The organism is Nocardioides sp., assembly GCF_016462705.1.
In the GTDB taxonomy this organism is placed as follows: domain Bacteria; phylum Actinomycetota; class Actinomycetes; order Propionibacteriales; family Nocardioidaceae; genus Nocardioides.
This window is the reverse complement of record NZ_JAEMSS010000001.1, coordinates 1-57671: the sequence shown is the minus strand read 5'-3', so window position 1 is coordinate 57671 and position 57671 is coordinate 1. Positions and strand designations below refer to the sequence as shown.

The window sequence follows — 57671 nt, the reverse complement described above, 5'->3', positions numbered from 1 at the left end:
CCAGCGCTCCGAACACGGCGACACCGACGGCGCTGCCGACGGTGCGGGCGAACATGGTCACCCCCGTCGTGACGGCGCGGGACTCCCAGCCGACGGCGGACTGGGCGGCGATGACCGACGGTGCGACCGCGAAGCCGAAGCCCAGCCCCATCACGAAGCACGGCAAGGCGAGGTGGAGCAGCGAGCTGTCGGCGTCCAGGGTCAGCAGCAGCAGCGAGCCGACCAGCCCGAGCACCGCGCCGAGGACCATGGTCGAGCGGAAGCCGACGGTGAGGTAGAGGCGGCCGGCGTTGGCGGCCGAGATGGGCCAGCCCAAGGTGAGTGCGGCCAGGGCGAACCCGGCGAGCAGGGCGCTGTGCCCGAGCACCGACTGGCCGTAGAGCGGGATGTACGACGTCAGCCCGATGAGGAGGACGCCGACCACCAGGGCGGTCAGGGTCGCGGGCAGGATCACCCGGTGCCGGAACACCCACAGGGGCAGGACCGGCTCGCTCGCCCGCCGCTCCACCAGCACGAAGGCCACCAGCATGACCGCGGCGGAGCCGAACAGGCCGACGCTCATCGGGGACGACCACGACCAGCGCACCCCGCCCTCGAGCAGTCCGAGGAGCAGGGCGATGCCGCCGCCGGTGAGCAGCAGCGAGCCGGCGACGTCGATGCGGTGCCGGGCCGGCTCGATCTCCTCGTGGAAGCGGCGCGCGAACATCCACAGCGCCGCCGCGCCGAGCGGCAGGTTCACGAAGAAGATCCACCGCCACGACAGGTAGTCGGAGAACACCCCGCCCAGCGTGGGGCCGACGACCGAGGACAGCGCCCACACGCTCGCCAGGTAGCCCTGCACCTTGGCCCGCTCCTGGACCGAGTAGATGTCGCCGACGATGGTCATCCCGATCGGCTGCACCGCCCCTGCGCCGATGCCCTGGACCGCGCGGAAGGCGATCAGCGACGCCATGTTCCACGCCAGGCCGCACAGCAGCGAGCCGAGCAGGAAGATGCCGACCCCGGTCAGCATCATCGGCTTCCGGCCGTACTGGTCGGCCAGCTTGGAGTAGAGCGGCACCGTGACGGCCTGGGTCAGCAGGTAGACGGAGAACAACCACGGGAACTGGGTGAAGCCGCCGAGGTCCTCGACCACGGCCGGGACCGCCGTCGCGAGCACCGTCGCGTCGATGGCGACCAGCCCGACGCTGAGCATGACCGCCAGCAGGACCGGGCCTCGCTCGCTGCGCAGGCCGACGTCGGCCCGGCTGATCGGCGGCGTGGACGTCACGGTGTGACCCAACCCGCTGTCGACGAGGTGCATTCCTCGTGGCTGTCGTGCCGCCTGCTTGCATGAGGACGTGGCGAACGTGATCGAGGCCACCGGGCGCGATCTTCGCCCCGCTGTCGATCTCGAGCGCACCGCCCGCCGCTGACGGTCGTGGAGGCGGCGCCTCCGATGCCGTCCCCGCTGTCTGGGTACTGGCAGGCGGGCGCGATAGTTTGATCGTTCCAACCGGTGGTGGGGAAGAGAGTGTGGACGCGTGGAGACCTGGCCTGGCAGTGCCTACCCCCTCGGGGCGACGTTCGACGGCAGCGGAACCAACTTCGCCCTGTTCAGCGAGGTGGCGGAGAAGGTCGAGCTCTGCCTGTTCGACGTCGGCGCGGACGGCCAGGTCGAGGAGACCCGGGTCGAGCTGAGCGAGGTGGACGCCTACGTCTGGCACGCCTACCTCCCCACGGTGCAGCCCGGCCAGCGCTACGGCTACCGCGTGCACGGGCCGTGGGACCCGGCCCAGGGCCTGCGCTGCAACCCCAACAAGCTGCTGCTCGACCCGTACGCCAAGGCGACCGCCGGCGAGATCGACTGGGACCAGGCGCTGTTCGGCTACGACTTCGGCGACCCGGACTCCCGCAACGACGACGACTCGGGTCCGCACATGACCTACGGCGTGGTCATCAACCCGTTCTTCGACTGGGAGGGCGACCGCCGACCGGCGATCCCCTACAACCAGACCGTCATCTACGAGGCCCACGTCAAGGGCCTCACCTACCTGCACCCAGAGGTCCCGGAGGAGATGCGCGGCACCTACGCCGCCCTCGGCCACCCCTCGGTGATCGCCCACCTCACCAAGCTCGGCGTCACGGCGATCGAGCTGATGCCGGTGCACCAGTTCATCCAGGACAGCACGCTGCTGGACAAGGGCCTGCGCAACTACTGGGGCTACAACACCCTCGCGTTCTTCGCACCGCACTCCGACTATGCCTCGACGGGCGACCTCGGCCAGCAGGTGCAGGAGTTCAAGTCGATGGTGAAGGCCCTCCACGCGGCCGGCATCGAGGTCATCCTCGACGTCGTCTACAACCACACCGCCGAGGGCAACCACCTGGGACCGACGCTGTCGATGAAGGGCATCGACAACAAGGCCTACTACCGCGTCGTCGAGGACGACCAGCGCTACTACATGGACTACACGGGCACCGGCAACTCCCTCAACGTCCGGCACCCGCACTCGCTGCAGCTGATCATGGACTCCCTGCGCTACTGGGTGACCGAGATGCACGTCGACGGCTTCCGGTTCGACCTGGCTTCCACGCTGGCCCGGGAGTTCTACGACGTCGACCGGCTGGCGACGTTCTTCGAGCTCGTGCAGCAGGACCCCGTCGTCAGCCAGGTCAAGCTGATCGCCGAGCCCTGGGACATCGGTCCCGGCGGCTACCAGGTCGGGGGGTTCCCACCCCAGTGGTCGGAGTGGAACGGCGCCTACCGCGACACGGTCCGCGACTTCTGGCGTGGCGAGCCGTCGCTCGGCGAGTTCGCCTCCCGCGTCGCCGGCTCCTCCGACCTCTACGAGCACTCGGGACGCCGGCCGTTCGCCAGCATCAACTTCGTGACCGCGCACGACGGGTTCACGCTGCGCGACCTGGTCTCCTACGACGAGAAGCACAACGAGGCCAACGGCGAGGACAACAACGACGGCGAGAGCCACAACCGTTCGTGGAACCACGGGGTGGAGGGGCCGACCGACGACCCGGAGATCCTCGCCGCCCGCTCCCGTGAGCAGCGCAACTTCCTGGCGACGCTGCTGCTGAGCCAGGGCGTGCCGATGATCCTGCACGGTGACGAGGTGGGCCGGACCCAGGACGGCAACAACAACACCTACGCCCAGGACTCCGAGATCAGCTGGATGCACTGGGACGACGTCGACCGTCCGCTGCTGGAGTTCACCTCGGCCGTGGTCAGGCTGCGCCAGGACCACCCGACGTTCCGACGCAAGCGCTTCTTCACCGGCAGCACCGTACGTACCGGCCCCACGGGCCAGGAGCGGCTCAACGACATCGTCTGGCTGCACCCGGAGGGCCGTCCCATGGAGGAGGAGGACTGGGCGGACGGCTCCAAGGTCATCGGCATGTACCTCAACGGCGACGGCATCGCCGGCAAGGGCAGCCGCGGGGAGACCCTGCACGACGACCACTTCCTGCTCTACTTCAACGCCGACGGGCCGGTGGACCTCACCCTGCCCCCCGCGGAGTACGCCGAGGCGTGGGACGTGGTGATCAACACCGGCGGCGAGGCCGACGCGGCGACGGTGATCGAGGCCGGTGGGACGTTCCACCTCGAGACGCGCAGCCTGCTGGTCCTCCAGGAGCACTCCGAGCCCGAGGCCGAGCCGGACCTGTCCGTGGCCGCGTCCGTTGCCGCCCAGGCCCCGGTGGGTACTCGCACCCAGTGACCAGGTCCACCGCCCCCGCCAGCACCTACCGGCTGCAGGTCACGCCGTCGTTCGACCTGTTCGCGGCGACGGCGGTGCTGCCCTACCTGCACGACCTCGGGGTCGACTGGGTCTACCTGTCGCCGATCCTCGAGGCCGAGGCGGGCTCCGAGCACGGCTACGACGTCGTGCGGCACGACCGGGTCGACCCGTCCCGGGGCGGCGCCGACGGCCTGGCGGCGCTCTCGACGGAGGCGCGCCGGCTGGGCATGGGCGTGCTCGTGGACATCGTGCCCAACCACGTCGGGGTGGCGACGCCGGAGGCCAACGCCTGGTGGGCCGACGTGCTGGAGCACGGCCGCGAGTCGGCGTACGCCGGTTTCTTCGACGTCGACTGGGCCGCCGGCGGCGGGTCCCTGCGGACCGGCCCGGACCTGAACTACCGGCGGTTCTTCACCATCGACTCCCTGGCCGGCATCCGGGTCGAGGAGCGCGAGGTGTTCGACGCCAGCCACGTCGAGATCCGGCGCTGGTTCGACGAGGGACTCGTCGACGGGCTGCGGGTCGACCACCCGGACGGGCTGCTCGACCCCGGTGGCTACCTGGACGACCTGGCTGCGCTCACGGGCGACGCCTACGTGCTCGTCGAGAAGATCCTCGAGCCGGGCGAGGAGCTCCTGACCTCGTGGGCCACCGCCGGCACCACGGGCTACGACGCCCTGGCGCTGGTCGACCGGGTCCTGACCGACCCGGCGGGGGAGGAGCCCCTGACCGCGCTGGCCGAGCGGCTCGGCGCGCCGGTCGACTGGACCGAGCTGGTCCACTCGACCAAGCGCGCGGTCGCCGACGCGGCCCTGCACCCGGAGGTACGCCGGATCGTCCGCGACCTGAGCGGGCCGGCCGGCGACGCCACCCGTCCCGAGCCGGCGTCGTTGGTCGACGCGGTCGCCGAGCTGCTCGCCTGCTTCCCGGTCTACCGGTCCTACCTGCCTGACGGCCGGGCGCACCTCGACCATGCGTTCGCCGACGCGCGCCGGCGCCGGCCCGACCTGGACGCGGCGTTCGACCGCATCCAGCCGCTGCTGCGCGACCGCCGGCACCCGGCGGCGCTGCGCTTCCAGCAGACCAGCGGCATGGTGATGGCCAAGGGCGTCGAGGACTGCGCCTTCTACCGCTGGTCGCGCCTGACCTCCCTCAACGAGGTCGGCGGCGACCCCAGCGTCTTCGCCACGACCGTCGCGGAGTTCCACGCCGCGATGGCGGCCAGGCAGTCGACATGGCCGCACGCCATGACCGCGTTGACGACGCACGACACGAAGCGCAGCGAGGACACCCGGGCCCGGATCGGCGTGCTCGCCGAGATCCCCGGCGAGTGGGCGTCGGCGCTCGACGAGCTGCTCCGGCTGGTGCCGCTGCCCGACCCCGCGTTCGGGTCGCTGCTGTGGCAGGCCGTGCTCGGCGCCTGGCCGGCCTCCCGCGAGCGCCTGCACGCCTACGCCGAGAAGGCGATGCGCGAGGCCGGTGACCGGACCACGTGGGCGGACCCGGACCAGGACTACGAGGCGGCGATGCACGCCGCCGTCGACGCGGCCTTCGACGACCAGGAGGTGTCGGCGGTCCTCGGCCGCATGTCCGAACGCGTCGACGGGCCGGCCTGCAGCAACGCCCTCGCCGCCAAGCTGGTGGCGCTGACGATGCCCGGCGTGCCGGACGTCTACCAGGGCACCGAGCTCTGGGACCAGAGCCTCGTGGACCCCGACAACCGGCGACCGGTCGACTTCGCCCACCGGGCCGCGGTGCTCGACGGTGCGGACGATCCGGCATGGCTGAAGGCCGCGGTCGTCGTGTCCGCGCTCTCGCTGCGGCGGGACCGCCCCGAGCTGTTCACCACTTACACACCCGTGTCGGCCAGCGGTGAGGCCGCCGCCCACGTGGTCGCCTTCGACCGGGGTGGCGTCGTGGCGGTCGCCACCCGCCTGCCGGTCGGCCTCGACGCGCGCGGCTGGGGGGACACCGAGCTCGCGCTGCCGTCCGGCGCCTGGACCGACGTGCTCACCGGCCGGCCCGCGTCGCCCCGGCTGGCCGAGCTGCTCGGTTCCTATCCCGTGGCGCTGCTGGTGCGGGACGCATGAGCACCTCGTCGAGGCACGGCCCCCTCGACGTCTGGGCGCCCCTGGCCCAGCGGGTGCGGCTGGCGGTCGGCGACGACGTCGTGCCGATGACCCGGGGCGACGACGGCTGGTGGTCCCCCGACGGGCCGGTGCCCGCCGGCGAGGTGGACTACGGCTACCTGCTCGACGAGGGCGACCGGGTCCTGCCCGACCCGAGGTCGCGCCGTCAGCCCGACGGTCCGCACGAGCGGTCGCGCACCGTCGACCACACGGCGTACGCGTGGGGTGACGGCGACTGGACCGGGCTCGCGCTCGAGGGCACGGTCGTCTACGAGCTCCACGTCGGGACGTTCACGCCCGAGGGCACGCTGGACGCGGCGGCCGAGCGGCTCGACCACCTGGCGAGCATCGGCGTCGGGCTCGTGGAGCTGATGCCCGTCAACGGGTTCGACGGCACGCACAACTGGGGCTACGACGGAGTGGGCTGGTTCGTGGTGGACGAGACCTACGGCGGCCCGGCGGCCTACCAACGCTTCGTGGACGCCTGTCACCGGGCGGGGATCGGTGTCGTCCAGGACGTCGTCTACAACCACCTCGGCCCCTCCGGCAACTACCTCCCGCTCTTCGGCCCCTACCTCTCGACCGGCCGCAACACCTGGGGCGACCTGGTCAACCTCGACGGCGAGGGCTCGGTCGAGGTCCGCCGCTACATCCTCGACAACGTCCGGATGTGGTTCGAGGACTACCGCGTCGACGGCCTCCGGCTCGACGCCGTGCACGCCCTCCAGGACGCGTCACCCGTGCACCTGCTCGCGGAGATGTCCGCCGAGGTCGACGCGCTGTCGGCCGAGCTGGGCCGCCCGCTCACGCTGATCGCCGAGTCAGACCTCAACGACCCGGTGATGGTCACCCCGCGCGAGCAGGGCGGATACGGCCTCCATGCCCAGTGGAGCGACGACTTCCACCACGCGCTGCACGTGGCGCTGACCGGCGAGACGCACGGCTACTACGCCGACTTCGAGCCGCTCGGTTCCCTGGTCAAGGTGTGCGAGCGCGGCTTCTTCCACGACGGCACCTGGTCGTCGTTCCGCGAGCGTGAGCACGGTGCGCCGATCGACCCCGAGGTCGTGCCGCCGTGGCGGCTCGTCGTGTGCAGCCAGAACCACGACCAGATCGGCAACCGCGCCGCCGGCGACCGGCTGACCGCGGCGCTCGACGACGACCAGCTGGCGTGCGCGGCGCTGGTGACCCTGTGCTCGCCGTTCACGCCGATGCTGTTCCAGGGCGAGGAGTGGGCGGCCTCGACGCCGTTCCAGTTCTTCACCTCGCACACGGACCCCGACATCGGGCGCGCGACGTCGGAGGGCAGGCTCGAGGAGTTTTCCCGGCACGGCTGGGACCCCGACGCGGTGCCCGACCCGCAGGACGAGGCGACGTACCTCCGGTCCCGGCTGGACTGGTCGGAGCCGTCCGCACCGCGGGGCGCGCGGATGCTGGCGGCCTACCGGCAGCTGGCCGCGCTGCGCCGCGAGCACCCCGACCTGACCGCCCAGAGGTACGCCGAGTGCACCGCGGACGAGGAGACCAGGGTGCTCACGATGCGCCGCGGCGCCCTGACCGTGGTCGTCAACTTCGGCGACACGGAGCAGACGGTCGAGCTCGGCGCGGCCGAGGTGCTGTTCGAGACCGAGGCGGGGGTCTCGCTCGGCGACGGCGTGGTCACCCTGCCCGCGCACGCGGGCGCACTCGTGCGCTGAGGCGGCTCAGTACGCGCCGGACTCCAGGTCCTCGAGCGCGATCTGCTCGTCCTCGGCGGGGGCCTCGACGTCCGGCTGCTCGTCGAAGCCGGAGAACGTGACCTCACCCGGGTCCTCGCCCTCCTCCTTGACGATGCTGACCAGGTAGTGGTCGCCCTCGACCAGGACGTAGCCGCTGGAGGTGCCCTCCTCGGGGCGTTCGGAGATGATCTCGATCGTCTCCTCGCCGTCGATCTCCTTGGTCTCACCCTTGGTGTAGGTCGCGTCGTCGCTGCCGTCGCTGTCGGTGAGCTCGCCGAGGAACTCCTCCAGGTCGCAGAACGGCTTGAACGAGGTGTCGTCGTCGGGCAGCGTCACCCAGCGGTCCCCGGCGGCGGCCACGATCTGCGGCCCCGCCTCCGGACCGGCGAACAGGTCCCAGAACGCCGCGTCCGGCCTGAACCACGTCGTCCCGTCGACGCCGAGGATCTCGGCGGTCGCGCCCTGCGTGGAGAACGACCCGCTGCAGTTGCCGCCCTCGCCCACCGCCATCGCGATCTCGATCTCCTGGCCGTCCGAGCTCAGGCTGCCGTCGATGGACACCCCGGTGAGGCCCGCCATGGCGTCCTTGGCGGCGTCCGAAATCTCGTCCGCGGTCTGCTCGGTGAAGTCGCTGCCCCCGTCACCCCCGCCGCCGCCATCGCCGTCGTCTCCGCAGCCGGACATCAGGGCCGCCGCCACGAGAACGGTCGCGGACAGGGTCGATCGCACTCGAGGACGCATCGCGCCAGCCTAGGCGGTTGCCGGCGCGGCCGGTCTCAGACCCGCGCGTACTCGCGGTCGGGCTCCGGCGCGGGCGGAACGCCGCCCTCCCGGAACCCGTAGCGGGTCCACCAGCGGGCGAGCGGTGCGGGCGCCCACCAGTTCCAGCGGCCGAGCAGCTTCATCGTGGCCGGGACCAGCAGCGCGCGGACGATGGTGGCGTCGACCAGCAGGGCGACGAGCATGCCGATGCCGAGCATCTTCATGAACACGATGCCGCTCGTGGCGAAGGCGCCGATCACGACCGCCAGCAGGACCGCGGCGCTGGTGATGATCCGGCCGGTCTTCTGGACACCGGTGGCCACGGCGAGGTCGTTGTCCCCGCTCTGGTCCCACTGCTCCCGGATGCGCGAGAGCAGGAACACCTCGTAGTCCATCGACAGGCCGAACAGGATCGCCAGCATCAGGATCGGGTTCGTGGCGTCCAGGAACCCCTGGGACTCGAAGCCGAGCAGGCCGGACAGGTGCCCGTCGGCGAAGATCCAGGTGACGACGCCGAACGACGCGGTGATGGAGAACAGGTTCATCACGACCGCCTTGACCGGCAGCACCAGTGAGCCGAAGGCCAGGAACAGCAGGATCAGCATGACCACGACCACGATCACGCCCATCAGCGGCAGGTGGGAGCCCACGGAGTCGATGAGGTCGACGGTCGCGGCGGACTGTCCGCCGACCAGCACCTCGCCCGACGACGGCTCGACGGACCGCACCGCCTCGACGAGCGCCTGGCTCGCCTCGGTCTGCGAGTTGCCCTCCCACGTGGCCCGCAGCAGGGTGCTGTCACCCTCGGCCGCGACCTGCTGCACGGCGAGCACGCCGTCGACGGCGGCCACCTCGTCGGCGTACGCCGCGGCGTCCGCGTCGGACGCACCGGTCAGGAGCAGCTGGGCCGTCGAGGTCTCCGGGCCGAACTCGAGGAGCTTATCGGCGGCGACGTGGGCGGGGGCGTCCTCGGGCAGCACCTTGTGGTCGACGCTGCCCCAGCTCGCGCCGAGGAACGGCGAGGCGACCAGCAGCAGCCCCGTCACGGTCAGTCCGATGACGAGCCAGGGGCGCCGCATGACCCCGCGGGCCAGGGCCGCCCAGCGGCCGCGCTCGTCCGCGACGACGACGGGGCGGCGGCGGCGCCAGGGGAGCCGGCCGGCGTCCACCCGGCGGCCGAGCAGCCGCAGCGTCGCCGGGAGCACCGTCAGGGCCGCGACCATCGCGACCAGCACGGCCGCCATGCCGCCGTAGCCCATGCTCTTGAGGAAGGCCTGCGGGAAGATCAGCAGGCTCGACATCGCCGCGGCCACGGTCAGACCGGAGAAGAGCACGGTGCGTCCGGCCGTCGACATCGTGCGCTGGATCGCGGTCGCCGAGGCGTCGGGGTCGTCGACCGGGAGCGCCGCCAGCTCCTCGCGGAACCGGCTGACCACGAACAGCGCGTAGTCGATCGCCAGGCCGATGCCCAGCAGCGAGATGACGTTGACCGAGAAGACCGAGACGTCGGTGAACCCGGTGATCACCCGCACCAGCGCCAAGGCGCCCACCATCGCGAGCAGACCCACCAGGGCCGGCATGGAGGCGGCGACGAGGCTGCCGAAGATCAGCAGTGCGAGGACCAGGACGATCGGCATCGAGATCATCTCGGCGCGGGCGAGGTCCTCGCTGGTGATCTCGTTGACGTCGTTGAAGACGGCGAAGGCGCCCGCGATGTCGGTCTCGAGACCCGTGCCCGAGCCGGCCTCGAGAGTCGGCGCGAGCTCGTCGTAGCTGTCGAGGTAGTCGTCCTGGGTCGTGCCGGCGAGGGAGACGAGCACCTGGGCGGCGTGCCCGTCCTCGCTGACCAGGCCGGTCGGGTCGGGCGCCGCGTAGTAGGGGACCACCCGGCTCGTGGTGCCTGCCGCGTAGCCGTCGACGATGCGCTCGACCTCGGCCTGGAACTCCGGGTCGGTGGCGGTGAGGTCGTCGCTGGAGTAGATGGCGACCACGTCGATGCCCTGGTTGCCGAACGTGTCCTGCTCCAGCGCCAGCTCGCGCGCCGACTCGGAGTCCTTGTCGTCGAACCCGCCCTGCGACAGGGAGTCGAACACCCCGACGCCGTACGCCGCCGCGGCCACGGCGACCGCGAGCCCGGCCAGCAGCACGGCCAGCGACCGGCGGGCCACGAAGGACCCCCAACGCTCGATCATGGTGACTCCCCACAACTCGGGTGATGCATGTAAAGTAAGTGAACGGCGTTTACGGTAAACGGTGTAAACTGCGGGTGTCAACCACCCCCGGGAGGAATGTGTGACACAGGTCGGGACCCCCGCCCAGTCCAGGCGCGAACGTCAGCGCGAGGCGACGTACGACGAGATCGTCGCCGCGTCCCGGGACCTCCTCGCCGAGGGCGCCGAGCTGTCCCTGCGCGCGGTCGCCACGAAGATGGGACTGACCGCACCGGCTCTGTACCGCTACGTCGCGAGCTACCAGGAGCTGGTGGACCTGGTCGCGTTCGAGATCGACAAGGCCGCGACGCTGACCTTCGCCGCCGCCGCCGACGCGCTCCCCGAGGACGACTTCGCGGGGCGGCTGGTCGCCTCGGTCACCGAGTTCCGGATGTGGGCGCTGGCCAACCCGCGGGAGTTCGGGCTGGTGTTCGCCAACCCGGTGGCCGACGCCAGCTGCCTGCGCCGCGAGGAGATGCTCACGCTCGCCTCGTCCGGGCGGCACATGACCGGCCAGATGCGGGCGCTCTGGGAGCACAACCACCACCCGATCCCGGCGCTCGACGAGCTGCCCCCGTCGGTCCGTGAGGCCGTGCTCGACCCGGTCATCCCCGCCAAGCTCGACGACATCGCTCCCGAGGACCGCGGCCTGGCGTGGCTCTTCATGCAGGGCTGGACTGTGCTCTACGGGGTGGTGGCGCTCGAGGTCTTCGGGCACATGGACCCGCGGATCATCGCGTCCGGGGAGATGTTCATCGAGGCGGTGCGCGGCTTCGCGCCCAGGATCGGGCTGGCGGACGACGTCGACCGGCTCGAGGCGATCATGCGGGCCCGAATCGCTGGCTGATAGCCGCCAGGCACCGACAGCGGCCGAAGTCCATCAGAACGGCGACCAGAATTCACGGGCGCTTGAATCGAGCGAAGCGAGAGCGCCCCCGAAGCTCGCGGGGTGTTCAGCCGAGCTCGCCGCCGTAGTTCGGCAGCCGGTAGGCCTTCTCGTAGCCGTCGCCGGTGAAGTCCGTCGGGTTGTTGCCGATGTTGGCGACGAGCGTGTAGCCCTGGGCGATGAACCGGTCCCGGCAGCGCTGCTTGCCGTGGGGGATCGCCTCGCCCTTCTTGCGCATGCAGAGGGCGGCGACGTCGTAGCCGGCCGCCTCGAGCTGGTCGAGGGTGCGGGTCCGCTGCGCGTTGGTGCGGCCGGTGTTGAACACCAGGGCCACGCCCAGCTCGTCGGCGACGGCGGCGAGCCTGAGGACCCGCGGGATCGCGCCCGCGTCGTCACCGTCGTAGTAGGAGGCGATCGAGGAGTTGTCGATGTCGAGGTTGACCGCCAGGCCGGTCTCGCCCGACTCGGCCCGCTCCCGCAGGTGGTCGCCCGAGCCCTTCAGCGCCTGCTTGACGTCCTTGAGCCACTCGCTCCGGCTGGGTACGCCGCGCTCGTCGGCCGCGGCCGGAGCGCCCCCCGGGCCGAGCGCGACGGTGAGGAGGACGAGGACCGTCAGCACCTGCTTCATGCCCGCACGCTAACCCGGTCAGGAGAGCAGGTCGTCCACCCAGGCCGGCACGAGCTCGCTGGCCGGCCCCTGTCTCGACTCGTGGAAGAACAGGCTGCCCTCGCTCGGCTGGAGGTTGAGCTCCAGGGTGCGGGCGCCGTAGGCCCGGGCGGCGCGGACGAAACCGGCGGCGGGGTAGACGGCGCCCGAGGTGCCGATCGAGACGAACAGGTCGCAGACCTCGAGGGCGTCGAAGATCCGGTCCATCTCGTAGGGGACCTCCCCGAACCAGACGACGTCGGGCCGCAGGTCCGCCGCGGCGCACTGCGGGCACTCCGGGCCGTGGTGCAGGTCGTCGTGCCACGGCGTGCGGGTCTCGCAGGCGCCGCACAGCGCGGAGAGCAGCTCGCCGTGCATGTGCAGCACCCGCTTCGAGCCGGCCCGCTCGTGGAGGTCGTCGATGTTCTGGGTCACGATGAGCAGGTCGTCGTGCAGCCAGTGCTCGAGGCGGGCCAGGGCGCGGTGCGCGGCGTTGGGCTGGACCGCGGCGAGGGCGGCCCGACGTTCGTCGTAGAACCGCTGGACCGTGGCGGGGTCGCGGTCGTAGGCCTCGGGCGTCGCCACGTCCTCGACCCGGTGGCCCTCCCACAGCCCGTCGGCGTCGCGGAACGTCGGCACGCCGCTCTCGGCGGAGATGCCCGCACCGGTGAGGACGACGACGTTCACGGGGGCATCCTCACATGCCGCCGCGGTAGTGCTCGATCACCTGGGGCGGGGTCATCACCGGCCCGCCCCTGCGCCCCAGGAAGTAGACGCTGTTGGCGCCGTCGAGCGAGTGGCCGGCGTCCAGGACGCGGTCGAGGTGGCTGAGCCAGAAGAACGCGAGGCCGGCGATCCGGCCGAGCGCGACCGACCTCGTGAGCGCCCGGACGAAGTAGTTGATCGACCAGCGCAGCGAGGTGCCCGCGCCCGCCACCTGTCCGCTCTCCACCTGCTCGAAGTCGCGGAACAGGTAGCGGTGGCCGGACTCGCTGAAGCGGGTGAAGTCGTAGGGCCCCTCGTGGACCTGCTGCATGAAGGGCGTGTCCGCGTAGACGACGCCGCCCTCGCGGAGCACGCGTCGGATCTCGCCGACGACCACGACCGGCTCGAGGACGTGCTCGAGGACCGCTTGGATGATGACGCCGTCCATCACCCCGTCGGCGAGCGGGATCTGGTGCCCGTCCCCGATGAGCTGGACGTTGGCGCTGGCGTAGACGTCGAAGGCGACCAGGTCCACGCGGTCGTCCGCGTACAGCGCCTCGAGACCGTCGCCGACGGTGCCCCCACCGATGACCAGGATCCGCGGCCGGCGCCCCGTCGTGCCGGCGTCGGCGAGCAGCAGCTCGACCATCCGCTGGGCGATCCGCGGGGCCTGCGTGTTGGCGGGGTGCAGCATCCGCTTCACGATCCCAGGGCGGTCGGGCCGGGCGACCAGGGACGCGCCACCGCTGGCGGCGATCTCCTCCGCCGAGAGGACGCTGCGCTCGAAGTCGACGAGCACCGGTGTCCCCGACACGACCATGAACGGTGACTCGGCGTGCGGGCAGGAGGGCTCGGAGCACCGCCAGCTGTCGTCGGCGCACGTGAGGGTGCCGCCGCACCGCGGACAGATCAGTGCCCGCTCGTCCAGGAGTGTGGTGATGGCGAGCACCGGCTCAGGATAGGTCGGTGCCCCACCCGCCCGGCGGCGGGCGCGTCAGCTCTGGTCGGCGTACCGGTAGACGATGATCCGCGCGCCGGTGACCTCCGGGCTGCAGTTGACGCTGTTGCTCTTGAAGTAGACGCGCACGGTGCGGGACGCGGACGAGGCCCCGGTCACGAACTCCGACATCTCGAAGGGGAGGTGGATGTAGTCGACCATCGCGTCCGGTGCTCCCGCGGCGGGTGCGCGGAACATGACGCCGGGCAGGTCGGCCTGCTCGGCCCAGAAGCCGTTGCCGTTGTAGTTGACGCCGCCCGAGCGTTCCGTGCTGCTGGCCGAGATGACACGACCGGTGCCGTCGACGATCTTGACGTCGATGCCGCGGGCCGTGCCGCTGGTGTCGGAGCATGATGCCTCGTACGCGACCCGGGCGTAGCCCGTCACGACGTCGACCGCGTCGGCGGGCTGGTCCCAGGTGTGGGCCAGCTGGGCACCGCTGGTCGGTGCGCCGCCCGGCCAGCTGGTGTTGCTGACGGTGAAGTCGCCGAAGGTCTGGTTCACCGGCAGCGTGCCGGCGTCGAAGAGGAGCCGCCGCACGCCCGTGGTCATCCGGGCCGAGCTGATGGCGTCGAGAGCCACGTCCGTGCCGGTGATGGACCCGTCCTCGATCTCCGAGGTGCCGACGGACCCCGCGGCCAGCTCGCTCGAGCCCACCGAGCCGGCAGCCAGCTCGCTCGCCCCCACCGAGCCGGCGGCCAGCTCGCCGCTGCCGACCGAGTCGTTGGCCAGCTCGCTGCCCCCCACGGAGTCCGCCGCCAGCTCGGCCGCCCCCACCGATCCGTCACCGATGGCGCGGGCGCCGACGGCCCCCGTGTCGATGTCGTTGCCTTGCACCGCGTTGGCGGCGATGTGCCGGACGCGCACGGCGTCGCTGGCGATGTGCTTGGCCTTGATGCCGTTCTTGCCTATCCCTGCGGCGTACGCGCCGCTGGTGGTGAGGGCCAGGACGACGGCGACCGTCGACATCACGTTGGCGTAGCTGGGTCGGCGGCTGGTGGTCATGGCGGTTCCCCTCATCTGGACCGGGAGCAGCGGTCGGATGAGGGCACAGTAGGGCCGCTGAGCGGGCCGCACGGGCCCGCGGAAGTGCCAACTCAGTGCCAAACCTGCTGGGACTCGGCCGACCAGCGCTCCGACCCGGGTCGTCGGTCCGGAGCGCTGGTCATCGGGCCGGGTCAGCGTTCGGCACGCGGCCTCGCCGAGAGAGAGCCACCGCGACGCGGAAAGTGCTCCTGGTCCAGGTTCTCCGCACGTGGTGGCACCGGTGGTGCAGAGGCGTCCCCGTGACGTCTCGCGCGCATCCCATGTCACGCGACCCCGCCACGCATCGGGGTTGCAGCAACCTGCAACACCGCGACGGTGAGGACGGATCCTCCCGTCCCGAGGGCGAGGCCTCGGCCCGACAACCGCGGCGCCCGGTCCCGGTCGCCGCGGTCGACCTCAGCGGGTGGCCTCGGTGATCTCGTGGAAGCGGATGCCGGCGGCGAACCGGGAGCGCACGCCGAGGATCCGCATGACCTCCGCGACCTCGGAGCGGACGGTGCGGATGCTGACGCCGAGCGTCGCCGCGACCGCCGCGTCGTTCGCGTCGCCGGCGAGCAGCGCCATGACCTGGCGCTGACGGGGCGAGAGGTGCGGGCCGTCGGGCAGCGGCTCCTCGGCCACGGGGTAGGCCGAGGCCATGACCCGGTGCCAGTAGGTCCAGGCCGCGGCCAGGCACACCGGCTCGCTGACCGCCATCAGGGTCGGCTCGTCGTCGATGACCGGCCCCTGGAGCACGACGAACTTGCGGTCCACGATCTTCATCTGCACGGAGCCCACGCTGATCAGGTAGGTGCCGTGCTGCTCCGCGGCCAGGAGCGTCCGCCCGCCCTCGGTCAACCCGTCGCGGTCGAAGACGCTGATCATCCGGAGCCCGTTGCCCACCGCGAGTCGGTTGTTGGGCACGCTGATCCGCAGGTGGTCCACCTTGCCGGTCCGCTGCACGGACAGCAGCTCGCGCCACCGGTGGACCTCGAGGCCCATCCAGCGGTTGTAGGCGACCGAGCCGATACCGGGGATCTCGACGCCCGGCACCGGACCCTTGGCGACGGCCGCCGCCAGCTCGGCGCGGCGCAGCTGCAGCACGGCCGCGGCGTCCAGGATCGTCTGGGCGTCGGAAGGCGTGATGGGGCCCTTGGAGTAGAAGCCCACGCCGCTCGGCGTCTGCACTCGAACCCCCATGTCGCACTGTCGGCCGGCTGCAGTCTAGGAGCACCCGGCCCGGTGATGGACCGTCGGTGGAGTCACCAGAACCAGTGGACGGCGACCAGGGCCGGTCGTCGCCCGCGCCGGCGGCCCACGCCGCGGCCCACGACAGCGGCCGAGCCACGACCGGGTGCTACTTGCGAGCGACTTAAGACGACCGGCGCCGGAGATACCAGTCGGCTGCAAGCCGGAGACAAGCACGGTCCGGGAGAACAGAGGCACACACCTGTTCATCCGGAAGGAATCCTCATGAAGCGAACCAGTGGCGCGCTCGCGGCGGCTACCGCCGTCCTGCTCGTCCCGACGGTCACCCTGCCCGGCGGGGCATGGGCCGCGCCCGCGGGCGCTGGAGCCGGCGGGTGCACCACCGCGGCCGCGACGGCGCCGGCGACCGGACCCATCCGGGTCACCTCGCCCTCCGGCCCGGTGACCGTGGACGCGGCGCGGTTCGCCCTGACGGGCACGGCGCCGGCCCGGTCGACCGTGTTCGTCTGGAAGGACGCCAACGGCAACGGCAACCGCGACCGGAACGAGAAGCGGGCCGGCTCGGTGCAGCTGGGCAAGAAGAAGGCGTGGACGGTCAGCGTGAAGCTGAAGCAGAACGCCGTGAACCGCTTCGTGATCACCAAGTACGGCGAGCCCTGGCGCCGCGGACGAGCAGTCGTCGTGCCCGCGATCACCGAGCGTCGCGACGCCACCGCCCCCACCGCTCCGACCGGGCTCACGGCCGTCGACGTGGCTGGGGACACCGGCGGTGCCGTGACCCTCTCGTGGACACCGTCGGTCTCGACCGACGTCGCCACCCAGTGCGTGCTGCGCGCCACCGGCAACGGTGCCTACCAGGAGGTCGCCAGGCTCGGGGCGGGCGTGTCGACGTACACCGACACCGGGCTGACCAACGGGATGACGTACGCCTACGTGATCCAGGCCGTCGACACCGTCGGAAACGTGGGTAGCCGCTCGTTGCCCGCAACGGCGGTGCCGGCCCACGACCAGGACCGCACGGCGCCCGAGACCACGATCACCGCCGGCCCCGCTGCCGAGACGGACCTGGGGACGGCGACGTTCGCCTTCGAGTCCTCGGAGGCGGCGTCGACCTTCGAGTGCTCCCTGGACGACGCCGACTGGTCGACCTGCGCGAGCCCGCTCCAGCTCAGCGGGCTGGCGCCCGGCGAGCACCGGCTGCGCGTCCGGGCCACGGACGCGGCCGGCAACGCCGACGCCTCGCCCGCGTCGTACGAGTGGACCGTGACCGAGGCGCCCGACGGACTGCCTGCCGACCCCAGCACGGTCGCCTCGACCGTCGACCCGAGCGTCCCCACCACGGTCGCGGAGTCCACGGCCTTCCTCTACGAGGGCCCCGATCCCATCCAGGAGGGGGTCGCAGACGGCGCCATCGACGCCCATCGAGCCGGCGTCGTCCGCGGCCGCGTGCTCGGTGGCGACGGCGAGCCGCTGTCGGGGGTGTCCGTCTCGATCAAGGACCACCCCGACCTGGGGCACACGCTCACCCGTGCGGACGGCGGGTACGACCTCGTCGTCAACGGAGGCGGCGAGCTGGTCGTCAGCTTCGAGGCCGACGGGCACGCCCCCGCCCAGCGCGAGGTCGCTCCCGGGTGGAACGACTACGTCGTGCTCGACGACCTCGTCCTCGTGGCCTATGACACGCGGGTGACCGAGATCGACTTCACCGAGCCGGTGGAGGTCGCGCAGGGGTCCCCGGTCACCGACGGCTCCGGCACCCGTCAGGCGACCCTCCTCTTCGACCAGGGCACGGAGGCGGAGATGGTGCTTCCCGACGGCTCGACGCAGGCGCTCGACGCGGTGCACGTGCGGGCGACTGAGTTCACCGTCGGCGACCACGGACCCGAGGCCATGCCCGGCGAGCTGCCCGCGATGAGCGGCTACACCTACGCGGCGGAGTACAGCATCGACGAGGCCGTGGCCGCGGACGCCACCACGGTGACGTTCAGCAAGCCCGTCGTGAACTACACCGACAACTTCCTCGGCTTCCCCGTCGGCACGCCGGTGCCCACCGGCTACTACGACCGGGAGAAGGCCGCCTGGGTGCCGTCGGCGGACGGGCGCGTGGTGAAGGTGCTGGCGACCGACGGCGGCAAGGCGGTCCTCGACGTGGAGGGCAAGGGCGCCGCAGCCACCCCCGCCGCACTGAGCGCACTGGGCATCGACGACACCGAGCTGGAGACCCTCGCGGGGCTCTACACCGCGGGCCAGAGCCTGTGGCGGGTCTCGATGAGCCACTTCACGCCCTGGGACCACAACTGGGCCTTCGAGCCGCCCGCGACCGCGCAGGCACCCCAGCTCCCCCAGCTGGTCGAGGACGGCGACTTCATGTGCAAGAACACCCTGTCCGGCTCGATCGTCGGCTGTGACGACCTCACCCTCGGCGAGCGGCTGGCCGTCGCGGGCACCGACCGCGAGCTCGCCTACCAGAGCGAGCGCGTCCCCGGGCGGGCGAACCGCGTGGTCCGGGTGCCCATCACCGGCGCGACCGTGCCCGCAGGGCTGAAGGCCGCCGAGATGGTGGTCGAGGTCGCCGGGCAGCGGTGGCTCGCGTCGTGGAACAACCCAGGTCCCAACGTCGTCACGAACGCCGGCTGGAACGGCAAGGACGCCTACGGCCGCGAGGTGCAGGGGGCCCAGCTCATGACGATCTGGGTCGGCTACACCTACGACGGCGTCTACAAGACCGCCCGCGGCGGCGGCAGCAGCTTCGGCTCCGCCGGCGTCGACGCGATCACCGGCAGCAGGACCCGTGAGGAGGTCACCCTCTGGTCGATGCAGCAGGTGCCGGTCGGCGGCATCGACGCGCGGGCCGCCGGGCTGGGTGGCTGGACGCTGAGCGGCGCCCACGCCTACGACCCGCTGGCACGCGAGCTCGTTCGCGGCGACGGCACCCGTCAGGGTGGCGACGACGTCGCGAGCGTGATCCGCACCGTCGCCGGGGTGGGTACGCCCAACGGGTTCGCGGGCGACGGCGGTCCGGCCACGGCGGCCAAGCTGGCCTCTCCGACCGGTGTGGCGACCGCCCCCGACGGTACGGTCTACGTCGCCGACACCCTCAACCAGCGGGTCCGCAGGATCGACCCGTCGGGCGTCATCACGACGGTCGCCGGGACCGGCACGCAGGGGACCACCGGTGACGAGGGGCCGGCCACCCAGGCGCAGATCAGTGCCCCGAACGACGTGGCCGTCGGTCCCGACGGGACGCTCTACATCGCCACGAGCTACTCGGTGCGATCGGTCTCGCCCGATGGTGTCATCCACACCGTCGCCGGCACGCCGAACACCGTCGGCTACAGCGGCGACAACGTCCCGGCGAAGGGCGCGGCGCTGAACCACGTCGTCGGGGTGGACGTCGCGGCGGACGGCACCCTCTACATCGCCGACAGTCGCAACTGCCTCATCCGCTCGGTCGCGCCCGACGGCATCATCCGCACCGTCGCCGGTGTCGCTCCGCCCGCGGCCGACAACACGGCCCGCTGCGGCAACCAGCGGACCGAGGGTGCGAGCGCCGTGAAGTCCCTCCTGGGCTTCGTGGGCGACGTGACGGCCATGCCCGACGGCTCCCTGCTGATCGCCGACACCAGCAACGACCGGATCCGGCGGGTGGCCACCGACGGCTCGCTGCGCACGGTCGTGGGTGCCGGCAACGGCGGCGACGGGGCGGACGCGGTCAGCGCGAAGATCTGGTCCCCGCAGTCGATCGCCGTGCTGCCCGAGGGCGGGTTCCTGTTCACCGAGAACGGGGTGCTCGGCGCGTCCTGGAAGCTGCGCATGGTCGGCGCAGACGGGTCCATCCGCACCCTGGCGGGTGGCACCACGCGCGCCTACGGCGGCGACGGCGGGCCGGCGAGCCGCGCGACCTTCGCAGGTCCGAAGGGTGTGACGGTGGCTGCCGACGGCCGGATCTACGTCGTCGACTCGGGCAGCGCCCGGGTCCGGATGATCGCCCCGGCCCTGCCCGGCACCTCGACCGGTGCGCTCGCGATCCCGTCGTCCGACGGGGCCGAGCTCTACCAGTTCGAGCAGGGCCGCCACGTGCGGACCGTCGACACGATCACCGGCGCCACGCGGGCGAGGATCGCCTACGACGCGGCCGGCAGGATCGCCTCGATCACCGACGGCGACGGCGATGCGACCCGCGTGGAGCGGGACGGCGCCGGACGGCCCACGGCGGTCGTCGCACCGGGTGGACAGCGCACGGCGCTGACCTCGGACGCGGCGGGATACCTCGCCTCGGTCACGGCCCCGGGTTCCGAGCCGACGCAGCTCACCTCGACCCCCACCGGCCTGCTGGAGACCCTCACCGAGCCAGGTGGCGGCGTGCACCGCTTCACCTACTCCCCGTCGGGGCTGCTCCAGCGCGACGAGGGTCCGGACGGGGTGAGCACCACGCTCACCCGCACGGTCGGCCACTCGGAGCAGACGGTGACCGCGACCAGCACGCTCGGCCGGACGGCGACGTACCGCACCGAGCGACTGCCGGGCGGCGCCACCCGGCGCACCGTGACGGCGGGGACCGGCGACAAGGTCGTGGGCACCATCGCCGCGGACGGCACCCGAACCGTCGTGGAGCCCGACGGCACCACCGTCGTGCGCACGCTCGGGCCCGACCCGCGGTTCGGGATGAGCGCGCCGATCGTCACGGCCGAGACCGTCACGACCCCCGGGGGCAGGAAGGTGGTCTCGTCCGCGACGGCCACGGCCGAGCTCGACGACCCGCTGAACCCGCTCAGCCTGCGCACGCTCACCCGGACGGTGACCCTCAACGGGCAGACGTCCACCTCGGTCATCGACGTGCCGGCGCGCTCGGTCACGACGACCAGCCCCGAGGGACGGGTGACCAAGGCCGGGTTCGACGACGGCGGACGGGTGGTCCGGGTCGAGCCGGGCGCGGACGTGCTGCCGGTGGTGCGCTCCTACGACGAGCACGGCAGGCTCGACCACGTCGAGCAGGGCGACCGGGAGGTCGACCTCGAGTACGACGCCCTCAACCGCCTGGTCGGCATCGACAGCGCCGACGGGCTCACCCGCTTCGGCTACGACGACGCGGACCGCGTGGTGTCGGTGACCCTCCCGGACGACAGCGTGACCCGCTTCGGGCACGACGCCGACGGCAACGTCACCAGCGTCACCCGGCCCGGCGGCCGGGTGCACCGGATCGGGTACGACGACGGCGACCGGGTCGCGTCCGACGACCCGGCCGGCGCGGGCGAGTGGGCGACGTCGTACGACAAGGACGGTCTGCCGGTCACGGTCAGCCGCCCAGGTGCGGCGACCACGCTGGGGTACGACGACGCCGGACGGCTGGTCTCCGGGACGGAGTCGCTCGGGTCGACCTCGTTCGCCCACGGCGGGCCTGGTGGCGCGACCTCGCGCACCGCGGCCGACCCCGGGGGCGGCCCGGCGCAGGTCCGCAGCTTCGGCTACGACGGTCCCCTCCTGACGAGCACGGACGTGACCGGACCGGCGGAGGCGGCGTGGACCTACTCCTACGACGCGAACCTCCTGCCCGTGGACGTGAAGCTCACCAGCGGGGCCGACACCGTGGCGATCCCCTACGCCTACGACAAGGACCTGGCGATGACCAAGGCCGGCCCGTTCACCATCGGCCGGGACAGCCGCGGCGCTGCCACGTCCTTCGGCGACGGCACGGGCAGCCTCGCCTACGGCTACGACGGGTACGGCGCGCTCGACGCGCTCGCCCTCACCGTGGCCGGCGAGGAGGCGTACTCCTCCGAGCTCGTGACGGACACGGCCGGCACCGTCGCTGAGCGCGTCGAGGTGGTCGCGGGCGACGAGGAGGCCGTGGAGTACGACTACGACCCGCTCGGACGGCTCACCGAGGTCCGCCGCGACGGCACGGTCGTGGAGACCTATGACTACGACGTCGACGGCCGGCGCACCAGCGCCGTGCGCAACGGGCAGAGCGTGGGCTACGACTACGACGACGCCGACCGGCTGGTCAAGGCCGGCACCGTCGCCTACGGCTACACCGACGACGGGTCGCTGTCGACGCGTGGGCCCGACACGTTCGGCTACGGCTACGACGGCCGGCTGGTCACGGCGACGGTCGGCGGGACGACGGTCTCCTACGGCTACGACGCCGAGGGCCGGCGCACCACCCGCAGGGACGCCGGTGGCACGACGCAGTACCTGTACGGCAGCATGAGCTCGCCGTTCCGGCTCAGCGCCGTGCGCGGTCCCGATGGCGTGCTGACGACGCTGTGGTACGACGACCACGGCCGGCTGGCCTCGTTCGAGCGCGGCGGCAAGCGGTTCTACGTCGCGACCGACCAGGTCGGGTCCCCGCGGGTGGTCACCGACGCGGCCGGGACGGTCGTCAAGACGGTGCGGTACGACGCCTTCGGCCAGGTCCTGGCGGACTCGGCTCCCGGCTTCGAGGTCCCGCTCGGCTTCGCCGGCGGCATCCCCGACGCCGTCACGGGACTCGTGCGATTCGGGATGCGCGACTACGAGCCGGGCACGGGTCGCTGGACGACCCGCGACCCGATCGGGCTCGGCGGCGGGCAGACCGACCTCTACGCCTACGTGGGGCAGGACCCGGTCGGCCACGTGGACCCGAGCGGTCTGTCCGAGGAGGACTACTCCGAGGCGAGCGAGTTGTCGGTCGAGATCACTGACAAGACGGCCTGGGACCGGGTCAAGGACGCCACGTCATGGCTGACCGAGCAGGCGGAGAAGCAGGTGATCAGCCGGGCCAAGAAGATGCTGAAGATCGGCCCGGTCTCCATCGACACCGACAACAACGCGATGTCGGTGGGCACCAGCCAGAAGGTGCAGGTCAACGGCACCGACGTGCTCGAGGTCTCCGCCAACTGCAGCCTCGGCATCTCGCCGAACGAGTCGGAGGACCCGTACGAGAACATCTACGACGACACCCTCGACTGGAAGGTCAAGCTGAGCACGACGATCCCGATCCTCAAGAAGATCCCGTTCTTCGGCAAGGACCTGAAGCTGGGCGAGGAGTACGAGGGAAGCGTCAACGCCAACGACTACTTCGGCGGCTTCTTCCAGAACGGCAACCTCGCGCGGGCCCGCGAGGCGGGCGGCATCGACGCCCCCACCGGATCGCAGGGGGGCAACTGACACCTCCGGAACATGCACCACACGGCCCCGCCCGGCGAGAGCCGGGCGGGGCCCCGGTGCTGTGCGGTGCGGTGCTGTGCGGTGCGGTGCGGTGCGGTGCGGTGACGGGCCGTGCGTCGCGTCAGTAGTACCAGGGGAACGGCGACCAGTCCGGCTCGCGCTTCTCCAGGAACTGGTCGCGGCCCTCGGCCGCCTCGTCGGTCATGTAGGCCAGACGAGTCGTCTCGCCGGCGAACAGCTGTTGGCCGACGAGTCCGTCGTCGATCAGGTTGAACGAGTACTTCAGCATCCGCTGGGCGGTCGGGGACTTGCCGTTGACCAGCCGTCCCCACTCCAGGGCCGTCGCCTCGAGCTCGGCGTGCGGGACGGCCCGGTTGACCGCGCCCATCCGCACGCCGTCCTCGGCGGAGTACTCCTGACCGAGGAAGAAGATCTCGCGGGCGAGCTTCTGGCCCACCTGGCGGGCGAGGTAGGCCGACCCGAACCCGCCGTCGAACGAGCCGACGTCGGCGTCGGTCTGCTTGAACCGGGCGTGCTCCGCGCTGGCCAGCGTGAGGTCGCAGACGACGTGCAGGCTGTGGCCTCCGCCGGCGGTCCACCCCGGCACGACGCAGATGACGATCTTGGGCATGAACCGGATGAGCCGCTGGCACTCGAGGATGTGCAGCCGTCCGAGCTTGGCCTTGTCCACGGTCTCGGCGGTCTCGCCCTCGGCGTACTGGTAACCCGTGCGGCCGCGGATCCGCTGGTCGCCGCCGGTGCAGAAGGAGCGCTTGCCGTTCTTCTCGCTCGGTCCGTTGCCGGTGAGGAGCACGCAGCCGACGTCGCTCGACGTCCGGGCGTGCTCGAGGACCCGGAGCAGCTCGTCGACGGTGTGCGGCCGGAAGGCGTTGAGCACGTCGGGGCGGTCGAAGGCGACCCGGACCGTCCCATGCGCCCCGGCGCGGTGGTAGGTGAGGTCGGTCAGGTCCTCGAATCCGGGGACAGGTTCCCAGGCCTCCGGGTCGAAGGTCTCGGACACGCCCTCTAGTGCGCTCACGGTGGATCACGGTAGACCTCACTCCGTGACTGTCGAGGAGCCGGTGACCGCGCGGTCCGTGCCAAGGGCTCTGGCCGAGCCGACCGAGCACCCGGGCGCGCGCTGGGTCGGGCTCCTGACCCTCGCGAGCATCGGGCTGTGGGCGGGGTTCTTCGGGCCGATCCAGGTGCTGCTGGCCCAGCAGGCCGAGGCGATCGACCCGGCCGACAAGGAGCAGATCCTCGCCCTGGTCACCGGCCTCGGCGCCCTCACGTCGGTGATCTGCAACCCGGTCGCGGGAGCGTTCTCCGACCGGACGACGCTGCGTGCCGGACGCCGGCTGCCGTGGATCGTCGGCGGCGCGCTCGGCGGGGCGGCCGGGCTGGTGTTCCTCTCCGCCGCCGACAGCGTGTGGTGGATGGTGCTCGGCTGGTGTGGGGTGCAGGCGTCGCTCAACGCGATGCTCGCCGCGGTCACCGCGATGGTCCCCGACCAGGTGCCGGTCTCGCAGCGTGGCCGGATCGGCGGCATCGTCGCCGTCGCCCAGACCGTCGGGGTCGTGGGCGGTGCGGGGATCGCGGCCGCGACCGGCAGCATCGCGACCGGCTACCTCGCGACGGCGGCGTTCCTCGTCGTCCTCGCCGCGCCGTTCTGCTTCAGCGCGAACGACGCGGCGCTCCCGCCGGCGTACCGCGAGCCCTTCGACCTCGGCAGGTTCCTCCGCTCGTTCTGGATCTCACCGCGGGCCCATCCCGACTTCGCCTGGGCGTGGCTGACCCGGTTCCTGGTCAACCTCGGCAACGCGCTGGGTCTCCTCTACCTGCTCTACTTCCTCCAGGACGTCCTCGGGTTCACCTCCGACGAGGCGGAGAACCGGGTGTTCACGCTGACCGCCATCTACGGCGGCACGCTGATGCTCACGGCGGTCGGGTTCGGCGTCTGGAGTGACCGGCTCGGCCGCCGCAAGGTCTTCGTGATCTGGTCAGGACTGGTGTCCGCGTGTGCGTCGCTCATGCTGGGCGCCGGCCAGAGCTGGCCACTGGCGGTCGCGGCCGCGCTGGTGATGGGCTGCTCCTACGGCATCTACGTCTCCGTCGACTTCGCGCTGATCACCGAGGTCCTGCCGGGCGCCGAGGACAGGGCCAAGGACCTCGGCGTCATCAACATCGCCAACGCACTCCCGCAGGTCGTCGCGCCGGTGCTCGCAGGGGTCCTGCTGGCGGTGGTCGAGGCGACCGGGGGCGCGGTCGACACCGACGGCACGGGGTTCTCCACCGGGTACCTGGTCGTGTACGCCGTCGCGTTCGTGTCCAGCGTGCTCGGCTCGGTCTTCGTGACCCGGATCAAGGGCGTCCGCTGAGGGGTGCCGCGGCCGGACGCCCGGTCCTACAGTGGTCCATGCGTCTCTCTCGGTCCGTGCGGCTCCTCGGCGTCGTCCTCGCCCTCACCCTGCTGGCGCCGGCGCCGGCCCAGGCCGGGCGCGAGACCCTGCAGGACGACTCGGCCTTCGACGTACCGCACCGCGACATCGACATCACGTCCCTGACGGTGACGTACAACAGCAAGGGAGCCTCGGCGAAGCTCCGGTTCAAGGACCTGCGCAAGAAGGAGCGGCTGCGCCTCTTCGTGCAGTTCTTCAACCGGCCCAGTGACGACCCGTTCGCGCCCGTCCACGGCAACTTCCTCGAGCTGCGGCTCAATGAGAAGGGGAAGGTGAAACGGGTCAACTGGGTGATCGACCCGGACGACGCGTTCGACGGCTACCACGCCGAGAAGTGCCGGGGCATCAAGATCAGGCCCGACTTCGACAAGGACGTCGTCACCTACAAGCTGCCCGACCGGTGCGCCCGGTTCCTCGACGACCGGGGCTACATCTCCAGCTACGCCTCGACCCGGAAGTTCAAGGCCAGGCACTGGGACGACGGTGACCCGGCGCTGACCACGGGCGACTGGTTCGACACCACCCACGACCTGCGCGTGGAGCTCTAGCACGGCGACGAGGAATGCCCGGGCCGTGGAACGGGTTCCGGTATGTCGTGACCCTCCAAGGTGAGTACGAGCCCAGCGCGTCCGAGTGGGTCCGCGACCAGGTCGAGGAGTACGAGTCCTCGAACGGCGAGCGCGGCAACCTGCTGATGGGGAAGCCCGAGTGGCCGATCGTGGTCATCACGTCGGTCGGGCACAAGAGCGGCAAGCTCCGCAAGAACCCGGTCATGCGGGTCGAGCACGACGGCGTCTACGCCGCGGTGGCCTCCAAGGGTGGTGCCCCGGAGCACCCGGAGTGGTACCACAACTTCCTCGCCAACCCGCGGGTCGACCTCCAGGACGGGCCTGAGCCGCACGAGTACGTCGCGCGGATCGCCGAGGGCGAGGAGCGTGCCGAGTGGTGGGAGCGGTGCGTCCAGCAGTACGCCCCGTACGCCGAGTACCAGGAGAAGACCGACCGGGAGATCCCGGTGTTCCTGCTCGAACGGGCGAGCTGACCGACTCGTCGCGGCGCTGCCGCGGCTCCTCGGCCCCGCCGCCGGCCGCGGCACCGCCGGTCCGAGTGGCACCATGTGCACTCGGATCTCACGGAGGGTGGGGGCGAGGGGATGGCTGACGCGGGATCGTTCACCGAGACGACCGGCTTCCTCCTGCACCGCCTGGGGGTGGGGGTGGACCGGGTGATCGAGAGGACTCTCGCGCCGCTCGACCTGCGCGGCCGTGAGCTCCGCGTGCTGGCACTCCTCGGCAGTGACGTGCGGTCGCAGGCGGAGCTCGTCGCCCTCAGCGGTCTGGACCGTACGACCATGGTCGCCGTCATCGACCGGCTCGAGGAGCTCGGCCTCGTCGAGCGCCGTCCGGACCCCGCCGACCGCCGCAAGCGAGCCGTGGTCGCCACGTCCGTCGGAGCAGCCCGCCTCACCGACGCGGGTCGGTTGCTCGACCAGGCGGAAGCCGACTTCCTCGAGCCCCTCACCGCGCGGCAGCAGGGCGACCTCAACGCGCTGCTCCGCAAGCTGTTCGCGGTACGGCGGCCGGAATGCTGACCACCCAGGACGATTCATCAGTTATCCTGATTGTCAGGAGAACTGCCGAAGGGATGTCGCCATGCCCGCCGGACGTACGTCACCCAGGCTTCTCGCGGCTGCGTTGGTCGTGATCGGGGTCGTCACCGCCACGCCTGCCCTCGCCCTGGCCGAGCCGGAGGTCCTGGAGTGGACCTACGGGGTCAGCGATCCGGATCCGATGAGCCTCGCGCTGCTGCAACACCGTGGGATGCTCCAGCTCGCCCTCGGTGGCGCGCTGGTGTGGGCGGCGTTCTTCCCGCCGGCACGGGTCGCGGCCCTCGCCGGCGCTCTCGTGACGAAGTCGACGTTCCTGGCGCTCCTCGTGCCGCGGGCCGAGCTCCGGGCCGACGTCGCCGCGTTCAGCGTGGTCTTCGACGCCCTCTGCATCGCCTTGTTCGCCGTCTTCCTGGTCGTCACAGCGGTTCGCGGCCGGCGGCGGGCGGACGTGCGGTGAAGTCGTAGGTCACGCCGGTCAGCTGCTCCGACACACGCCACAGCCTGCGCTGGAGGTCGCGGTCATGGGACACGTCGCTGGAGGTGCGGCACTCGGGTCGGCCCTTGAACTCGCGGATGCCCGAGGGCGCGACGTACTCCCCGCCGGTCAGGCCGGTGTCGAGGGCGGCCATGAGGAGCGGCAGCGCGCCCTTCTCCGGGCTGTGGGTGAGGGGACGCGACAGGCCCCAGGAAGGACCGCGGAACAGGCGCGGCAGGTGGCGGTTGAGCTCGGTGCGGGCGGCGCCGGGATGGGCTGCGAGGGCGATCGTCGGGGCGCTGGCGTCGGCGAGCCGGCGGTGCAGCTCGTAGGCGTGGAGCAGGTTGGCGAGCTTGGAGCGGGCGTAGGCGTCGGCTCGGTCGTAGCCGCGGGTGCCGGCGAGGTTCTCCAGGTCGACGAGGTCGTCGAGATCGTTGACGTCGGCCTGCCGATGAGCCGGGCTGCTGACGAGGACTACCCGGGATCCGGGTGCCGCAAGGAGCCGGTCCAGCACGAGGCCGGTCAACGCGAAGTGACCCAGGTGGTTGGTGCCGAGGTGCAGCTCGAAGCCGTCCTCGGTGACCTGGTGGGGCGCCCACATCACACCCGCGTTGTCGACCAGCAGGTCGATGGCCGGCCAGGTCTCCCGGATCTCCTCGGCCGCAGCACGCACCGAGCGGAGCGACGACAGGTCGAGGTGCACCAGGTGGAGCTCCGCGCCGGGGTGGGTCGCGGCGATCCGCGACACGGCTGCCCGTCCCTTCTCGAGGTCCCGGCAGGCGAGCACGACGCGGGCGCCGGAGCCGGCCAGGACGCTGGCGACCTGGAAGCCCACGCCGGAGCTCGCCCCCGTGACCACGGCGACCCGACCGCTCTGGTTGCCGACGTCGACCTCGGACCACCCCGACCGCCCGGTGTCTCGACCCATCACGTGCCTCCCGTCGCTCATGGCTAGAATCGGGACAAACGTCCCGTTTGTGAATATACGGGACGCTCGTCCCGTTTGTCGACCGTCCGGAGGACCTACAGGTGCCGACGACCCCAGAGCCCAGCGGAGGGGACCGTCCGGGCCCGCGCCCCCTCCGGGCGGACGCCCAACGGAACCGGGAGCGGCTGCTGGAGGCCGCCTACCTCGCCTTCGCCCAGGAAGGCCTCGGGGTGTCGGTGCACGAGATCGCCCGCCGGGCGGGGGTCAGCTCCGGGACGCTGAGCCGCCACTTCCCCACCAAGGACGACCTCTACCGGGCGATCGTCCACGACCGGGTCCGGCGGCTCGTCGAGCAGGCCCGGGAGCTGCGCGACACCATGACCGGCGCTGAGGCGTTCTTCGGGTTCTTCGAGGTCATGGCGGATGCCACTGCGTCGGACCGCGGACTGGCCGACGCCCTGGCTGGTGCCGGGTTCGACGTCGAGTCGGCCGCTGCCGGCACCGGCCACGACGTGATCGGCGCCCTCGCCGGGCTTCTCTCCGAGGCCCAGGAGTCCGGCGCGGTGGGCGCGGACATCGATGTCGCCGACGTGAAGGCACTGATCGCCGCCTGCAGCGGTCGCGGCACCGACGACCCCGAGGCCCGCCGGCGGATGATCCGCGTCGCGTCCGACGGTCTCCGCGCATCCGTCCGGTGAGGCGGTCCGCTCAGGGTCGCGAGAGCGAGGCCGCCAGGCTCACCAAGTGCCCGAGCCGGGCGAGCTCGGCATCGACGAACTCCGGTCCGCCGCGCCGGCCGAGCACGATCAGCTCGTTGCCGTCGATCCGGGTGCCGGCGTAGAGGTTGATCTCGTCGCCCTCGACGTCGATGCGCGAGGCGCTGTCGAGCTCGATGAACGCCAGGTCGGCGGGGGCGGCAGCCGTGCGCTGGGTGACGCCGAGGGTCCGGTGCACCCGTACCGCCCAGTCGGCCCGGAACACGTCGGGCAGCAGGTCGATGACGCGGTCCAGCGCCTTCTCGGGGTGCGCGGTCAGCTCGTCGACCGCCTCCAGGTCGAGGAACAGGTTGCCGCCGGCGGCGTACCTGTTGATCCAGAGCACCTGCACGCCGTCGATGGCATTGCACGCCGAGACCACGGAGTCCGGCATCGCGCCGCTCTGCATCTCCAGCAGCACGTCGTCGACAGCGCTGCCCTCGTCGTGGCGTTTCTCGACGATCTCGATCGCCTCGATGTCGCCCCCGGCCTCACCGATCGCCGTCGCCACGCGCCCCAGCGACCCGGGGACGTCGGGGAGCTCCACGCGCAGCAGGTAGGGCACGGTCTCGACGCTATGCGATGCGGGTGACGGGGAGGTTTCGGGGTGGTCAGTCGGTGGACGGCCCCGCCAGCCGCTGGCGCAGCCCGGTCGCGCGCACGGCGCGTCGCTCGATCGCCGCGCGTACGTCGTCGGGGGAGCCCACCACGACGACGCGCCGGCGAGCCCGGGTGATGGCGGTGTAGAAGAGCTCGCGGGTGAGCAGCCGGGACTCCAGCGGCGGCAGGACCACCACGACCTCGTCGGCCTGGCTGCCCTGGCTCTTGTGGATCGTCAGCGCGTGCATCGTCTCGACCTGGGCGACCCGGCTGGTGGCCAGGTCCAGCCGGCCGGTGCTGCCGTCGATCGCGGCCCGCAGCGCGCGCCGCGGGCTGCCCTCCGGGGGCCGCACCGTCACGCCCACGTCGCCGTTGTAGATGCCGAGTCCGTAGTCGTTGGCGGTGACGAGCAGCGGCCGTCCGGCGTACCAGGTCGACCAGATCGGCTCCCCGGTGTCCTCGCCCAGCCAGCGCTCGACCTGGGCGTTCCAGTGGCGGACGCCGTAGGGGCCCTCGCGGTGGGCGCACAGGAGCCGCTTCTGCTCGAGCAGCTCGAGGGCGTGCTCGGCGTCCCCGGCCTCGGCAGCCCGGAGGACCGCGAGGGCGTGCGGCGCCACCAGGCCCCGGACCGCGCCGGCCGGGTCGGGCACGTCGAGGAGCGCCATGTGGTCGCCTCCCGCCTCGAGGAGTGCGACGGCGTCGTCGGCGTCTCCGCGGCGGACGGCCTCCGCGAGACCGCCGATCGACTCGCCGAACCGGTGCGAGGTCACCAGCGCCGCGATCCCGATCCCGCTCCGCTCCTGCACGGCATCGACCAGGTCGGCGAGCACGGCGCCGGCCTCGACCGACGCGAGCTGGAAGGGGTCGCCGACGAGGATCAGCCGGCTGCCGGCGCGGACCGACTCGAGGAGGCGGGCCATCATCGTCAACGAGACCATCGAGGTCTCGTCGACAACGACGACGTCGTGGGGGAGCCGGTTGTCGCGGTGGTGCCGGAACCGGGACGCGGTGTCCGGCCGGGCGCCGAGCAGCCGGTGCAGGGTGACCGCCCGGACGCCCGCGAGCCGGGCGCGGTCGGCAGGGGGGAGCTTCGAGACCTCGTGCTCGACCGCCTGCTGCAGCCGCGCGGCCGCCTTGCCGGTGGGAGCGGCCAGCGCGATCCGCAGCGGGGGGGCGCCGGCCAGGTCGGCCTGCTCGGCGCAGAGGGCGAGCAGGGCGGCGACCGTCGTCGTCTTGCCGGTGCCGGGCCCACCGGTGAGCACGGTGGTCGCCCGGGTGAGGGCCACCCGCGCGGCGGCGCGCTGCTCGTCGTAGCCCTCGGCGGGGAAGACCCGGTCCAGCGCCCCGGCCAGCCAGGTCTCGTCGGGAGCGTCGGCACCGGCGGGGCGACCCACCAGGTCGGCGTGCACCTGCTCCTCCTCGCGCCAGTAGCGGTCGAGGTAGAGCAGCCTGGTGTCGTCGCTGTCCAGGACCCGGAGCACCGGCTGGTCGGCGGTGACCAGCCCGCTGGCGCTGACGGCGGTGTGCCAGTCGTCCGGGTCGGGCCACGGCAGGTCGGGAAGCGCAGCGAGCTCGACGTCAGCCACGGACGCCAGGTCGACGCACACTGAGCCGCCGCGCACCGCACGGACGACGAACGCGACCGCGAGCGCGGCCAGCGGGTCGTCCTCGGCGGTCAGCGCGCACAGCCGGCGCGCGACGTGCACGTCGGACGCGTCCAGCACGCCGGCCTCGTTGAACGTCCGCAGCAGGCCGTCGGCCGCGCGCGCCAGGCGCGGGTCGTGCGGGTCCTCGAGCTCGTGGGTCAGCACCGTCACGACCGGCCGTCCAGGAGGTCGGACAGCGAGGTGACCAGGGCCATGGGCGGCTGCCACGAGAAGACGCCGGCCGGGTGGCCGTCGTCCTCCGGCGTCCCCGGGCCGCACATGCCGCGGACGTAGAGGTAGAGCACGCCGCCGAGGTGGACGGCGGGGTCGTAGCCCGGCTGCCGCCAGCGCAGGTAGCGGTGCACGACCACGACGTAGAGCAGTGCCTGGAGCGGGTAGTCGGAGTGGAGCATGGCCTCGACGAGCCGGTCGCGCCGGTACGCCGCCGCGGTGAGCGGCTCCTCGGCCGGGCCCAGCCAGTTGGTCTTGTAGTCGACCACCAGGTAGCGCGACCCGGCACCGGCAGGGATCCGCAGCACCACGTCGATCGACCCGGAGAGGTAGCCCCGCAGGGACTGCCCGCCGAGTCCGGGCGACCGCAGCCGGTCGGCGTAGGGCCGCAGCACGTCGCCCGGGTCGAGGTGCTCGTCGAGCAAGGCTCCGACGTCGGCCAGCGACACGTCGACACCGGGTGACAGGTCCCCGCCGGCGAGCGGGATCTCGAAGTCGAGCTCGCAGAGCCGGTCGGACAGCCCGATCTGACCGAGCGTCAGACCCTCCGCCAAGGGCCCGAGCGACGTGTGGTGAAGGGGGACCAGGGCCGCCGCCAGGTCCTCGGTCGAGGTGTCGAGCGGCCACCACACCCGCTGGTCCTCGATGTGGGTCCGGAGCTGGGCCTCGAGATCGCCGGTGCTCGGGTCGGCCAGCTCGAGCACGCCGTGCACCAGCGAGCCGAACGCCGCGCCGGACGGCAGGCCGGCCATCGGCGACGGGAGTGCGGCCTGGTCCTGGTCCGTCGGCGGCTCGACGGGGATCTCCGCCTCGTCACCGGGGCGGGCGGCGAGCTCGTCGGCGAGCTCGTCGTCGCGCACCGACAGCTCGGGCTCGGAGCCGACCCCGGTCTCGGCGGCGGCGCGGATCAGTGCCGAGTAGGACGTGCGCCGCCAGTCGACGTCGATCGGGCGGACGAAGCGGCGGACGCCGAGGTCGGCCGGCGTCGGGGCGGCGGGAGGCTCGGGTACGTCGTCCGCCGGCCGCGCTCGCTCCAGGGTCGGCCCGCCGGCGGCCTCCCACTTGCGCAGGTGCTCGAGCACGGCGGCGTCGTCGACCGTGCCGGGCAGGGAGTCCGGCACCTCGGCCTGGTGGAGCACGCGGCCGCGCAGGAGGCGAGAGAGCCCGCCGTTGACCTCGTCCCATGACGGCGCCCACCAGGCGACGACCTGTGACTGGGCGCGGGTCAGCGCGACGTAGGTCAGCCGGATGTCGTCCCCGGCCATCTCGGCGCGGCCCTTGGTCGTCACCTGGGAGTAGCCGGGGCCCCCGGCACCGCCGATGTCGAGGCACCGCGTGCCGTCGGGCTCGTGGTAGAGCACGGCCTCGCCCATCCGGACGTTGCGGTTGAACCCGAACGGCAGGTAGACGAGCGGGTACTGGAGGCCCTTGCTCACCCAGACGGTCATGATCTGGACCGCGGCGGCGTCGCTGTCGAGACGGCGGTTGCGCTCGGCCGCCCCCGCCCGCTCCTCGCGCTGGGTCCGCAGCCACTGCAGCAGAGCGGGCAGCCCGAGCCCCTCGCGGTGGGCGACCTCGTGGAGCAGCTGGGTGAGGTGCTCGACGTCGGTGAGATGACGCTCCCCGCCGCGCCAGGCCAGCACCCGGGCCGCCATGCCCGCGACGTAGGCCGCCTCGAGCACCGCGGCGATCCCGCGGGCCCGGGCGTGGTCGGCCCAGCGGCGCAGGGTCTCGGCCACGGTGTCGGTGAGCTCGGGGTCGGTCACGAGGTCGGCAGCGTCACGCCCGAAGAACATGGAGGTCGCGGCCGCCCGCACCAGCCCGCTGCGGCCGGGCTGCTCGAACGCCTCGAGCAGGCACTGCCAGTCGGCGGCCGCCTGGGAGGCGAACACGTCGGTGTCGCCGGTGTAGACGGCCGGTACGCCGGCCGCGGCGAGCGCGTCGCGGCAGGCCCGGGCGTCGCGGTGGCTCTCCACGATGACGGCCACGTCGCGGGCCCGGACCGGCCGTCCGTCGTACGTCGCGTCGGAGGCCAGCAGGGCCTTGACGTCGGCGGCCAGGTCCCGGGCGATGAACGGCCGCAGGTCGTCCATCGGGATCGTCCGGGTCCTGCTGACGCCCGGGAACGAGTCGCGTCCGACCACGCGCAGCCGGAAGGGGTCGTTGTGCGGAGCCCCGGCCAGCCGGTGCTCCTTCCGTTCGGCGGTGACCTCGCGCACGACGATGTCGTCGTGGCCCAGGGCCGCCCCGCCGAGCACGCGGAGCAGGCGCTGCACCAACGGGGCGTCGCTGCGGTAGTTGGTGTCGAGGGAGAGCAGCGCGTCGGCGCGGTCGCGGGCCCGGAGGTAGGTGACGACGTCGCCGCCGCGGAAGGCGTAGATCGCCTGCTTGGGGTCGCCGATCAGGACCAGCGTCACCTGGCCCACGAAGGCCCGCTCGATGACCTCCCACTGCACCGGGTCGGTGTCCTGGAACTCGTCGACCATCACGATCGACCAGCGCTGCCGCATCCGGTCGCGGGCCGGGGCGTCGTCGGCCTCCAGGGCGACCGCGAGCCGGGAGAGCAGGTCGTCGAAGCCGAGGATGCCCAGCAGCCGCTTGCGCCGCTCGAGCTCGCGCACCACGTCGTCCGCGAAGCCGCGGCGGACGGCGGCCTTGGTGTCCGGTGGCGGATCGACCGGTGTCAGCCGGGTGCGCGGGTTGCGCACCACGTCGTGGGCCAGCTCGAGCGCCTGCGCCCGGGTCATCACCGGGGTGTCCCGCTCGTCACCGAACCGCTGCAGGTAGAGGTCGTCGACGATCTCACCCACGAGCTCGTCGAGGTTCTCGACCAGGGTGACCCCCGCATCGGTGTCGCCGGCCACGCCGAGGGAGCGCAGGACCAGCTGGCAGAACTGGTGGGTCGTGGCGATCGTCGCGGCGTCGAAGCCGGCGAGGGCGTCACGCAGCCGGAGCCGCCGCAGGTCGAGCTCGTCGGAGGTCCCGGTGACGAGGTGGACCAGCAGGTCGTCGTCGGCGAGCGCGGGGTCGTCGAGCGCCTCGGCGGCGCGGACGAGCTGGTCGCGCACCCGTTCGCGCAGCTCCTGGCTGGCGGAGCGGCTGAAGGTGATGAGCAGCATGTCGTCGAGCAGGGCCCGGCCCTCGGCGACGTAGCGGGTGACCAGCGCGGCGAGGGCGTAGGTCTTGCCCGTGCCCGCGCTGGCCTCGAGGACGGTCGTGGTGGGGCCGGTCGGCAGAGGCGCGAGCAGCTCGAAGGACCCGGTGGTGGGAGCCACGGTCATAACGGCCCCCGTTCGCTGTCCAGCAGCGGGAACCAGAGCCGCTCTGCGAGCGCGGGGAGGTCGGTGAGGTCGGCGAGGTCGGCGTGCTCGCCCCAGACCCGGACGTGAGCGGGGTCGGCGGCCTCACCCGGGTAGCGGCCCGACTTCCACTTCTTGACGGCCTCGGGCTGGGGGTCCTGGCCCTGGCGGGCCGCGGTGGCCCAGGCGAACGACGTCTTGAGCGGCAGCTGGAGGGGTGCCTGGCGGCCCTCGTCGTAGAGCCCGACGAGGGCGGACAGGAGCGTCAGTGGCGCCTCGGAGGTCGGCCCGAGCAGCCGCTGGGCAGCCGTGGTGCCTCGCGGCGAACGGCCGATGGTGAGCGCGGTCCAGTTGTGGTCGGGGTGGCCCGCCGCGAGGGCGAGCAGCCGCACCCACGACTGGAGCAGGTGCTTGCCGTCGAGCCGCGAGTAGCCGACCGCGACCAGCCGGTCGCCGTAGACGGGGGTGACCGTGCCGGTCAGCCGCCGCCCACCCGGCAGCGTGATGTCGACGTCGTGGGCCTTGGGGGCGACCTGCCGGTGCGTGAGCGCGGCGACGGCGAGGTTCATCGCGGTCTCCCGCACCTCGGTGGCCTTGCGCCAGCCCAGCTGGCCCGGCGGCAGCGCACCGCGACGCCACTCGATCTCGCGGGCGGTGTCGGGGTGGATGCCGCGCAGCATGTCGTCGAGCATCCGGTCGCCCACGCCCCAGGTCTCGAGCTGGTCGATCTCGACGGGCATCGCGTCGCTGATCCCGTCGACGTCCCACGGGAGGGTCAGGTCGAGGGCCCGGAAGAAGCCCTTGACCGGGTCACGGAAGAACGTGAGCAGATCGTCGAGGGCGAGGTCCCCGTCGCCGTCCGTGCGGGACACGGGTGCCGACAGCGGGGCCAGCAGGAACGGCGGGGGGGCCGGGCGCGGGCCGGTCGCGGCGGTCGCCGCGTCGAGCATCTGCTGGTCGAACGTGAACGGCGTGGGGGTGCCCAGCCGGCCGGGCTCGACGTTGCGCAGGTCGTAGCCCTGGAGCGGGTGCTTGACCACGACGTGCGCGCGGACGGGGGCCTGCGTGGTGCGGTCGAGTGCGTCGAGCAGCTCCCCGAGCGGTACGGCGGGCGGCCGGTCCTGCCCGCTGTGCGGGTCGGCGCCGGTGTAGGTGACCACCAGGTGCTCGGTGGCCGCGCCGATGGCGTCGAGGAGGAGCTGCCGGTCCTCGGAACGGATGTCCCGCTCTCCGGTGACGGGTGTGCGGGCCAGGGCGTCGTCGCCGTCGACGATCCGCTGGCGGGGGAAGATCCCGTCGTCCAGCCCGAGCAGGCAGACGACCCGGTGCGGCACCGAGCGCATCGGGACCATGGTGCACACCGTGAGGCTGCCGGCCCGGAAGTTGGCGCGCGTCGGGCGGCCCTGCAGGTGGTCCCGGAGCATCGCCCGCACGTCGGTGAGCCGCAGCGGGCTGGCGCCGCGCTCGCCGGCGTCGACCTCGACCCGGGCCAGCTCGCGCTGCATCTGCCCGACCTGCCACTGGTCGGCCCGGTCGACCCGGGTGAGCGCGAGCACGCCGTCGACCAGCCCGGCCAGCCACGCCGACAGCGGCCGGGTGCCGATGAGCGCGTCGGTCGCGGCCACCAGTCGCTCGACGTACTCGGCGAACCGGCCCGCGAGCTCGACCCGGTTGCTGCCGACGTCGTCCAGCGGGAGCGCGGTGCCGAGCCAGGCCCGGGAGTCGTCGGACATGGCCACCCCGGTGAGGACCCGGTCGACGCCGAAGCGCCAGGTGTTCTGGAGGTAGCGGACCCCGAACGGCTCGCGGTGCTCGGCGTCGAAGCCCCAGCGGACGCCCGACTCGCGGACCCAGGCGCTGAGCGCGTCGAGGTCGTCGTCCACGAAGCCGAACCGGCGGCGCACCGTGGGGCTCTGCGCCAGGTCGAGGACCGCGCTGGCGGTGGCCCGGCTGCCCGCCAGGTCGAGCAGCTGGGCCGCGACACCGAGGAGGGGGTTGGTGCTGGAGAGCGCACGGTCGGCGAGCTGGACCCGCAGGCGGTGCGCCGGGTGACCGCCCTCGACGACGTCACCGAGGCCGAACGCCGCGGTGATGAGCGGTGCGTAGGCCTCGATGTCGGGGCACATCACCAGGATGTCGCGCGGCTCCAGTGTCGGGTCGTCCTGGAGCAGCCCGAGCAGCACCTCGCGCAGCACCTGCACCTGCCGAGCCGGGCCGTGGCAGCGGTGCACCTGCACCGAGTGGTCGGCGGGGTCGTGGTGTCGGCCCTCGGGCCGGACGGCGTCGGCGCGCAGGTCGGACTGGAGCCGGCCGAGGAGCGTGTCCGGCAGGTCCGGTGCGGCGACCTCCTCGTCCGTCTCGCACCCGCCACCCAGGCTCCGCTGCAGCTCGCGCTGGTCCCGGCCGAGCGAGGCCAGCAGCGGGTGCCGGACCCGTCGGTGGCTGACGTCGTCCCGGCGCGGGGCGGGTGCGTCGAGGTCGGCCAGGCGGCGCCAGAGGTCGTCGCTGGGGTGCGGCAGCCACAGGTGCAGGTCGTGATGGGTGGCGAGGGCCCGGAGCAGCTCGATCTCGGTGGCCGGCATCCGGGTGTGGCCGAACATCGAGACCCGGGGCGGCAGGTCGCTGGGTCCGGTCGCCAGTCGGGCCAGCGTCTCGGCGTGCCGGTCGGCCGGGACCGGTGCGTCCACCGCGGCGGTGAGCGCCCGCCACAACGGGGGCTGCCAGGCCAGGTCGGCGTCGAGCGCGTGGCCGAGCCCGTCGGTGGGGTCGCCCGCGGACCAGTCGACCAGCAGCTGCGGCCGCTGGGCGGCGTACGACGCGAACAGGCCGGCCAGGCGGCGCGCCACCGCGTAGCGACGACCGCGCCGGAACTCGGCCTCGTCGCCGGTGTCGCGGTGACCGAGGTGGGCGGCCAGCGTGGCGGCCCACGGCTCGTCCAGGCAGGTGTCCAGCACGGACAGCAGCGGCCAGGCCAGGGCGTCCGGTGCCCACGGGTCCTCGTCGCGGGTGCCGGTGAGCTCGGCGACCAGCGAGCGCGGGAACCGGAACTCCACGCCGGCGCAGACACCGTCGCCCCCGGCCGGACCCGAGGCACCGAGCCGGTGCGAGAGCCGCTGGGACAGCCACCGCTCCACCCCGCGCGCCGGCACCAGCACCAGCTCGGTGGCGAACGGGTCGGCCAGCGGGGTCGACAGCAGCTCGCCGAGGGCGTCGGCGAGCAGGTCGGTGCGCGGGGCGCGGTGGAGGTGCAGGGCCATCGGTCCCCGACCCTATGACCGGGGACCGACCGAACCCTCCGACCGAACCTCGCGACCTAGCGGGTCGCGAGGAGCGGCAGCACGGTCTGGTCCCACGCCGGCCGCATGTTGGCCCGGAAGAAGCCGTGGTGCCCGATCCGGTCCACGCCGAGGTCCGAGGGTGCGAGCCGGTGCGGCTCGACCGGCGCGGCGGCGTACATCTCCTCGAGGGCCTGGTGGCTCCGCGCGCTGAGCAGCTCGTCGTCGGTGAAGGACAGGGCGGCGATCGGCAGGTCGAGCTCGGCGAGCCGGGCGCCGAGGTCAGGGACGTCGACGCCGTAGTAGTCAGGACTCAGGCACCAGCGGGACCACTGCCGCATCGCCGCCGACGGCGCGTCGCCCAGGAGACCGAGGCGACGGCCCGGGAAGTAGCCCGCCGCGCGCATCACCAGCGGCCCGACCACCCGGAAGAGCAGCGGGGCCCGCCAGCGGATGGACGGCTGGTTGTAGCGCCAGTAGCCGGAGCCGGCCGCGACCAGCAGGGCCCGGTCGAGCAGGTCGTGCCGGGCGAACGGCAGCAGCTGCCCGCCGAGGCTGTGGCCGATCCAGGTGACCGGGAGACCGAGGTCCTCGTCCAGCAGCGACTCCAGCGCACTGGCCGCGTCGCCCGCCCACCGGAGCACGTCACCGCGCTCGGCCTTCATCTCCGCGACGCTGCCCGTGCCTCGGTAGTCGAACGTGAGCACGTGGAACCCGGACTCCGCGAGCCAGGTGGCGAACGCCGCGTAGAACCGGGCCGGGGTGGCCATCGCGGGGACGAGGACGACGGCTCCGCGGGCGTCCTCGCCGCCCACCACCGGCTCGAAGCGGGTGGCCCGCAGCTCGCGCCCGTCGTCGGCCACGACTGTCGAGGACCGCGGCTCGACCAGATTATTACGAGTGTCATAGATCGTCATGACGAGCAGGTTATGACGACTGTCATAGTGGTGGCAATAGACTTCTGCCGTGACCACCGACACCAACGCACCCACCGGGCGGCGTACCGACACCCGGCGCCGGATGGTCGTGGGCGCCGCCAAGGTGATCGCCGCGGGTGGCGTGGACGCGATGAGCCTGCGCGAGCTGGCGATCCAGGCGGGGGTCCCGCTCGGCTCGACCTACCACCACTTCCCCGGCGGCAAGGCGCAGCTCGTCGACGAGGCGGTCCGGCTGGTCGGGGCCCAGGTCACCCAGCTCATCGAGGACGCCCGCACGCAGGGCACCGACACCGTGCTCCAGGTCTTCGCCGACCGGTGGCGGCGGGTGCTCGAGGCGAGTGAGTACGCCGCCGGCTGCCCGGTCGCCGCGGCGGCGGTGGCCACCGACCCGCGGCACCAGGAGGTCGCCCGCGAGGTGTTCGCCGACTGGCACCGGGCGCTCACCAGGGCGCTGCGCGACTCCGGCGTACCGGCCAAGCGGGCCGGGCGGCTGGCCCGCACCGTGGTCGCGGCCACCGAGGGAGCGGTCGCGCTGGCCCGGGCGTCGCGGACGTCCGACCCGCTCGACGAGGTCGTCGCCGAGCTCAGCGAGCTGGTCGAGAGCGCCCGGGCTCGCTGAACCTCAGGCGTCCGCCTCGGCCCGGACGGCGGCCCGCTGCTTGAGCTCGGTCACCCGCTCCGGGTGGCCGTGGTAGCGCCGGTAGCTCCACACGATCAGGCCCAGCGCGATGACCGCCGAGGCGACCTGGGTGATCCCGGTCGGCAGCCCGCCGGGCAGCCACCAGCCGTCGCTCAACGGCCACCAGCCCGGGGCGGGGGGCGAGGCGATCCACAGCACGCCGCAGGCGCCGAGACCCAGCGCGAACAGCACGGACAGGGCGACCTTCCAGATCGACTCGACGCCCATCGCGGCACTGATCAGCGCCCGGTCGAGGATCGGGTCGACGCGCCGCTCGGCCCACTCGTACTGCTGGCTCAGCACGAACAGGCCCGCGGCCAGGAGGAGCAGGCCCGGTCCGGGCAGGACGAGCGCGGCGATCCCGGCGAGCACGAGCACCCAGCCCACCACCTCGAGCAGGACCCGCTTGGCCGCACCTCTCATGGGGCGAGCCTGACAGACGACGACAACGTCAGCCGCCGAACTGAGCGACGTACGCCTTGCCCTCCTCGGACAGGTTGCCGTGCGCCTTTGCGATCCGGGCCCACCGCATCGACATCTTCATGAACCGCAGCGGGTTGTAGATGTCCTCCTCGCGGCTGAAGAGCCCGTCGCCCGCGTAGGTCATGATCGTCAGGTTGGACTCCTCGTGGTGCGAGCCGTCGCCCGGGTCGGGCATCAGGTTGCGCACCTCGCAGATCAGCCGCGAGGTCGGGACGTCCACGACGGACCACGCGAGCGGGAAGCCGGTCATGATCCCGCCCGGGAAGGACGTCATCGTCCGCACCGACCACTCGCGGATCTCGTCGCGGCCGCGGAAGGTGCCGAAGGCGTGCTCGACGTACTCCGCGTCCTGCGTGAAGTTGAGGGCGAAGTCGTCCCAGTTGCCCGACGTCGCGTGTTCCTGCACCCGCTCGTGCATGGCGGCGTACGCCGCGGTGATCTCGTCTGCGCTGAACCGTCCGTCGCTCACCCGCTCATCCAACCGCACGGCAGGACCCGCGCCCAGGTCGTCCTACGACGCCGGTGCCGGACCGTCGTCCGGCAGTCGTACGGTGAAGCGGCTCCCGCGGGCCGGGTCGCTCTCGACCGAGAGGCGGCCCCCGTGGGCGTTCACGATCGACGACACGATGTTGAGTCCCAGACCGGTCCCGGGGATCTCGCGGCGCAGTGCCCCCTCGCCCCGGAAGAAGCGGGTGCAGACGTGCTCGAGCTCCTGCGGTGTCATGCCGATCCCGGTGTCGCAGACGGTGAGGACAGCGTCGCCGTCACCCGCACCGTGCCCGTCGCGGTGCAGGCCGACCGTCACCGAACCGCCGGGTTCGGTGTACTTGAGCGCGTTGGACACGAGGTTCTCGATGACCTGCCGGACCCGGGGGCCGTCGACATGGGTGACCAGCGACGCAGGGAGCTCGGCGGACAGGTCGAGCCCGGCGTTGTCCGCTTGCGGGGCCGCGGCGTCCAGGGTCTCCCGGACGAGCTCGGCCAGGTCGACCGCCCCGCGGTGCAGCTCGAGTCCGCCCTCCCGGGCCTGGGCGACGTCGAGGAGGTCCGAGACCAGCAGCTGGAGGCTCCCGGCGTTGCGGTGGATGACGTCCAGCTGGGTCTGGACCGCCTCGGGGAGGTCGTCGCGGCTCCGGAGGAGCTCCAGGTAGCCGAGCACCGAGGTGAGTGGGGTGCGCAGCTCGTGGGAGACCGAGGCGACGAACTCGTCCTTGACCTGGAGGGCGCGCATCAGGTCGGTGATGTCCTGGTAGGCGAGCACGGCCCCGGTCATCTCCCCCGAGGGGTCCCGGACGGTGCGGGCCGAGGTGGAGAGCGCGGAGCGGGTGGCCGGGTCACGACCCACCCAGTACCAGAGACCGTCGAACTCCTCACCCTGGACCGCCCGGAAGGAGGGCATGTCCTCGCGCCCCATCGGGGTGCTGCCGTCGGGGAAGTACACGTGGCCGAGCTGGCCTGCGGCGCCGTCGTGCCCGTCAGGGAAGGTCACCCGCATGTAGTCCTGGTGCCGCCGGTTCATCCGCCGGTACCGCCCCTCCTTGTCGATCAGCAACAACCCGACGTTGACGGTCTCGAAGATCGCCTCGAGGGTGCGCCGCTCGGCCTCGAGCTCGGTGATGTCGAGGATCTGCGAGATGAAGTGGAGCGGCGAGCCGTCCGCCTGCCTGACCAGGGCGACCGAGAGGTCACCCCAGACGATCCGGCCGTCCGCGTGCAGGTAGCGCTTGGTGAGCCGGTAGGAGTCGATGTCTCCCGCCACGGCTTGACCGAAGAGCTCGAGGTCGTTGTCGAGGTCGTCGGGGTGGGTGAGCTCCTGGAACCCTTTGGTGGTGAGGGTCTCGGGGTCGTAGCCGAGCATGTCGCACAGCGCGCGGTTGACGACGAGCAGCCGGCCGTCGAGCCCGACCAGGGTCATGCCGACCGGCGAGTGCTCGAGCGCCAGGCGCCAGAGCTCGCCTCCGTCCGGTGCATCCACGAGCGCCTCCCTCCGAGGTCACCGTACGTGCGGGTCGATACGTCCGGCGGGCACCAGGGCACACCCTGGGGTACTCGGTCCCACCGACCCCGGGCCAGTACCCGGCGCGAGCCCGCCGCTGGGAACATGTGCTCGTGGGGAACACGGCGCTCGCGGTCTTCATCGTCGCGGTGTCGGTCGAGGGTGCCCTGCTGCTGGTGCTCACCGGCCTGTGGCTCAAGGGACGGCGCACGCAGCGGCTGCTACGGGCCAAGCTCGCCGCCGCGCTCGACACGACGGGCAAGCGGCGTCCGCCCAAGCGGCTGGTCCCGAAGCCCGACGAGCTCGTCAAAGGGGTGTGGGAGACCGCCAACCTGGTCCGGGAGAAGGGGTTCGGTGGCGCCATCCGCAGCTCGATCGAGGACCTGGCCGGCTGGGCGCAGGTCGAGCGGCCGGCGCTGGTGGCGATGGCCGGACCCGACGGCGGCATCTCCATCCTGTTCTCCGACATCGAGGGCTCGACCGAGCTCAACGAGCGGCTCGGTGACCGGGAGTGGGTCAGGCTGCTGGCGCGACACGACTCGGTCGTGCGCTCGGCGGTCGACCGGCACCACGGTCGGGTGGTGAAGACCCAGGGTGACGGCTTCATGGTCGCCTTCCCGACCCCTGAGGACGCAGTGCGGTGCGCGGTCGCGGTCCAGCGCGCCTTCGACAAGGGCAGCCGCAGGGGCAAGGCCGTCGTGCTGGTCCGGATCGGCATCCACCACGGCGACGTCGTCCACCGCGACAACGACATCTTCGGCCGCAACGTCGCCCAGGCCGCCCGGGTCGCGGCGCTCGCCTCGGGCGGCGAGATCCTGGTCAGCGAGAGCGTGGCGGAGGCCGTCGAGGACTGCGACGACGTCGTGCTGACCGAGCGGCGTCAGGTTCAGCTCAAAGGACTCAGCGGTGACCACGTCGTCAGCGTGGTGGACTGGGCGGCATGACGGAGGCCGACGTCCCCCGCCGTGGCCGGCCCGGCCACGACCAGGCGGCCGTGCTGCGCATCGCCATCGACCTGTTCAACCGCCAGGGCTACGACGGCACCAGCATGGGTGACCTGGCGGCCGAGCTCGGGGTGACCAAGTCGGCGATCTACCACCACGTGCCCAGCAAGGCGCACCTGCTCTCCCAGGCCCTCGACGAGGCGCTCGAGGGGCTCGAGGCCGCGATCACTCTCGCCGAGGCGATGTCGACGGCGTCGGCGTACGAACGGCTGCGGTCGGTCGTCCGGCAGAGCGTCGAGGTCCTGGTGGCCCACCAGCCCGCGGTGACCCTGCTGCTGCGGGTGCGGGGCAACAGCGAGGTCGAGGTCCGGGCCCTGAGCCGGCGGCGGCACGTCGACGCGCGGCTCGCCGCGCTGGTTCAGGCGGCCGTCGAGGAGGGCACGCTGCGCTCGGACCTGCGCCCGGACCTCGTGAGCCGGCTGCTGTTCGGGATGGTCAACTCCCTGGTGGAGTGGTACCGGCCCGGCCGCGGGGTCGGCGGGACCGAGCTCGCCGACGCGATCGCGACCCTGGCCTTCGACGGTCTGCACCGCTGACCGCGGGCCGGCCCCGCGCGGGATGAGTTGCGCCAAACCGCAGCGGGGGCCACGACGGCTCCGTACGGTGGGGGTAGTGGCCTCCGTGCGAGGCGTCTCGGTCCAGGTGAGGTGCGATGCTCACGCTCTTCTCCCGTAGCTCTACGGTCGTCGCCGGCATCGTCCTCGCGGCCTCGTTGGGCCTGGCGACGATGACGGGCATCGCGGTCGCCGGGCTCAACAACACCGCTGCGGAGTCCGATGCGATCAACACCGACGAGGTGGCCCACGCCACGCTGGCCGCCCAGTTCGCACTGGCCGTCGACCGGGCGTTCGTCACGGGTCGCACCCTGGCCCTGGTCGAGTTCAACTCGTCGATGTCTGCCGAGCTCTACCAGGAGCAGATCCCGCGGGTCGAGGCGCTGCTCGTCGACCTGCGCCGGATCGAGACCGAGGACGGCGGCGAACGCGAGCGGGTGGCCCGGCTGGTCAACGGCTGGACGGCGATGCGTGCCTTGCTCACCGACCCCGGCCTGACCAGTCCCGAGAACACCGAGCTCATCGAGGAGCTGCGCCAGCAGTACGAGACGTTCAACCGGGACGCCGAGGCCATGGTGAGGAGTGAGGCGGCCGACGCGGGGTTGCGCAACCAGGCGACGTCCGACGCCGTGGACGGCGTCAAGTGGCAGCTCATCGGGACCGCGGGTCTGACGTTGGCCCTCCTGGCGGGGCTGGGCTTCGTCGGCAACCAGCGGATGCGGCGCGAGATCGAGCCGATGAAGGACCAGGCCGAGTTCGCGGACACGCTGCAGCTGACCGAGACCGAGGAGGGTGCGCACGGGCTGCTCCAACGCCGTCTGCTCCGCGTCGTCCCCGACGGGGCCGTCGCGATCCTCAACCGCAACAACAGCGCGAACCGGCTCGAGGCGATGACCGACCTCTCGGACGACCCGGCGCTGGCCGAGCGACTGGAGGCAGCCGAGCCCCGGTCCTGCCTCGCGATCCGCTCCGCGCGTGCCCATGACGAGGACGCCCGCGAGCCGGGTCTGATCACCTGCGACGTCTGCTCTCCCTGTGCGGCCTTCTCCACGTGCCGCCCGCTGACGGTGGGCGGCGAGGTGATCGGGTCGGTGCTGGTCAGCACCCCGCACCGCGCCGATCCACGACAGCGCCGGATGGTCCGCGACTCGGTCGCGCAGGCGGCGCCGGTGCTGGCCAACCTGCGCAACCTCGCGATCGCCCAGCTCAGGGCCTCCACGGACGCCTTGACCGGGCTGCCCAACAAGCGATCCGTGGCCGACAACCTCAAGCGGATGTTCGCCCAGTCCTCCCGGTCGGCCAACCCGATGGCGGTCGTGATGCTCGACCTCGACCACTTCAAGTCGCTCAACGACCGGTTCGGCCATCCGGCCGGCGACCAGGTGCTCGCCAGCGTGGGGACGGTCATGCGGGCGACGATGCGGGAGGGGGACTTCGCGGGCCGCAACGGCGGCGAGGAGTTCGCAGTGATCCTGCCGGACACCGACGCGGCCGGCGGCGCCGCCGTCGCCGAGAAGCTCCGCAAGGCGATCGCGGACGTCGTCGTCCCCGGTGTCGACGTCGAGATCACCGCCAGCCTCGGGGTGGCCGCCTACCCCGAGCACGCCCTCAGCCCCGAGCGCCTGGAGCGCCTCGCGGATGCCGCCCTCTACGTCGCGAAGCGGCTGGGGCGCAACCGGGTCGAGGTCGCGACGGGTCACCCCGAGCCCGAGGACGACCAGGTCACGATCCACCCGGCCAGCAACGGCGTGGCGAGCAGGGACCTCGCGACGTCGTCCTGACCTGCGTCAGGCGGAGGCGAGCTGAGCCAGGTCCTCGTCGTCGAGCTGCAGATGGACGGCCGCGACCGAGTCGGTGACCGACTCCGGGCGGCTCGCGCCGGGGATCGGGACCACGTTGCCGGAGCGGGCCAGCTCCCAGGCGAGGGCGACCTGCTGCGGGCTCACGCCGTGCTTGGCGGCGACCTTGCCGAACACCGCGAAGTCGTCGCCGAGGCCGGCCGCGCCGCCCATCCCGCCGAGTGGGCTCCACGGCAGGAACGCCAGCCCCAGCTCGTCACACACGTCGATCTCGGGCTCGGAGGAGCGGAACGACGGTGAGTACTGGTTCTGGACCGACACCAGGCCGGCGCCGAGGATCTCGTGGGCCAGGCGGATCTGCTCGGGGTCGGCGTTGGAGATGCCCGCGGTGGCGATCAGGCCCTCGTCCAGCAGCGCCTTGAGGCCACCGATGCTGTCGGCATAGGGAACGGCGGGGTCGGGCCGGTGGAACTGGTAGAGGCCGATCTGCTCGACGCCGAGCCGCCGGGCGGAGGCGACGCAGGCCTCCCGCAGGTACTCGGGCCGGCCGTCGAGCGTCCACGCGGTCCCCGTGCGGGTGTGGCCGCCCTTGGTCGCGACCAGCACGTCGTCGGGTCCCGCGCCGGCCTGGGCGAGGGCCTTCGCGATCAGCACCTCGTTGTGACCGAACTCGCTCTCGTCACGACAGTAGGCGTCGGCGGTGTCGATCAGCGTGACGCCGTTCTCCACGGCGGTGCGGATGGTCGCGATGCCCTGCTCCTCGTCGTTGACGGGGCGCACCGACATCGGCATGCCGCCGAGCCCGATCGCGCTGACGGTCCGGTCGCCGAGGCGTCGTGTCTGCATGCGTCCTTGGTACCCGATGGCTCCTAGGGCGTGCGGGGCGGCAGCTGCCGGCTGCGGCCGCGGAACTCGGCGACCACCTCGCCGTCGGGGCGGCGGACGGTCACGTCGCAGATCCCGGTCCGCGCGGTGAGCGACCGCTCCTGCGCCGTGGCGACCAGGACGTCACCGACGTGAGCCGGGCGCAGGAAGGTGACCTCGAAGCCGGAGGCCACGGCGGCGACGCCGTGCGAGTTGCAGGCCACCGCGAACGCGCTGTCGGCCAGCGTGGCGACGAGACCGCCGTGCGCCGTGCCGTGCCCGTTGAGCATGTCGTCGCGCACGGTCATCCGGACGACCGCGCGGCCCTCCGCGACCTCGACGAGCGTCATGCCGAGCGCGCGGCTGGCCGCGTCAGCCGCCCACATGTCCTCGACCCTCAGTGCCCGGCTCACGGTGCCCCGCTCATGCGTCGAAGTCCACGGTGACCGGGTCGGCGAGGGGGTAGGACTGGCAGGTCAGCACGAAGCCGGCCTCGACCTCGGCCGGCTCGAGCGCGTAGTTGCGACGCATGTCGACCATGCCCTCGGTGACCTTGGCCCGGCAGGTGCCGCAGACCCCGCCCTTGCAGGCGAACGGGAGGTCCGAACGCGACGCCTGTGCCCCGTCGAGGATCGGCAGGTCCCGGGGGAGCGGTGCCGTGGTCGTCAGCCCGTCGAGGACGACGGTCACCTCCGTGGTCTCGCCCGTCACCCGGGCCTCGGCCCGGTGCAGCTCGGGCGGGGGTGCGTGGACGTAGAACAGCTCGAAGTGCACCCGGTCGGCCGGGACACCGAGGTCGGCGAGCACGGTGCGGGCATCCTCGAGCATCGCGTGCGGCCCGCAGATCCAGACGTGGTCGAACGTCGCCGCGGGGGCCAGCACGGTGAGCAGCCGGTGCAGCCGGTCGGCGTCGAGGCGGCCCGAGAACAGCTCGACGTCGCGGGGCTCACGGGACAGGACGTGCACGAGCTGGAGCGCGGGCCCGTAGCGGTTCTTCAGGTCGGCCAGCTCCTCGGCGAACATCACCGACCCGGTGGTCCGGTTGCCGTAGAGCAGCGTGACCTCGCCGTCGTTCCCCAGCACGGTCGCCGCCACCGACAGCATCGGCGTGATGCCCGAGCCGGCCGCGACGCACAGGTGCCGGCCGCCCTCGAGCAGGGCCGGGTCGGGGCAGAACCGGCCACCCGGCGACTGGACCTCCACGGTGTCGCCCGGGCGGACCTCCCGGACCAGCCACCGGGAGAACAGCCCGTCCGGGATCTCCCGGACGCCGACCCGGGGCGACGACCCGACCGGGGCGCTGATCGAGTACTGGCGTCGCTCCTCACGGCCGTCGACCGTGCGCCGCAGGGTCACGGACTGGCCGGGGACGAACGCGAACTCGTCGCGGAGGTCGTCGGGCACCTCGAAGGTGACCGCGACCGCGTCGTCGGTGAGCTCCTCGACCTCGGCGACGGTGAGGGTGTGGAAGGCCACTAGTGCTCCTTCACGTGCTCGAACGGCTCGAGACAGCCGGTGCAGCGGTAGAGCGCGGTGCAGGCGGTGGGGCCGAACTCCGAGGTGAGCTCCACCTGCGCCGACCCGCACCGAGGGCAGGTGGCGTCGCGCCGGGTCGGCAGCAGGTTGAGTGCGACCGGGCCGTCGTGCCGCGGCGCCGGGCCGGGGGCCGAGAGGCCGTGCGCCCGCAGTGCCGCGCGCCCGCGCTCGGTGATCCAGTCGCTCGACCAGGCGGGCGTCAGCGAGACGCGGACGCGCGCGGCGTACCCGGCCTCGGACAGGCGGTGCACGAGGTCGTCGCGCATGGTCGCCATGGCCGGGCAGCCGGAGTAGGTCGGCGTGATCGTGACGACGACCTCGCTCCCCTCCGCCCGCACGTCGCGCAGGACCCCGAGGTCCTCGAGGGTCAGCATCGGCATCTCCGGGTCGGTGACCGCGGCGGCCACCGCGTAGGCGTTCACCAGGTCCCCAGCGGGTGGGCGCGGGCGACGACCTGCATCTCGGCGAGCATCCGGGACAGGGCCTCGGTGTGCCCGTGACCCGACATCGGGCCGACCGCGGGACGGTCCACCCCGGCCGCCGCGAGGACCTCGTCCAGGACGACGCCGGTCTCCGCGGCCACGTCGTAGGTCGCGACCAGCTCGGCCTGCAACGGCCAGACCTCCGTGAGACCGGCGAGCAGCCGGCGCCGGGACTCGTCGGTGCCCTGCGCCAGCGTCACGAACCAGCGGGCGGCGTAGTCCCGGTGGTAGGCGAGCTCCTTGACCCCCTTGGCCGCGATCGCCGACAGGACGGGATCGGCGTGGGCGGTCAGCCGCTCGAAGGCCGCCAGCCTGGCCGTCGCGAAGAGCAGCAGCCTGGCGACCAGGTGCCCGAAGTCGCCGTGCGGCACCTCGACCAGCCGGACGTTGCGGAAGTCGCGAGCCTCGCGGAAGAACGCCAGCGCGTCCTCGGCCGGCACCGGCGAGCCCTCCGGCAGCGCCGGGACGACCGACGGGTCGGCGGCCGCGGCCCGGGACAGCAGCAGCCGGGCCTGGCCGAGCAGGTCGAGGGCGATGTTGGCCAGCGCGATGTCGTCCTCGAGGTCCGGGGCGTTGCTGCACCACTCCGAGAGCCGGTGGGACATCACCAAGGCGTCGTCCCCGAGGAACAGGCAGTACGCCGCCAGCCCGGCCGGGTCGAGCCCCGCGGGGACCGTGGTGTCGACGCCCGCCAGCGGATCCTCGCCCTGCTGGATCTCTGGCAGGTGCCCGAAGGCCCAGTGCGCGTCGTCGCTGCCGAGCAGGTCGGCGTACGCGTTGTCGTGGTCAGTCACGGTCGCCGTCACATGTGGGGGACGTCGTCGGGGATGGAGTAGAAGGTCGGGTGCCGGTAGACCTTGTCGCCCGCCGGCGCGAAGAGCGGGTCCTTCTCGTCCGGGCTCGAGGCCGCGATGGCGTCGGCGCGGACCACCCAGATCGAGACGCCCTCGTTGCGCCGGGTGTAGACGTCGCGGGCGTTGTGCAGCGCCATCGCGTCGTCGGCCGCGTGCAGCGACCCGACGTGCACGTGGTTGAGCCCGCGCTTGCCGCGCACGAACACCTCGTAGAGCGGCCACTCGCTCATGACGTCCCCCTCGCGGCGAACGCAGTCGCGGCGTCCCTCACCCAGGCGCCGTCCTCGTGCGCCCGCCGCCGGTGCGCGATCCGCTGCCGGTTGCACGGTCCGTTGCCCTGGACCACCTGCATGAACTCGTCCCAGTCCGGCTGGCCGAAGTCGTGCGCGCCGCGCTCCTCGTTCCAGCGGAGCTCCGGGTCGGGGAGCGTCACGCCGAGCGCCTCGGCCTGCGGCACGGTCATGTCGACGAACCGCTGGCGCAGGTCGTCGTTGGTGTTGCGCTTGATGCCCCACGCCATCGACTGGGCGGTGTTGGGGGAGTCGGCGTCGGGCGGGCCGAACATCATCAGCGCCGGCCACCAGAACCGGTCCACCGACTCCTGCACCATCGCCCGCTGCTCGTCGGTGCCCCGCATCATCGTCATCAGCAGCTCGTAGCCCTGGCGCTGGTGGAAGGACTCCTCCTTGCAGATCCGGATCATCGCCCGGCCGTACGGGCCGTACGACGTCCGGCAGAGCGGGACCTGGTTGCAGATCGCCGCGCCGTCGACCAGCCAGCCGATCGTGCCCACGTCGGCGAAGGACAGCGTCGGGTAGTTGAAGATCGAGGAGTACTTCTGCCGGCCCTCGATGAGCATCTCGGTCAGCTCGCCGCGGGAGACGCCGAGGGTCTCGGTGGCGGAGTAGAGGTAGAGCCCGTGCCCGGCCTCGTCCTGCACCTTGGCCAGCAGGATCGCCTTGCGCCGCAGCGACGGCGCGCGGGTGAGCCAGTTGCCCTCCGGCTGCATCCCGATGATCTCGGAGTGCGCGTGCTGGGCGACCTGCCGGACCAGCGTCTTGCGGTAGCCCTCGGGCATCCAGTCGCGGGGCTCGATCCGATCGTTGCGGGCGATCACCGCGTCGAACTGCTGCAGCAGCACGTCCTCGGGCACGGTCGTGGTCATCCCGCCTCCGGAGCTATTTACTGACCAATCGGTCTGTAAATAGTGCCAGCACGACCGGTCCAGCGCAAGCGCGGTGCTGACCGGTCGTCAGACGTACCGGAAGGCCCGCTGCTCGCGCCGCTCGAACCGACCTCGGAAGAGCCGCCGCAGCAGGCGGTGCGGTGTCCCGGCCTGGCCCAGGAACTCCCGGGCCAGGTCATCGGGGACGCCGTGCATGACCCAGCAGACGAGGAAGGGCACCATCCGGACCGGGTAGCCCTTCTCGGCGGCCGCCTCGAAGGCCGCGTAGTCGTCGACCGTCACGGTCCGCTGGAGCAGGGGCAGCGCCCCGGTCTCCTCGTGCCGCAGGTGGTCGGCCAGGAGCGCCCGGGTCTCGGTTACGTGGACGTCCAGGGCGTTGCGGTGGTCCGCGCACGGATGGCTGCGCATCGCGGCGAACCCCTCGGCGCAGGCCCGGAGCGCAGGGTCGATCCGTCCGTGCTCCTCCTCCATCGCCTCCAGCGTGGCGCGGCCCTCGGCGTCGCCGGCCGTGTCCAGGGAGCGCAGCATGGTCGGCCACAGGTGGTCGTCCTCGATGGCGTGATGGTGGTGCAGCGTCTCCGCGAAGAGCGCCCAGCGGTCCGCGAGGGCCGCCCAGGTGTCGCGGTCACCGACGGGGGTACGCCGGACCGCGGCCTCGAAGCCGGCCAGGTCGCGCCGGAAGGCGTGGTGCATCAGGTACATGCCGGTCTGGTCGTGCGGACCGTGGGCGACGTGGGTCTGGCCGGGCAGCGAGATCTGCGGGTGGTCTCCGGCGCTGGGACTGCGGGGGTGAGTGGTCATGTCGTCTCCTGTCGTGGTGTCCCCAGCGTGGGGGCGCCGGCTTGCGCCGTACTTGGGCCGGACTTGGATCACTCGGGAGCGCCCGGGAGGCCGCGCACCCACTACCGTGACGCCGTGCAGATCTCCGTGCTCGGTGCCTGCCGGGTGCGGGACGCGAACGGCGCCGAGCTCGACCTCGGCGCCCGCAAGCCGCGGTCGGTCCTGGCCGCGCTGGCACTGACGCCGGGGCGGGCCGTGGCCGCCGACCTGCTCGCGGACCTGGTCTGGGCGGGGAGCCCGCCCCGGGGAGCGCACGGCTCCCTGCACGTCTACATCTCGGGGCTGCGGCGGGTCCTGGAGCCCGATCGGCCGTCCCGGGGCGCCGGGGCGATCCTCGAGACCACCGACCACGGCTACGTCCTGCACGTGCCACCCGAGAACGTCGACGCCCAGAGGTTCGCGGTCACGGTGCGGGCCGCGGACCGGGTCCTGGCACCGCTGGCGAGCCAGCTCGACACCGGCCCGGCGCCCACGTGGCCCGACCGCGGTGAGGTCACCGCCGCCGTCGAACGCATCGAGTCGGCCCTCGACTGGTGGGACGGCGAGCCGTACGCCGACCTGCCCGGTCACCCCGACGTGCTCGCCGAGCGCGCGGCGCTCGAGCAGCTCCGCGCGGGCGCGGAGGAGTCACGGCTGCTCGGTCTGCTGGCGCTGGGCGAGCACGTCGGGGTCCTGGCGACCACCGAGGTCGCCGTCTCGCGGGGGTCGCTGCGCGAGCAGACCTGGGCCCTGCACGCGCTCGCGCTGCTCCGCTCCGGGCGGCAGGCCGACGCCCTGGACTCGATCCGGCAGCTGCGCGACCTGCTCGCCGAGGAGCTCGGCCTCGACCCCGGACCCCAGCTGCGCGCGCTGGAGCAGGCGATCCTCCAGCAGTCACCGGCACTCCAGCAGTGGCTGCCCGCCGCGCGGCAGGCCGCCGCCCCCACGTCCGGCGCCCCCACGGGACACCTCGACCTGTCCGGGCTGGTGGGTCGCGACCACGAGCGCGAGCGCCTCGCGGGGCTGCTGGACCGCACCCGGCAGGGCCACTTCACGGCGGCCCAGGTGGTGGGCGAGCCAGGGATCGGGAAGACCCGGTTGGTCGACGACCTGGTGGAGCGGGCCCGTTCCCTCGGCATGTCGGTCGCACTCGGCCGCTGCTCGCAGGACGACGGGGCGCCGCCCCTGTGGCCCTGGCGGGCGGTCCTCCAGGCGATCGACGCCGGGGGAGCCGAGACCGCTCCGACTCCCGACGAGACCGGTCCAGGCCTGGCCGCGTTCGCGACCTGGGACCGGATCGCCGGCCAGGTGCTGGCCGCGGCCTCGTCGGCTCCGCTTCTCGTGGTCCTCGACGACATCCACTGGGCCGACGACGCGACCCTGCGCACGCTGGCGCACCTCCTGACCAGCTGCCCGCCGGACGCCGCCGTGTGCGTCGTCGTCACCCGGCGCACCAACCCCGGACCGACCCCCGCGACGTCGCTGGTCGCCGAGGCACTGGCCCGTCGGCACGCCGAGCGGCTCGAGCTGGTGGGCCTGGATGCGCCGGCGTCCCGGGCGCTGATCGCCGGCCTGGTGCCCGGACCGGTCGAGGAGGCCGTGGCGGCGACCTGGCACGAACGGGCCGGCGGCAACCCCTTCTTCCTCGTCGAGCTCGCCCGGCTCGGGGCCACGGCATCCGGACAGGTCCCGGCCACGGTCCGGGACGTCGTGCTGCGCCGGCTGACGTGGCTGCCGGAGCGGGCCAGGCTGACGCTCGCCACCGCTGCCGCGGCGGGACGCAGGTTCCGCGCCGAGACGGTGGCGGCGGCGAGCGGCGAGCCGCTGGACGACGTCCTGGACGACCTCGAGCTCGCCCTGGGCGCTGATCTCCTCCTCGAGGCCGACGACGAGTCGTTCGCGTTCACCCACGCGCTGACCCGCGACGCGGTCTACCTGGCGATGCCCGAGCACCGCCGGGCCCGGCTGCACGCCCAGGTGGCCCGGGCGTTCGAGGGCGACCCGGAGGTCCGTCGGCTGACGGCCCCGGAGGAGCGCACCGCGGAGCTGGCGCGGCACTGGCTGGCCGCCGGCAGCAGCCACGCCGAGCGGGCCTGGCGCGCCGCCGACGCGGCCGCCGACCAGGCCCGGGCCTCCTCGGCGTACGCCGAGGCGATGGAGCTGCGAGGGTCCGCCGTCGCCGCCCACCGACGCTCGGCCGACGGTGACGACGAGCAGCGCTACGACCTGTTGCTGCGGCTGGCCACCGACGCGGCGTACGCCGCCCGCTGGCCGCAGGTGGAGGCGGCCGCCCAGGAGGCCACCGCGCTCGGCCGCGCGCTCGGGTCGCCGGCCCGGGTCGGCGCGGCGGCCAGCACGCTGAGCCGCTACTGCGTCTGGCTGCCGCACGAGCCGGACGCCGACGTCGAGGACATCATCGACGATCTCCGCTGGGCGCTGGAGCACGCCGTCGAGGAGGACGGCGTGACCCGCTGCCGGCTCCAGATGGCCCTGTCCGTCGAGCTCTACTACGAACCGGACTCGAGTGCCGAGCGCCGGGCCCTGGTCGACGCCGGGCTGCGCCTGGCCCGGGCTGCCGATGACCCCGACCTGCACTGGTGGGCGTGCCGGACGGCGTGGATGGCGAGCTGGGTCCCCGAGCAGGTCGAGGAGCGGGCCGCCTGGGCGGCCGAGGGGGTCGCGGCGGCACGCCGGGCCGGGGACGCGGCGGCGGAGGCGGTGCTGCTCGTCACCGAGGGGCTCACCCTCCTCGAGCTCGGGCACGTCGACCGCTGGGACGAGCTGGCAGGAGCCGCCGCCGCCATCGCGCGCCGGGACCGGTTGCCGTTCGTGCTGCTGACGCACCACTGGATGGAGATGACGCTGGCCAGCCTGCGCGGGCAGACCGACCTGGTGCGCGAGCACCACGCCGGACTGGTCGCCGTCGCCCCCGAGGTGGCGCTGCCGATGCAGGACATGCAGGGGCCCGCCGCGCTGACCTACTCGCGGTTGTGGAGCGACTCCCCGGCCGAGCTGGCCGAGCTGGCCGGTCCGATCGCGCAGGCCTACCGCGAGGGCCGGATGGCCGCGGTCGTCGCGCACGTGGTCCTCGGTCGGTGCGGGATGGTCGAGGAGCTGCGTGCCGTCCTCGAGACCAACCCGCTGCCGTCGGAGGAGGGCTCGTTCTGGTCCTCGGTCGCGGACTGGTGCGTGGAGGCCGAGACCGCTAGCGTCGTCGGCAGCCTCGGGCTCGCCGTCCAGGCACGCGAGATGCTCACGCCGTACGCCGACCGGATGGCGGTCGCGGGAGCCGTGATGACCGTGGGGCCGGTGGCCGGCTACCTGGCGCTGGCCGAGGTCGTCGCGGGCGACCGGGCCGCGGCGGCGCGGCACGCCGACGCGGCCCTGGCGGCCGCCGAGCGGTGGTCCTTCGCCGCCTACGCCGACTGGCTGACCCAGCATCGGGTGCGGCTGGGGTTCTGAGACCACGAGGTCATTTACTGACCGATCGGTCTGGTATTAGCCTGCCGCCATGGCTGCGCGCGGGAACACGCCTCTGCTCGAGAGCTATGCGGTGGGCCGCTGGTTCGCCGCCCCGGACGAGGGACAGCCGCTGCTCGACGCGGCGACCGGCGACGAGGTCGCCCGGCTGTCCTCGACCGGCCTGGACCTGGGCGAGATGGTGGCGCACGCCAGGACGGTGGGCGGCCCGGCGATCCGCGCGCTGACCTTCCACGAACGGGCCGGGCTGCTCAAGGAGCTCGCCAAGCAGCTGGGCGCCGACAAGGAGCCCTTCTACGAGCTGTCGTTCCGTACGGGCGCCACCCGGCGCGACTCCGCGGTCGACATCGACGGCGGCATCGGGACCCTGTTCGGCTTCGCCAGCAAGGGGGTCCGCGAGCTGCCCAACGACACTGTCGTCCTCGACGGTGGGCTCGAGCAGCTCGGCAAGGGCGGCACCTTCGTCGGCCAGCACGTCCACACCTCACGGCCGGGCGTCGCCGTGCAGATCAACGCCTTCAACTTCCCGGTCTGGGGGATGCTCGAGAAGCTCGCGCCGGCCTTCCTCGCCGGCCTGCCCAGCATCGTCAAGCCGGCCAGCCAGACGGCGTACCTCACCGAGGCGGTGGTCCGCCGGATCATCGAGAGCGGCGTCCTCCCCGAGGGGTCGCTCCAGCTGCTGGCCGGGAGCGCGGGCGGGCTGCTCGATGAGCTCACCGTGCAGGACTCGGTCGCCTTCACCGGGTCGGCGCACACGGCGGGCCTGCTCCGCAACCACCCGCAGGTCCTGCACGGCGGCGTCCGGCTCGGCGTCGAGGCGGACTCGCTCAACTGCTCCATCCTCGGTCCGGACGTGACCGCGGACGACCCCGAGCTCGAGCTCTTCGTCAAGGGCGTCGTCACCGAGATGACCGTCAAGGCCGGCCAGAAGTGCACCGCCATCCGGCGCGCGATCGTCCCGGCCGCGATGGCGGACACCGTCGTCGAGGCGCTGACCGCTCGGCTGGCGACGGTGCCGGTCGGTACGCCGTCGCACCCGGACGTCCGGATGGGCGCGCTGGCCAGCCTCGAGCAGCGCGAGGAGGTGCGCAAGGCGATCCAGTCGCTGCGCGCGTCCGCGGACGTCGTCCACGGCGACCCCGACCACGTGGACCTCGTCGACGGCGACGCCGATCGCGGCGCCTTCCTCGGCCCGGTCCTGCTGCGGGCCAGGCAGGGTGCCGTCGAGCCGCACGACGTGGAGCCGTTCGGCCCGGTGAGCACGGTGCTGACCTACGACTCCCTGGACGACGCGGTCGAGCTGGCGGCCAGGGGCCGCGGCTCGCTGGTCGCCTCCGTCGTCACCCACGACCCCGACGTCGCCCGGGCGGTCGTGCTCGGGATCGCGCCGTGGCACGGCCGGGTCCACGTCCTCGACCGCGACGACGCGGCCGAGTCGACCGGCCACGGCTCACCGCTGCCGATGCTGGTGCACGGCGGCCCCGGCCGGGCCGGCGGCGGCGAGGAGCTCGGCGGCGTCCGGGCCGTCCTCGGACACATGCAGCGCACCGCGGTGCAGGCGTCACCCGACCTGATGACCGCGATCACCGGCCGCTGGACGACCGGGTCCCGACGACGCGACGACGGCGTCCACCCGTTCCGCAAGAGCCTCGCGGAGATGCGGGTCGGCGACACCGTCGCATCGGCCCCGCGCCAGGTGACCCGGGCCGACATCGACCACTTCGCGGAGTTCACCGGCGACACGTTCTACGCGCACACCGACCCCGAGGCGGCCGCCGCCAACCCGCTGTTCGGCGGCATCGTCGCGCACGGCTACCTGATCGTCTCCCTGGCGGCCGGCCTGTTCGTCGACCCCGACCCCGGGCCGGTGCTGGCCAACTTCGGCGTCGACAACCTCCGGTTCCTCACGCCGGTGAAGGCGGACGACTCGATCGCGGTGACGCTGACGGTCAAGCAGATCACCCCGCGGGCGACCGCCGACTACGGCGAGGTCCGCTGGGACGCCCTGGTCACCAACGCGGCCGGCGAGCCGGTGGCGACGTACGACGTGCTGACCCTCGTCGCCAAGGAGTGGCCGCAGCCCTAGCCCCAACCCCTAGAGTCCCGGCATGGCAGTCGACACCGCCGCGCTGGTCGCGGGCAGCATCCGGTTCGCGTCCGGCGTCTCGTTCCTGGTCGACCCGCTCAAGGCCAACCGGCTGTGGGGGGACAAGCGCGAGGTCGACACCACGGCGCGGCTCCTGCTGCGGTCGATGGGCTACCGCGACTTCCTCATCGGAGGCCTGCTGATGCAGGCGGCGCTGCGCGGCAAGGACACCCGCGGGTGGTTCCTGGCCTCGGGCGGCGCCGACGCGGCCGACCTCCTGGGCGGGCTCCCGGTCCACCACGAGATGACCGGTTCCCAGAAGGCGATCGGCCTCGGCGGTGCCGCGCTCGGGATCGGCGTCGGCCTGTGGGGTGCCACCCGCCGTCGCCGCTGAGGGGCCGGCGCCGGCGGCGGAGTCCCCGGATATCCGGTGACCCCGACGCTTCTGCACCGAGATCTCGGT

General features: G+C 72.7%; 44 protein-coding genes (1 of these 44 running past the window's edge). 18 read left to right on the top strand and 26 right to left on the bottom strand.

From position 1 onward, the window contains the following. On the bottom strand, nucleotides 1-1270 hold the 5' portion of the coding sequence (locus tag JHD21_RS00220; RefSeq protein ID WP_292670688.1) for an MDR family MFS transporter. Its footprint begins 170 nt before the window's first position; 1270 of the gene's 1440 nt are visible here — the first part of the coding sequence; the start codon lies at nucleotides 1268-1270; its stop codon lies off the left edge, out of view. Between the two features lie 253 nt (nucleotides 1271-1523). Here JHD21_RS00220 and glgX point away from each other — a divergent pair, with 253 nt between their 5' ends. The 3 genes from glgX to treZ are packed head-to-tail and all read left to right on the top strand — an operon-like array spanning nucleotide 1524 to nucleotide 7560. Then, complete coding sequence (gene glgX, locus JHD21_RS00215; protein WP_292670686.1) at nucleotides 1524-3713, top strand: glycogen debranching protein GlgX; 2190 nt, start codon at nucleotides 1524-1526, stop codon at nucleotides 3711-3713. Then, nucleotides 3710-5824, top strand: coding sequence for a malto-oligosyltrehalose synthase (treY, locus tag JHD21_RS00210; RefSeq protein WP_292670684.1), 2115 nt, complete (start codon nucleotides 3710-3712; stop codon nucleotides 5822-5824). Before glgX ends, treY begins: the two co-directional genes overlap by 4 nt. After that, the gene (gene treZ / locus JHD21_RS00205) at nucleotides 5821-7560 is read left to right on the top strand and encodes a malto-oligosyltrehalose trehalohydrolase (RefSeq protein WP_292670682.1); all 1740 of its coding nucleotides are present in this window, start codon (nucleotides 5821-5823) and stop codon (nucleotides 7558-7560) included. Before treY ends, treZ begins: the two co-directional genes overlap by 4 nt. Before the next feature lie 6 nt (nucleotides 7561-7566). Here treZ and JHD21_RS00200 read toward each other — a convergent pair whose 3' ends face one another. Together JHD21_RS00200 and JHD21_RS00195 are read right to left on the bottom strand one after the other, a co-directional pair. After that, a complete protein-coding gene (locus JHD21_RS00200) occupies nucleotides 7567-8322 on the bottom strand; it encodes a hypothetical protein (protein ID WP_292670681.1) in 756 nt (251 codons plus the stop codon). Between the two features lie 35 nt (nucleotides 8323-8357). Then, nucleotides 8358-10535 (bottom strand): MMPL family transporter, encoded by a 2178-nt coding sequence (locus tag JHD21_RS00195; RefSeq protein WP_292670679.1) that lies wholly within the window; start codon nucleotides 10533-10535, stop codon nucleotides 8358-8360. Nucleotides 10536-10635: 100 nt separating this feature from the next. Between JHD21_RS00195 and JHD21_RS00190 the strand changes: the two genes are divergently transcribed. Beyond that, nucleotides 10636-11400 (top strand): WHG domain-containing protein, encoded by a 765-nt coding sequence (locus tag JHD21_RS00190; protein WP_292670676.1) that lies wholly within the window; start codon nucleotides 10636-10638, stop codon nucleotides 11398-11400. 106 nt (nucleotides 11401-11506) lie between these two features. Here the strand turns inward: JHD21_RS00190 and JHD21_RS00185 are convergent, their stop codons facing one another. The 5 genes from JHD21_RS00185 to JHD21_RS00165 form a co-directional block, all read right to left on the bottom strand. Then, entirely contained in the window at nucleotides 11507-12067 is a 561-nt protein-coding gene (locus tag JHD21_RS00185) for an HAD family acid phosphatase (RefSeq protein ID WP_292670675.1), read from the bottom strand. Nucleotides 12068-12085: 18 nt separating this feature from the next. Next, the gene (locus tag JHD21_RS00180; protein WP_292670673.1) at nucleotides 12086-12772 is read right to left on the bottom strand and encodes an NAD-dependent deacylase; all 687 of its coding nucleotides are present in this window, start codon (nucleotides 12770-12772) and stop codon (nucleotides 12086-12088) included. A gap of 10 nt (nucleotides 12773-12782) precedes the next feature. Next, nucleotides 12783-13739 (bottom strand): methyltransferase domain-containing protein, encoded by a 957-nt coding sequence (locus JHD21_RS00175; protein WP_292670671.1) that lies wholly within the window; start codon nucleotides 13737-13739, stop codon nucleotides 12783-12785. Nucleotides 13740-13784: 45 nt separating this feature from the next. Then, nucleotides 13785-14792, bottom strand: a complete 1008-nt coding sequence (locus JHD21_RS00170; protein ID WP_292670669.1) for a hypothetical protein — start codon at nucleotides 14790-14792, stop codon at nucleotides 13785-13787. A gap of 438 nt (nucleotides 14793-15230) precedes the next feature. Next, entirely contained in the window at nucleotides 15231-16013 is a 783-nt protein-coding gene (locus tag JHD21_RS00165; protein WP_292670667.1) for a helix-turn-helix transcriptional regulator, read from the bottom strand. Nucleotides 16014-16286: 273 nt separating this feature from the next. Here JHD21_RS00165 and JHD21_RS00160 point away from each other — a divergent pair, with 273 nt between their 5' ends. Further along, entirely contained in the window at nucleotides 16287-23171 is a 6885-nt protein-coding gene (locus JHD21_RS00160) for an RHS repeat-associated core domain-containing protein (protein WP_292670665.1), read from the top strand. A 121-nt stretch (nucleotides 23172-23292) separates the two neighbouring features. Here the strand turns inward: JHD21_RS00160 and JHD21_RS00155 are convergent, their stop codons facing one another. After that, nucleotides 23293-24210, bottom strand: coding sequence for a 1,4-dihydroxy-2-naphthoyl-CoA synthase (locus tag JHD21_RS00155; RefSeq protein WP_292670664.1), 918 nt, complete (start codon nucleotides 24208-24210; stop codon nucleotides 23293-23295). 25 nt (nucleotides 24211-24235) lie between these two features. On the opposite strand from JHD21_RS00155, the gene JHD21_RS00150 reads away from it, so the two are divergent. From JHD21_RS00150 to JHD21_RS00130, 5 genes are all read left to right on the top strand, one after another. Then, nucleotides 24236-25549, top strand: a complete 1314-nt coding sequence (locus JHD21_RS00150) for an MFS transporter (RefSeq protein ID WP_292670662.1) — start codon at nucleotides 24236-24238, stop codon at nucleotides 25547-25549. Between the two features lie 38 nt (nucleotides 25550-25587). Next, nucleotides 25588-26178: a hypothetical protein gene (locus tag JHD21_RS00145; protein WP_292670660.1), complete on the top strand. Its 591-nt coding sequence runs from the start codon at nucleotides 25588-25590 to the stop codon at nucleotides 26176-26178. Between the two features lie 47 nt (nucleotides 26179-26225). Beyond that, the gene (locus JHD21_RS00140) at nucleotides 26226-26672 is read left to right on the top strand and encodes a nitroreductase family deazaflavin-dependent oxidoreductase (RefSeq protein ID WP_292670659.1); all 447 of its coding nucleotides are present in this window, start codon (nucleotides 26226-26228) and stop codon (nucleotides 26670-26672) included. Nucleotides 26673-26783: 111 nt separating this feature from the next. After that, nucleotides 26784-27221, top strand: coding sequence for a MarR family transcriptional regulator (locus JHD21_RS00135; protein WP_292670657.1), 438 nt, complete (start codon nucleotides 26784-26786; stop codon nucleotides 27219-27221). A gap of 61 nt (nucleotides 27222-27282) precedes the next feature. After that, nucleotides 27283-27696 carry a hypothetical protein gene (locus JHD21_RS00130; RefSeq protein WP_292670656.1) on the top strand — a complete coding sequence of 138 codons (414 nt, stop codon included), beginning with the start codon at nucleotides 27283-27285 and terminating at the stop codon, nucleotides 27694-27696. On the opposite strand, the gene JHD21_RS00125 is transcribed toward JHD21_RS00130, so the two are convergent. Next, the gene (locus tag JHD21_RS00125; protein ID WP_292670654.1) at nucleotides 27656-28663 is read right to left on the bottom strand and encodes an oxidoreductase; all 1008 of its coding nucleotides are present in this window, start codon (nucleotides 28661-28663) and stop codon (nucleotides 27656-27658) included. The two genes, JHD21_RS00130 and JHD21_RS00125, sit on opposite strands and share 41 nt — an antisense overlap. A gap of 80 nt (nucleotides 28664-28743) precedes the next feature. On the opposite strand from JHD21_RS00125, the gene JHD21_RS00120 reads away from it, so the two are divergent. Further along, complete coding sequence (locus tag JHD21_RS00120; protein WP_292670652.1) at nucleotides 28744-29340, top strand: TetR/AcrR family transcriptional regulator; 597 nt, start codon at nucleotides 28744-28746, stop codon at nucleotides 29338-29340. A 10-nt stretch (nucleotides 29341-29350) separates the two neighbouring features. Here JHD21_RS00120 and JHD21_RS00115 read toward each other — a convergent pair whose 3' ends face one another. Genes JHD21_RS00115 through JHD21_RS00095 form a run of 5 tightly spaced genes read right to left on the bottom strand, consistent with a single transcriptional unit; the run spans nucleotide 29351 to nucleotide 39365 of the window. After that, complete coding sequence (locus JHD21_RS00115; protein WP_292670650.1) at nucleotides 29351-29962, bottom strand: ACT domain-containing protein; 612 nt, start codon at nucleotides 29960-29962, stop codon at nucleotides 29351-29353. Nucleotides 29963-30008: 46 nt separating this feature from the next. Continuing rightward, nucleotides 30009-31814 carry an exodeoxyribonuclease V subunit alpha gene (gene recD / locus JHD21_RS00110; RefSeq protein WP_292670649.1) on the bottom strand — a complete coding sequence of 602 codons (1806 nt, stop codon included), beginning with the start codon at nucleotides 31812-31814 and terminating at the stop codon, nucleotides 30009-30011. Next, complete coding sequence (locus JHD21_RS00105; RefSeq protein WP_292670647.1) at nucleotides 31811-35155, bottom strand: UvrD-helicase domain-containing protein; 3345 nt, start codon at nucleotides 35153-35155, stop codon at nucleotides 31811-31813. The genes recD and JHD21_RS00105 overlap by 4 nt, the downstream gene beginning before the upstream one ends. Beyond that, nucleotides 35152-38430 carry an exodeoxyribonuclease V subunit gamma gene (gene recC / locus JHD21_RS00100; protein WP_292670645.1) on the bottom strand — a complete coding sequence of 1093 codons (3279 nt, stop codon included), beginning with the start codon at nucleotides 38428-38430 and terminating at the stop codon, nucleotides 35152-35154. The genes JHD21_RS00105 and recC overlap by 4 nt, the downstream gene beginning before the upstream one ends. Before the next feature lie 56 nt (nucleotides 38431-38486). Continuing rightward, nucleotides 38487-39365 (bottom strand): alpha/beta fold hydrolase, encoded by an 879-nt coding sequence (locus JHD21_RS00095; protein ID WP_292670643.1) that lies wholly within the window; start codon nucleotides 39363-39365, stop codon nucleotides 38487-38489. 49 nt (nucleotides 39366-39414) lie between these two features. Between JHD21_RS00095 and JHD21_RS00090 the strand changes: the two genes are divergently transcribed. Further along, nucleotides 39415-40005, top strand: a complete 591-nt coding sequence (locus tag JHD21_RS00090; RefSeq protein WP_292670641.1) for a TetR/AcrR family transcriptional regulator — start codon at nucleotides 39415-39417, stop codon at nucleotides 40003-40005. Nucleotides 40006-40008: 3 nt separating this feature from the next. On the opposite strand, the gene JHD21_RS00085 is transcribed toward JHD21_RS00090, so the two are convergent. The 3 genes from JHD21_RS00085 to JHD21_RS00075 are packed head-to-tail and all read right to left on the bottom strand — an operon-like array spanning nucleotide 40009 to nucleotide 42523. Continuing rightward, nucleotides 40009-40488 carry a PGPGW domain-containing protein gene (locus tag JHD21_RS00085; protein WP_292670640.1) on the bottom strand — a complete coding sequence of 160 codons (480 nt, stop codon included), beginning with the start codon at nucleotides 40486-40488 and terminating at the stop codon, nucleotides 40009-40011. A 28-nt stretch (nucleotides 40489-40516) separates the two neighbouring features. After that, the gene (locus tag JHD21_RS00080) at nucleotides 40517-41017 is read right to left on the bottom strand and encodes a nuclear transport factor 2 family protein (protein ID WP_292670638.1); all 501 of its coding nucleotides are present in this window, start codon (nucleotides 41015-41017) and stop codon (nucleotides 40517-40519) included. A 42-nt stretch (nucleotides 41018-41059) separates the two neighbouring features. Then, the gene (locus JHD21_RS00075; protein ID WP_292670637.1) at nucleotides 41060-42523 is read right to left on the bottom strand and encodes a PAS domain S-box protein; all 1464 of its coding nucleotides are present in this window, start codon (nucleotides 42521-42523) and stop codon (nucleotides 41060-41062) included. A 134-nt stretch (nucleotides 42524-42657) separates the two neighbouring features. Here JHD21_RS00075 and JHD21_RS00070 point away from each other — a divergent pair, with 134 nt between their 5' ends. The 3 genes from JHD21_RS00070 to JHD21_RS00060 all read left to right on the top strand — a co-directional run bounded on the left by JHD21_RS00070 (nucleotide 42658) and on the right by JHD21_RS00060 (nucleotide 45883). Beyond that, nucleotides 42658-43488 carry an adenylate/guanylate cyclase domain-containing protein gene (locus tag JHD21_RS00070; RefSeq protein WP_292670636.1) on the top strand — a complete coding sequence of 277 codons (831 nt, stop codon included), beginning with the start codon at nucleotides 42658-42660 and terminating at the stop codon, nucleotides 43486-43488. Beyond that, nucleotides 43485-44084 (top strand): TetR/AcrR family transcriptional regulator, encoded by a 600-nt coding sequence (locus tag JHD21_RS00065; protein WP_292670635.1) that lies wholly within the window; start codon nucleotides 43485-43487, stop codon nucleotides 44082-44084. The genes JHD21_RS00070 and JHD21_RS00065 overlap by 4 nt, the downstream gene beginning before the upstream one ends. 116 nt (nucleotides 44085-44200) lie before the next feature. Then, entirely contained in the window at nucleotides 44201-45883 is a 1683-nt protein-coding gene (locus tag JHD21_RS00060; protein ID WP_292670634.1) for a GGDEF domain-containing protein, read from the top strand. A gap of 6 nt (nucleotides 45884-45889) precedes the next feature. Here JHD21_RS00060 and JHD21_RS00055 read toward each other — a convergent pair whose 3' ends face one another. From JHD21_RS00055 to JHD21_RS00020, 8 genes are all read right to left on the bottom strand, one after another. Then, nucleotides 45890-46747 (bottom strand): aldo/keto reductase, encoded by an 858-nt coding sequence (locus JHD21_RS00055; RefSeq protein ID WP_292670632.1) that lies wholly within the window; start codon nucleotides 46745-46747, stop codon nucleotides 45890-45892. Between the two features lie 23 nt (nucleotides 46748-46770). Further along, nucleotides 46771-47178 carry a hydroxyphenylacetyl-CoA thioesterase PaaI gene (gene paaI, locus JHD21_RS00050; RefSeq protein WP_292670630.1) on the bottom strand — a complete coding sequence of 136 codons (408 nt, stop codon included), beginning with the start codon at nucleotides 47176-47178 and terminating at the stop codon, nucleotides 46771-46773. A gap of 10 nt (nucleotides 47179-47188) precedes the next feature. After that, entirely contained in the window at nucleotides 47189-48241 is a 1053-nt protein-coding gene (gene paaE, locus JHD21_RS00045; protein WP_292670629.1) for a 1,2-phenylacetyl-CoA epoxidase subunit PaaE, read from the bottom strand. After that, the gene (paaD, locus tag JHD21_RS00040) at nucleotides 48241-48723 is read right to left on the bottom strand and encodes a 1,2-phenylacetyl-CoA epoxidase subunit PaaD (protein ID WP_292670628.1); all 483 of its coding nucleotides are present in this window, start codon (nucleotides 48721-48723) and stop codon (nucleotides 48241-48243) included. The genes paaE and paaD overlap by 1 nt, the downstream gene beginning before the upstream one ends. Then, nucleotides 48720-49577, bottom strand: coding sequence for a 1,2-phenylacetyl-CoA epoxidase subunit PaaC (gene paaC / locus JHD21_RS00035; RefSeq protein WP_292670626.1), 858 nt, complete (start codon nucleotides 49575-49577; stop codon nucleotides 48720-48722). The genes paaD and paaC overlap by 4 nt, the downstream gene beginning before the upstream one ends. 8 nt (nucleotides 49578-49585) lie before the next feature. Next, nucleotides 49586-49867 (bottom strand): 1,2-phenylacetyl-CoA epoxidase subunit PaaB, encoded by a 282-nt coding sequence (paaB, locus tag JHD21_RS00030; protein ID WP_292670625.1) that lies wholly within the window; start codon nucleotides 49865-49867, stop codon nucleotides 49586-49588. Beyond that, on the bottom strand, nucleotides 49864-50802 hold the full coding sequence (gene paaA, locus JHD21_RS00025; RefSeq protein WP_292670623.1) for a 1,2-phenylacetyl-CoA epoxidase subunit PaaA: 939 nt from the start codon (nucleotides 50800-50802) through the stop codon (nucleotides 49864-49866). Before paaA ends, paaB begins: the two co-directional genes overlap by 4 nt. 87 nt (nucleotides 50803-50889) lie before the next feature. After that, entirely contained in the window at nucleotides 50890-51624 is a 735-nt protein-coding gene (locus JHD21_RS00020; protein ID WP_292670621.1) for a hemerythrin domain-containing protein, read from the bottom strand. A gap of 114 nt (nucleotides 51625-51738) precedes the next feature. Between JHD21_RS00020 and JHD21_RS00015 the strand changes: the two genes are divergently transcribed. Genes JHD21_RS00015 through JHD21_RS00005 form a run of 3 tightly spaced genes read left to right on the top strand, consistent with a single transcriptional unit; the run spans nucleotide 51739 to nucleotide 57602 of the window. After that, nucleotides 51739-55104: a BTAD domain-containing putative transcriptional regulator gene (locus JHD21_RS00015; RefSeq protein ID WP_292670620.1), complete on the top strand. Its 3366-nt coding sequence runs from the start codon at nucleotides 51739-51741 to the stop codon at nucleotides 55102-55104. A 49-nt stretch (nucleotides 55105-55153) separates the two neighbouring features. Next, nucleotides 55154-57208 (top strand): phenylacetic acid degradation bifunctional protein PaaZ, encoded by a 2055-nt coding sequence (paaZ, locus tag JHD21_RS00010; protein WP_292670618.1) that lies wholly within the window; start codon nucleotides 55154-55156, stop codon nucleotides 57206-57208. Between the two features lie 22 nt (nucleotides 57209-57230). Continuing rightward, entirely contained in the window at nucleotides 57231-57602 is a 372-nt protein-coding gene (locus tag JHD21_RS00005; protein ID WP_292670616.1) for a DUF4267 domain-containing protein, read from the top strand. The last annotated feature ends 69 nt before the right edge of the window (nucleotides 57603-57671 follow it).

Bases quoted from the DNA above. Each gene is read 5' to 3' on its own strand.
- JHD21_RS00135 (WP_292670657.1), top strand. From the start codon at position 26,784: ATGGCTGACGCGGGATCGTTCACCGAGACGACCGGCTTCCTCCTGCAC.
- JHD21_RS00170 (WP_292670669.1), bottom strand. From the start codon at position 14,792: ATGACCACCAGCCGCCGACCCAGCTACGCCAACGTGATGTCGACGGTC.
- JHD21_RS00125 (WP_292670654.1), bottom strand. From the start codon at position 28,663: ATGAGCGACGGGAGGCACGTGATGGGTCGAGACACCGGGCGGTCGGGG.
- JHD21_RS00005 (WP_292670616.1), top strand. From the start codon at position 57,231: ATGGCAGTCGACACCGCCGCGCTGGTCGCGGGCAGCATCCGGTTCGCG.
- paaA (WP_292670623.1), bottom strand. From the start codon at position 50,802: ATGACCACGACCGTGCCCGAGGACGTGCTGCTGCAGCAGTTCGACGCG.
- JHD21_RS00095 (WP_292670643.1), bottom strand. From the start codon at position 39,365: ATGACGATCTATGACACTCGTAATAATCTGGTCGAGCCGCGGTCCTCG.
- JHD21_RS00195 (WP_292670679.1), bottom strand. From the start codon at position 10,535: ATGATCGAGCGTTGGGGGTCCTTCGTGGCCCGCCGGTCGCTGGCCGTG.
- JHD21_RS00165 (WP_292670667.1), bottom strand. From the start codon at position 16,013: ATGGGGGTTCGAGTGCAGACGCCGAGCGGCGTGGGCTTCTACTCCAAG.
- JHD21_RS00145 (WP_292670660.1), top strand. From the start codon at position 25,588: ATGCGTCTCTCTCGGTCCGTGCGGCTCCTCGGCGTCGTCCTCGCCCTC.
- recC (WP_292670645.1), bottom strand. From the start codon at position 38,430: ATGGCCCTGCACCTCCACCGCGCCCCGCGCACCGACCTGCTCGCCGAC.
- JHD21_RS00065 (WP_292670635.1), top strand. From the start codon at position 43,485: ATGACGGAGGCCGACGTCCCCCGCCGTGGCCGGCCCGGCCACGACCAG.
- treZ (WP_292670682.1), top strand. From the start codon at position 5,821: ATGAGCACCTCGTCGAGGCACGGCCCCCTCGACGTCTGGGCGCCCCTG.
- JHD21_RS00020 (WP_292670621.1), bottom strand. From the start codon at position 51,624: ATGACCACTCACCCCCGCAGTCCCAGCGCCGGAGACCACCCGCAGATC.
- JHD21_RS00105 (WP_292670647.1), bottom strand. From the start codon at position 35,155: ATGACCGTGGCTCCCACCACCGGGTCCTTCGAGCTGCTCGCGCCTCTG.
- paaB (WP_292670625.1), bottom strand. From the start codon at position 49,867: ATGAGCGAGTGGCCGCTCTACGAGGTGTTCGTGCGCGGCAAGCGCGGG.
- JHD21_RS00160 (WP_292670665.1), top strand. From the start codon at position 16,287: ATGAAGCGAACCAGTGGCGCGCTCGCGGCGGCTACCGCCGTCCTGCTC.
- JHD21_RS00200 (WP_292670681.1), bottom strand. From the start codon at position 8,322: ATGCGTCCTCGAGTGCGATCGACCCTGTCCGCGACCGTTCTCGTGGCG.
- JHD21_RS00055 (WP_292670632.1), bottom strand. From the start codon at position 46,747: ATGCAGACACGACGCCTCGGCGACCGGACCGTCAGCGCGATCGGGCTC.
- JHD21_RS00060 (WP_292670634.1), top strand. From the start codon at position 44,201: ATGCTCACGCTCTTCTCCCGTAGCTCTACGGTCGTCGCCGGCATCGTC.
- JHD21_RS00085 (WP_292670640.1), bottom strand. From the start codon at position 40,488: ATGAGAGGTGCGGCCAAGCGGGTCCTGCTCGAGGTGGTGGGCTGGGTG.
- JHD21_RS00130 (WP_292670656.1), top strand. From the start codon at position 27,283: ATGCCCGCCGGACGTACGTCACCCAGGCTTCTCGCGGCTGCGTTGGTC.
- paaZ (WP_292670618.1), top strand. From the start codon at position 55,154: ATGGCTGCGCGCGGGAACACGCCTCTGCTCGAGAGCTATGCGGTGGGC.
- JHD21_RS00185 (WP_292670675.1), bottom strand. From the start codon at position 12,067: ATGAAGCAGGTGCTGACGGTCCTCGTCCTCCTCACCGTCGCGCTCGGC.